Below are 57,671 nucleotides of genomic sequence, written 5' to 3' on the forward strand. Positions count from 1 at the left end.
CTAAAGGAGGTCAACAAGCCCAACCAAAACATTCATCATTCTTAGCATTACAACACCTAGTTAAAGTAGATCTTGCAGTACCTGGATGTCCACCATCCCCTGAACTTATTAAAAGAGTCTTACTTGCAGCAGTAAACAATGATATGGATTATCTTAAACCATTCATGGATTTTGCTAGTAACCAAGAAGCATGTGGCTGTGATTTACAGAAGAAAATTATTAACCAATCAATCTGTGTAGGATGTGGAGCTTGTGCAGCGGCATGTCCTACAAGAGCTATGACCATGCAAGACGGAAGACCATTATTTAACTGTGACCGTTGTGTTAAATGCGGTTCTTGTTACTACCAATGTACACGTAGCTGGTGGCCTGTAGACGAAATTTATAAAGAATTAGGATATAATAAGGAGGAGGTCTAATATGATTTACGATTCTGTTCTTGGACCACACCAGGAGATTATAACAGCAAAAGCTTCTGATAAAAAAATAACAAGTAAAGCACAAGATGGTGGAATTGTATCTGCTATACTTATATATGCATTAGAAGAAAACATTATTGATGGTGCAATTGTAGCTGGAGAAGGTAAAGAACCATGGAAACCAGAGCCTCATGTTGCAACAACCAAGAAAGAAATATTAAAAGCTGCTGGAACAAAATACACAATGTGTCCAAACCTTGCTTTAATAAAAGAAGCAACACGTGCTTATGGTCTTGAAAAAATAGGTACTGTAGGAACTCCTTGCCAGGTTATGGGACTACGTAAAATGCAAGCTTACCCTATAGGTCTTAGAAATGCATCAGATAAGATAGCATTAAGTATAGGTATTTATTGTATGGAAAACTTCCCATATGAATCATTGAAAACATTTATTGAAGATGATATTGGTGTTAAACCATCCCAAGTTACAAAGATGGATATTTCAAAAGGTAAATTATTCATAACACACACTGAAGGTGAGGGTAAAATACCTATAAAGAAAACTCATGGTTTTGAACAATCAGGATGTAATTATTGTTTAGATTATGTTTCTGAATTAGCTGATATATCCTGTGGATCTGTAGCTGCTAAACCAGGATGGTCTACTATTATAAAACGTACTGATAAAGGATCATCCATTATTGATAAAGCAGTAGAGGAAGGCATTCTTGAAACTATGGAAACAAATGAAGGTAAATATGGTATAGAGTTACTTAGAAAATTAGCAACTAATAAGAAAAAGAAAAATCAGAAAAATATTGATAAAAAATTAGATTTAGGTTTAAAAGTACCATTTACCCATTCTAAAAATAAAAATGATCCTCTTGAAAACAGGTAGTTATACAACTATACTGTTTTTCAACTTTTACTTTTTTTAATAAATTTAAACAATTAAACATTTATTAGGAGACTATTTTATATGCAACTAGATGAAGTTCTTGGAATACTTGAAAAAGAGGGAAATCCTGATGATGTGAAAGGAATGGCTCGTTTTGGAATTAATCCAGATAAAGCATATGGTATACGAGTCCCGGTTCTAAGAAAAATAGCAAAAACTATTGGTAAAGACCATGAACTTGCCATCGAATTATGGAATTATGGTTATCATGATACTAAACTTCTTGCAACTATGATTGATGATCCGACTAAAGTAACATCCGAGCAAATTAATAAATGGGCATACTCCTTTGAAACATGGGACCAATGTGACCAAGCTTGCAGTAATTTATTTCGTAAAACAAGGTATGCTTATCCCAAGATACATGAATTTTATGATAAAGAGGAAGAATTTGTTAAAAGAACTGCATACTCATTAATAGCTACTCTAGCCGTACATGATAAGAAAGCCTGTGATGATGTGTTTATTAACCTATTTCCCATAATAATTAGTGGTTCATCTGATGAAAGAAATTTTGTTAAAAAAGCAGTTAACTGGTCTTTACGACAAATTGGAAAAAGAAATAAGATTCTTAATCAGAAAAGTATCCTGTTAGCAGAAGAAATATTAAAATTAGATACTATAAGTGGAAATTGGATTGCACATGATGCTTTACGTGAATTGAAAAGTGAAAAAGTTCAGAAGAAATTTAAAGATAAATAACTCATCCTTCCTTTTTTATTAAATACCAGTATTCATTTAAACGTGAATCATAGCTTTTATAATCAGGAAATTCTTTTTTAATTATGTTAAAGAATTTATCACTATGGTCCAATATTATAAGATGAGCTAATTCATGATATATTATGTATGCTATTAGATCTTCTGGTAGATATATTAAATCCTTAGATAGTGTTACATTTCCTAGACTGCTACAGCTACCCCATTTTGTGGTCATGTGTCTGTATTGTATTCGTTTAACATTGACATTTAATTGATTTTGGTATTTTTCAAAAAATCTGTTTGTTATGTTTTTAAATTCTTTTTCGGTTCTTTGAATTAAATATATATTTCTCGTTTGTTCTTCTAGTTTTACATTGACTTCGTCATATTCCACTAGTTTATCATAAATCCATTTTTCTTTTTTATGAATACATTCTTCAATATTTCCATCGTATCTTTTTGGCAGGATTAGTCTTAATTTACCGCCTCTTAATTCATATCTTATGTATTTGACTTTACGATAGTCTACAGTGTATTCTATTTCTCGATCTTTTATTTTTGTTTTAAGCATTTTATTTCTCATATATATTTATTAATTAATTATTATTTCATGTATTATCTAATATATTCTTGTTGTTTTCCATCATATGTGTAAAATAATTAATTCAAGAAGATTCATATATAATAATTAAACAAAAATACCTCTTATTAAACAGATGGATGGAAGATAAAATGAACAAAGTAAAGGAAGTTGATGTTTTAATTATTGGGGCAGGTCCTGCAGGATCTATTGCAGCAAGAGAAGCCAGTGCAAATGGTGCTAAAACATTAATTATTGACAAGAAATCAGAAATTGGCAATCCTAAAAGATGTGCTGAAGGTATAATTGACGGCGTTCTTGAAAAAATGAATATTGAATTAGACGAAAGATGGATTGCTCGACGAATTGATGGAGCACGTATTGTATCACCAAATAATACTAGTGCATGGTTTACCTCTGAAAATTTAGATACACCTGCTACAGGTATTGTATTAGAACGTAAAGTATTTGATAAACATGTTACAATGGACGCCATTCGTAGTGGTGCTGAGGTAATGATTAAAACAGAAGCATTATCAATGAAGAAAGTTGACGACTATTTCCTTGTTGATATCAATGGATTTAACACAGATATTACACAAATTAAGGCACATATTGTTATTGGTGCAGATGGTCCTGAGGGTCATGTAGGTGCCTGGGCTGGTCTTAACACAAAAGTTCCTCTGGAAGAAATGGATTCAGGTATCCAATATGAAATGACTAATCTTAAAATGGACAAAAATAATACGCTCGAATTCTATTTTGGTAGCGTAGCACCTGGTGGCTATGTCTGGTTTTTCCCTAAAGGTTATGATACTGCTAATGTGGGTATCGATGTAACCGGAGCTAGGGCTACTAAGAGTGCTAAGGAATATTTAGATGATTTTATTGCCAATAATTATGCTACTAAAGATGCTCAAATCGTGGAAGTTAATGTTGGTGGAAACCCATTATGTGGAGTATTTGATAAAATTATAACAGACAATCTTATGCTAGTAGGTGATGCTGCTGGCTGTATTAATCCTATTACTGGTGGAGGTATTGACACCGCACTTGAAAGTGGTATGATTGCAGGTCAAGTTGCTGCTAGAGCTATTAAAGAGGAAGACTATTCTGAGGATAATTTAAAGGAATATTCAGATTATGTTGAAGAACATATAGCTAAGAAGTTTAGAAAGTACATTCACATTAGAGATTTCCTTTATGGCTTAGATGATGATGATTTAAATGAGTATATCAGTGCTGTAGCTAATGCTGGACTTAGTACTCTTTCAACTAAATCTTTACTTAAAGCAGTAGTTAAAATGTCTCCAAAAAAATTATTTAAATTACGTAAGTTATTATAATTATTAGTTATTCTAACTTATTAATCCCTTTTTATGATATTGCTATTATTTCATCTATGTCTTTATCTGTTATATGGTCTCTGTTTTCTGATTCTATTTTTTGTCCAAGTATGTTTAGTATTGCTAATCCTCTTCTTAAATCCGTGTATTTTGTTGCATAATTACTTATTCTTCTTATTTGATTTTCAGTTATTACTCCATTCTTGAATCCTAAATCGCATCTATATTTAAGGATGGAATACATTTCTTCACTTGTATAATCCTCAAATTCTATTTCATGACCTTGTAGTATGCTTTGAGCGTTGCGTTCAAGTTCATATTTGAAGAAAATATTATTTATTGTTATTATTAAAGCTATATTAGAATGATAGAACTCATTTGCCCTGAATAATTCATTGATTAACTTATTTGACTCATTATTACTTAGATAGTTTATATCATCAATTGCTATTATAAATGATTCCTCTTCTAATTTCTTCATTACTTCTTCCTGTATTATTTCAGTGCTTACACTTTTTCTTGCTTCATATCCAAATAAGACCCTGTATATTTGAAAGTAACACTTACGTGACGTGTCTTGTATGTTACAATTTATGTAGCATGTTGATAGGTTAGTGTATTCCTCTATTTCTTTTAATGCATGTTTAAGAACTGTTGTTTTCCCTGTGCTTGTATTTCCCATTATTATTGTATTTATTGCCTTGTTATTTTTTAGTAATGGTTTTATATTTATTAGTATGCTCTTTAGTTGTTTATCTCTACATTGTATTACTTCTGGCAGATAGTCTATACTGAATATATCCTGATTTTTAAATACAGAATTATCTGAATTTAGGATTTCTTCAAAAATACTCATGTCTATTCACTCTCTTATTTATTGTAATTAATTAAAGGTCCATCTCACTATTATTTGATTATTATGGGATAGTATATAAAAGAAACCGGGTCTTGAAAAGTAATAACTTTGAATTAATTTTAGTTAACTGCTATTAATTAGTATTTTATTTCGTTATATTCTTTTTAGAGGGGTGTGTGTCTCCGTCTATGAGTATGAGAATAGGACAGTCTTAGAGGCTCTAATTACTTTATAAAGTATTAATATTATAGTAATAATCATAAACAAAATTAAATAAGATTTAATTAAAGTATCCATGAAAAATAGTAGATTAAAAATAATAAGGAGGGATTAAAATAAATAAAAAAAATAAAAGACATAAACATAAAAGTATTCTGAAAGTTAACTCCGAAAACAACATAGACTCAATAATAGAAATATTCCAATACTTCAGCAACAAATACAATGTAATAGCAACACCTCTAGAAAAAGGAATACAATACCAAATTAAAGACCATAAAATCACCCAGACATATAAGACAACATTACTAGATAAAAACATGAATGAAATAACTAGAAAACTAAAAAACAATGGTAAAATAACAATAATAATTATAGACAACTTAAAAAAGAAAAATAAAAGAGAAAATAAGGAGATTAACAATAAAATAAGGGAAATAAATAAGATAAACAATATTAATACCAAAATAACCACACAAGAAGACACATTTAAAACCCTCTCATCTATATTAAGTGGTGAAAAACCATGAAATACAATAACATATACAAAAAAAGAAACAGGTACTATATTCAAAAAACAATTTATAATCAAAAAATAGAATATGGTTCTTTCTCAAGATTAGATGATGCAATAAAACAAAGGGACAAACTAATAAAATACGATTGGATTAAATGTAAAACAACAGGCTACCCTAAAAGAGAACATTTCCCCAAATATCATATTAGGAAGGATGAAGAGGAAAAATATATTATAATAAACAAGAAAAGAGGTGGTATGATTTATGGCTCATATAAAAGTTACAAATATGCTAAACTAGTAAAGAAGATATTACCCTACTATACTACAAAAGTAGATATAAAACTCATAGAAAAACAAGCGGTAAAAGAGTTTTACAAGTATATCTCATATAATAAGATTAACAATCGCTACTATATATACTATAAAGGATATGTACTCGGAACATATGCTAATCTTGTAACAGCACTACAGGAACGAGATCTTATAGTAAAATATGATGGAAACGAGGAATTAATGTGTGAGGATCCTACATCAATATATACCTACGATAAATCAAAACTACCACCCTTTCCTAAAAAAATAGAAAATATTGTTTATGAAAACACGTATAAAAACAAGTATCGTGTACGTAAACAAATAAGAAATAACACAATCACAATAGGACGCTATCCTACATACAATTTAGCAGTACTGATAAGAGATTATTTAGCAAAAAATGGGTGGAATGAAAAAACCATCAAACACGTAACAAAGGTTACAGAAACAATTCAAAAAAGAAATAAAAATATTCACAAACGCAATGGTAAATACTATGTAGAAACAATGAAAAATGGAAAAATAAGAATATACGCCTGTTATGATAATCTAGAACTTGCAAGATATGTAAAACAAAATTTAAAAGAGGACAATTGGAAAAAGAAGAACATAACAAAATATGAAGAAAACTATTATCATCTTGGTTATAAACCCCTATACTATTACGATGATACTGATTTCCTAAAAGAAGAATCATAATAACAAAAAAAATACCCTTTTAAATTTACTTTTTAAAATAAAAATAACATAAAACTTCGATTAATAAAATAAAAAAGAAAACAAGCTCATAGATTTTAGTAATAAACCTGTTTCATGGAAATTATCCTTTTATATAATTAAAATACATTAGTATTACTTTTTTATTTTTCAATATTCTTTATTTTTTAATGTTAGATGTATTTCTAGTGTAATTCATTTTTTTATCATTTATTATTAGTATTATTTAATTTTAAAAGTTTAAATTAACTTTTAAGAAGGCTCTTGTTCAAAATCAATCTGTTTTTTATAGAGCCCAAATCCTAATATTAATACATCTTTTTATAATAGCAATAAACATATATTTTATTATAGTATTTAAAAATTAACACTTTAATTTAATAAAAATTAAATTAAAAAATAATGGATTTCTTAAATTATCACTTTTTTAAATGACTAGAACTGTTAAACTCTTAAATATGGGGAAAAATGTATCTTAACAATGGGAATATAGACTATTTATTTTTAAATTAAGTCAAACAAGATACATTACAAAAAAGATAAACGAAATTTAAGAGTATAACTATGTTTTTATAATATTAGGGGAGTATTAATAAAATGATTATAAAAGGAAATATTTTAAACGTATTTACCGACGAGATATATCCAGGAGAAATCGAAATTGAACATGGAATCATCCAGTCAATAAAAGAAGTAAACAAAGATTTTAATGACATAATTGTTCCTGGATTCATAGATGCACATATACACATTGAAAGTTCAATGGTAACACCATCACGATTTGCTGAAATAGCATTGAAGCATGGAACTACATCAGTAGTAGCAGATCCACATGAAATAGCAAATGTCATGGGAGTTGAAGGAATAGATTATATGGTAAATGATGCAAAACACACACCACTAAAATTTTACTTTTCAGCACCATCCTGTGTACCAACAACAAAATATGAGACATCAGGCGCTGAAATTGATAGTGAAATAATCGATAATCTACTTTCAAGACCTGAATTTGTATCATTAGGAGAAGTTATGGATTATTATGGAGTAATTAATGAAAATAAAAACATAATCTCCAAAATTGAAGTAGCAAAAAAACATGGGAAACCTATTGATGGACATGCACCCCTGCTTAGCGGAAAAAATCTTCAAAAATACGTAAAACATGGTATAAGCACAGACCATGAAAGTACCACTAAAAGAGAAGCAGAAGAAAAAAGAAGAATGGGTATGAAAATAATGATTCGAGAGGGCTCAGAATCACATACCCTCGAAGAACTTATTCACAGCAACGGAGAATTCATAGTATCAGATGATCTTAGAGCAGATGACCTTATCCAGGGACATTTAGATAAATGTCTTCGTAAAGCAATAGACTTTGGTATGGATCCATTTGAAGCAATAAGATTAGTAACATTAAATCCTGCTGAACATTATAACCTAAATGCTGGAAGTATTAGTCCAGGTAAATGTGCAGATTTAGTATTCATTAATAATCTAGAAGACTTCAAAGTAAAAAGAGTAATAATAAATGGTAATACTATATTCAAAAAACAAAAATTATTATATCGTGCAAAACCAAAACCACTAGCCACCACTCTGCATATTACTCCTAAAAAACCAGAAGACTTTGACTTGAAAGCAAAAAATCCATCATGCAAGAGTGCAACAGTAAACGTGATTACTGTTCAGGATAACACTATTATAACTGGAAGAAGTAGTGCTAAATTAAATATTGATAAAGGTATTATTAAACCATCAGTATTTGAAGATGTTCTCAAAATAAGCGTAGTTGAGCGTTATGGTGGAAATACTATTGCTAATGGATTTGTAAAAGGTTATGGAATAAAAAACGGTGCTATAGCATCTAGTGTAAGTCATGATTCACATAACATAATTACTGTTGGAACTAATAGTAAATACATGGCTAGAGCTACAAATAAAATTATAGAAAACAAGGGTGGAATAGCAGCAATATCCAATAATGACAAATTAGATCTACCATTACCTATTGCTGGATTAATGAGTGATAAACCAGTTGCTGATGTTGCAAAGAATTCTACAGAATTAAATGAACTAGTTCATAAAATGGGCTGTGATTTAAGAAGTCCATTTACAACATTATCATTCATGGCATTATCTGTAGTTCCTTCACTTAAAATAACTAATAAGGGATTATTTGATGTTGATGCAAATAAATTTATTAATGTAGTACAGCATGAAGATTAATATTACTAATCTTCTATGTTTAATTCTTTTTTTATGAGATTTAATGATTTATTATGATTTTTATTTCCTGTTTTTCTTATGATATTCTCTGATTCTATGATTTTATTAATATAACTTGTTTTTTGATTAGAGTTCATATAGTTATAACGTGTGTAATCTACCAGTAACTCAATTATTTTAGTAGTAGCCCTATTTATTGCGGGAACTTGAATATTTTCTTGTTTTATATCAGTTACTGTGGAGAATATTGTTGTTATAATATTTTCTCCGTATTTATCGTTATTTTTTTGTTCTATTATCTTATTTACTTTTAATCTGAGTATAACTGTTGCTTCTTTTAATATATTGTTATTTTGATAGTCTTTACTTGTTAATTTGTTAAGTGATGCTTTTGTATATATTAAAGGATTTAATGTGAATTGTATTAGAAATTCTTTATTATTTTTTATATTGTTTAGTGTTTTATTTGGAAATAAAGTTAATACTACTTGTTTATCTTGAATTTTCATTCCAAATGGCTTAGTATGTGGTTTCTGATTGTTTGTTGTTGTTACTAATACTTCAAAGATAGTATTTTCGGGTAAGTTTATTGTTGATTTATTCATTTTTCTATTATCCTATTATTAGTAATTCTACTATTATTAAGTTAAATTTATGTTCTTTTTTATTATTATCCTATTAAACGTATAGTTTTATAATAGGGATTAGATTCTATGCTAATTATTATACAATCTATAATATAAGAATAATTATTATAATATCTATTATCATAATATAATATATAAAAAGTAAAAAGTTAGATTATAACAACTATTTTTATTTCATTAAGAAAAATAATTGTATAGTTGTTTTAACTTATTTTAATGAAATATGGGATTTATCATGAGCATTGTTATTATTAATAATTTTGGACAGTATAATCATAGAATATCTAGAACATTAACATACCTAGATATAGAAAATAAACTTATGCCTAACACCACTCCTCTTGAAGAGATAGAGAATTTAAGTCCTGATGGTGTAATTTTAGGTGGCGGTCCTTCAATAGAGAATATAGGTAATTGTAAAGAGTTTATTCGTAATCTAGATGTTCCTATATTAGGTATTTGTCTAGGACATCAAATTATAGCTGAAACATTTGGTGGCGAAACTAAATCTGCAGAAGTTGAAAGTTATGCTCAGATTGAACTTAATATCCTAAAAGAAGATGGATTGTTTAAAGATATTGGTGATACTCTTAAAGTATGGGCTTCACACAAAGATGAAGTTGTTAAATTACCTGAAGAATTTGAAATACTTGCAAACTCTGAGGAATGTGATGTTGAATCTATGAAACATAAAGAAAAACCAATTTATGGTATTCAGTTTCATCCAGAAGTACAGCATACCCCACGTGGTGGCGAGATATTTGAAAACTTTAATGCTATATGTGAGAGTTGGAAATAAATATATGTAAAAGGTTGTTTGGATTACTATGATGATGGATACGGAAAAATTTATAAATGAAGCAGTAAAAAGTATAAAAGAAGAAGTTAAAGATGAAAAGGTTATAATAGCATTATCTGGTGGAGTAGATAGTTCTGTTGCATCAGTACTTGCATCTAAAGCTATTGGAAATCAATTAGAAGCTATTTTTGTAGACCATGGATTACTTAGAAAAGATGAGACAAAAGAAGTTGAAGAAACTTTTAAAGATAGGTTAAACTTCAAATTAATAGATGCATCTGATGAATTTATAGAGGCTTTGAAAGGAGTTAGAGATCCTGAGAAAAAACGTGAAATTATAGGTCATAAATTCATAGAAGTTTTTGAAAGAGAAGCTAAAAAAACAGGAGCAACATACTTATTACAAGGTACCATAGCACCAGATTGGATTGAAAGTAAAGGTAACATAAAATCACACCATAATTTAACACTACCTGAAGGATTAGTCCTCAAAATAATTGAACCTCTAAGAGAATTATACAAAGATGAAGTAAGAGAAGTAGGAACAACACTTGGATTACCTGACAAAATTGTACACAGACAACCATTCCCAGGACCTGGACTTGCAGTAAGAGTACTTGGAAATGTAACAGAAGAAAAACTTGAAATATGCCGAGAAGCTAATGCAATACTAACCAAGAATGTAGAAGCAGAAGGACTTGACAAAGATCTTTGGCAATACTTTGTAGTACTAACAGACAGTAAGGTAACAGGAGTAAAAGGAGACCAGAGAGACTTCGGATACCTAGTAGTTATAAGAATGGTACAATCATTTGATGCTATGACAGCAAACGTACCCGATATACCATGGCCATTTTTACATAAAGTAGCACAGGAAATAACAGCAAATGTACCAGAAATAACACATGTATCTTTATCATTAAGTAATAAACCACCAAGTACAATAGAATTCGAATAAAAAAAAATAAAGGATTCCAATACCAAATACTCATAATTAACCCCCTTAAAACTTTTTTTTTAGAAATTATTACTTAAAAATTACAATTAAAAAAGATATAATCGAGATGAATATTACATGTACCATCTAACATCAAAATTATTAGTATATAGAAATATTGACGATGACAGTATATTATTCCAATTAGCAGACATATTCAAAGAATATGAACTAGGAAACTATGATAAAGAAGAAATAATAGAAAAAATCTACATACAAATGAATAGATTACTCTCTCTTGCAACAAGTTATGGTTTCAACACGAATCTATGGCATAACTATCTAACATACCTACTAGCAACAACAGAAAACCCATTCACACTAGTATCAGAAAAAAACGGGGCACAATCAGGAACAGTGAATGAATTTGCAAAAAACGATTTTAAAATATTCAAACAATTATTTGACTATGATTTCACAAAAATAGAAGATGATTTAAATATCAACTGCTTCACCACTATACAGAACTATAATTCCATAATTAAAAAAGAACAACTATACAATAAGGATGTAAGCATCAAAGTACAGGAACTAAGTAACAACATAGAAAAAGCAAACAATGAAAATGAAATATATGAAATAATAACAACATTCTACAAGAAGTATGGTGTAGGAAAATTCGGATTAAACAGAGCATTTCGTATATCACATGATTCCTCATCAGAATTTCTTATTCCAATCACATCCCTTGATGATGTTGTTCTTGATGATCTTGTAGGCTATGAATCACAAAAAGAAAGATTAGTACAAAATACAAAAGCATTTGTTGAAGGTAAAAAAGCAAATAATGTATTATTATATGGAGATGCAGGTACTGGTAAATCAACAAGTATCAAGGCAATTCTTAACCAATTCTACAGTCAAGGTCTTCGAATGATAGAAATGTACAAACACGAAGCAAAATATCTCTCTAAAGTAATAAGTACGATTAAGAACAGAAATTATCATTTCATAATATACATGGATGATTTATCATTTGAGGAATCAGAAAGCTCCTATAAATATTTAAAAGCACTGATAGAGGGTGGATTAGAAACTAATCCTGACAATGTGTTAATATATGCAACATCCAATAGACGTCATTTAATAAAAGAAACTTGGAATGAACGAACCAATGTAGCATCTGATGATGAAATGTATAGATCAGACACTATTAGAGAAAAATTATCTCTTGTAGATAGATTTGGAATATCCATAGGTTACTATAAGCCAACAGTTAAAGAATACTTTGATATTGTAACAACGATAGCTAAAAGATATCCTGAAATCAAAATGTCGGATGAGGAATTAAAACAAAAAGCAAATATCTGGCTAAGAACACATGGAGGACCATCTGGCCGTACAGCACAGCAATTTATATACTACTTATTAGGCAATATCCAATAATTCTCTAATAAAATCTAATATGGGTAAATGAACCCCCTTTTCTTTACTTTTTTTACAAATATAATCCTTATTTTAATCAAATAGAGTATTACTTAATTTATTAAAAAACATACTTATCAAATCAAGAACAAATCTAAGAATAATATAAACCAAGTTAGGTTTTACTATATAGAAAATAAATTTACTTAACTTATAGATTAATACCAGTTATAATTTATAGATAAAATTATAAATCAATGAGGGAATATTAAATGAATTTTAAAAAAGGAATAATCTTATTAATATTCATTACATTACTAACTGTTGGTTCATGTTATGCTAGTGATAATTCAACGGATACTTCCGAGACACTAGAAAATAATATAATTTCATCGGAATCCACAGCTAACACGTTTGAAACCAATGATTATAATGAATATTCAGATTCAGACAATCCTGATGATACTATAAAATATTATAAAACAGCAAGTGGTCATAATAAGGAAAAAGTATCAGAAATCTACGTTAATAAGGATAAAGGTAATGATAAAAGTAGTGGTAACAATACAAATCCATATAAAACTATTGATAAAGCACTTGACAAAGTATCTACATCAAATGACTCCATTATTCACATTAGCCATGGAACATACAGCCTCAGTAAAACAAGAAAAATAGCTAATTGTACTACTCTTACAATAGTTGGTGAAGATAAGGATAATACTATTATTAACTTAAACCATCATAAGGGTTTCATATTAAATAATGTTACAATAAATATTCAGAAGTTAACATTAACTAATGCAAGTCATTCTGGTCAAGGTGGAGTATTCACAATCGAATCTAATGTATCATTTAATGCAGATGATTGTATATTTACAAATAATGATGCTGTTGTTGGAGGAGTACTATTCACATCCCTAGATTATAATAATATTACTATAACTAATAGTTTATTTAGAAATAACAGTGCAGATAACCAGGGAGGAGCATTACAAGTGGGTGGCGAACATACTACAACTTTAATACATAATTGTTCTTTTATTAATAATTCATGTGATCCAAATGTTGATAATGTTACATTTAGACGTGTTGGTGGAGCTATATACTCTGGAACTTATGGAGTAACATATGTTGATTTATGTAATTTCATAAATAACACTGCAGTTAATGGAACATGTATTTTTAGTGGTTCACATGCACAATTATATCTAACTAACAGTAATTTCACATACAACAATGCAAGTAATAATCAACATATAAACACTCGTGGTACCGTAACTATTGCCAGTGGTATTGGAAACATTACTAATTGTTACTTTGCATATAATAATGCAAGTTATGGTGCTGCTATTAGTATAAATAGTGGTGAAGAAGCAAATATCACATCATGCGTATTCTATTCTAATAAAGCACGTACCCTTGGAGGAGCCATTTATAATTATGGTGACTTAAATGTTGTTAATTGTAAATTTATTAAAAACTGGGGATCAAATAGAGGTGGTGCTATTTTAGATAAAGGTAATAAAAATGTGAATATCATAAACAGTACTTTCACAGACAACAGTATTAGAATAACCGCTGATACCTCCACAGATAATCCTCAGGGAGGAGCAATTAGTATTTCCGGACCTGCCATAACATTCAATATCGATAATTGTACATTTAACAATAACAGTGCATATTATGGTGGAGCCATATATTCAAAGGATGATGCTAAAAACATTAACATAAATAACACAGTATTTAAAAATAATGATGCACAATATGGTGGAGCAATATACAGTGATGGTGTTGGTCTTAATATCAGAATAGCTAACTCTGCATTTAATAATAATAATGCAAATAATAATGGAGGATCAATAGTATATAATGGATTATTTATTACTTCACTTATAACTGACACTGAATTTACTAACAATAAAGCTATTAACTCTCCAAGAGGTGAAGGGGGAGCAATATACATAGGAAAATATGCAACAATAACTATGTCTAATACAACATTTGTTAATAATACTGCAAATACTTATGGTGGAGCTATATCTGTTCAGTCTTCCCTGTACCTTAGTATTATTAAATCATTAATTAAAAATAACACAGCTGTCACTGGTGGAGCAATATATCAGAATAATAGTGTAAATTATGGAGTTTTTCCTTCAACAATCCAATTAAAAACAAGTATATTGGTAGATAACGGAGGAATTTATCAAGTATATTCAGAAAAACCATATGATTCTCAATACAATGATAACTGGATAAATTGGACATGGTTCGGACAAAACAATGTTCCTCTAACAGCCGCACATAATTTCAACATAACAAAAAATTATCTATTACAAATATCTGAGGATAATATCCTACCTCGGGACTGGTTAAATAAAACAATTACCATAAAGTCAGGAGGTATCTCTGAAATAACAGTATTCATATATTCTGTGGTTACAAAACAAGATAAACTAACACTTGATTATGGTTATACGGATGATTTCCTAAAAACTGTGAATATTGAAATAACAAAGAATGATAATGTTACATATACATTACCATTATATATATCAGAAAATATTGACATAACTGGTGTTAAAAAATTAGATATACTCTTAGATCATCAGAAAATTATTTTAACTTTAAATAATGATAATATTACTACGATAAAGACAAATATAATAGGTTCCGATATAACTAGGACTATTGGTGAAAAAGTAATAATAAATGGAAGTGTAAAAACAAGTAATGGAACATTAGTTAATAATGGAACTGTAATAATAAGAATCGATGATAATACTGTTGCTCAGACAAGTGTAATTAATGGAAGATACGCTTATGAGTATACCATTCCATCATATGATGCTGATAAATATAAACTAACTTACAATTATATCGGTGAATACCCTTATGATAATTCAATTATAACAAAAACATTAACCATACTAAAACAAGACACTAAGATAACAACAAACAATGTAAAAACATATGTTAAAAACACGACAATACTTAATGGAACAGTGACAACAATCAATGGAACACCAGTTGCTAATGGAACAATAACCATAAAACTTAATGAAAAAACAATAGGACAAACAAAAGTAATCAACGGAAAGTACACATACAAATATACAATTCCAATAACAACCACAACCAATAACATCATAACATATACCTATGATGGAAATTCCCAGTGCAATTCATCAACAGTATCCAAAAACTTCACAATATTAAAATACAAGACTAAAATAACAGCAACCGATGTTGTAGGAGTTATAGGAACTATTATAAACTTTAATGGAACAGTAACAACAAATAATGGCACATTAGTTAATGATGGAATAATAAACATAAAACTTAATGGAAAAACCATGGGAAAAACCAATGTAACAAAGGGAAAATTCACATACACATATACAGTTCCAGTATTCAGTGCAAAAAATTATATATTAACATACACCTATGGAGGAAATTCCATATACGATGGAAGTACCTTGAATAAGACCTTTAGAATAAAAAAAATAACTACTAAAATAACAACAAACAACGTTCTAGGAGTTATAGGAACTACTGTAAAACTCAATGGAACAATAACAACAACTAATGGAACCAAAATAAACAATGGAACAATAAACATAAAAATCAATGGAACAACAATAGGACAAACAAAGATAATTAATGGAAAGTACACGTATAATTATACAATTCCAATAATAACTGCAAAAAGTTATACATTAACTTACACATATGGAGGAAATTCCATATACGATAGATGTACTACAAGTAAAACAATTAAGATAAATAAGCAAACTACAAGGATAACAACAAATAATGTAAAAGGATATGTTGGAGAACCCGTTATTCTTAAAGGTACATTAACAACAACTAATGGAACTAAAATAAATGGATCTGTAACTATAAAACTTAATGGAAAAACTGTGAGAAAAGTAACAGTGACTAATGGTTCATTTAGTTATAATTATGTTATACCCGCATATCATGCGAATAATTATACATTAAATTATATCTATGATGGTACGTCCCAGTATAATACTTCATCTGCAAATAAGATTTTCACAATATTAAAACATGATATTGTAATAAATGCAAGTGATGTTAGTATATACGCTGGTGAAACTGTTAATCTTAAAGGAACTGTTAAAGCTAGTAACGGAACAAATATAATGCAAGGTACTGTAATAATAAAGTTCAATGGAAGAGTAATAGGACAAGCAAATATCACAAACAGTACATTCCTATATAAATATAAAATACCTGATTGTACTGCTAAAAACTATACATTAACTTATACGTACAATGAAAGTACTAATTATAACAGTTATCAATTCAACAGTACCTTGAATGTGAAAAACCAGACATCTATTATAAAAATAAGCAGTGTAACAAAAAAAAGTGATAAATTAAAATTCACTGTGCAGATTAAAGGATCAAAAACAGCAATCCCTGCTACTGCTGGAAGTGTAGTATATAAAATTGATGGTAAACTAGTTAAGGATTCAAATGGAACTATTATAAAAACTACTATTAGAAATGGTACTGTTGTTATAACATATACTATTCCTAAAAGTATTCGTAAGGGAACACATACATTAACAGTAGTTTATTATGGAGGAAAAAGTCTTCGTGGAGGTTATACTTCAACAAAAGTTACAATCTGAAAATTTCATTAACTGAAAATATTCTTCTCCATAAATTTCTTTTTTTTATAAAAATATTATAGTAAACATGATATTTATCTTTGATTAAAATCGGATAAATAAATTATTTCAAACTGATTATTCCTTATTAAATTAAAAAAAAAATTATAAAAAGTTTCTTAGTATTTTAATAGTATTTTTATTATTTATTTAGAAAAATACTTGTTTTAATTATTTATTTAAAAATTTTTAGGTAAGCCAAAACCTTTATATAGTATCGAGTACAACATTTAATTGACTAAGAATTTAGGTATTCCTAAACTTAAAAATTGTTAGTCAACAAAAAATGTTAAAAGATTAATACAAAAAAGCCTATAGAGAATTAAGACTAAAAAGACTAAAACTATTATAATATCCTACACAATAGTCTAAAAAAAAATTAAATCACCTATTATAAAAAAATAATTCGATATAGGAACTGATCTTTGTATTACTCACCACTCCTTATTAAAAACATAAAAACTTAAAAAAAGAAAAAAATGAAAACAAACTAAAAAACACTCAAAACATCCTAATGAGTAAGGAAAACAAATTTTTTTCTTTCTTTTCAAACCATACTTTTTTTTATAAATAATTACTAAGATAATTCATTATTACGTTTAATACCGGCCAGTAATGAATCATACAAAGAATTACCCTGGTCAAGACTACTAATAATAGCCTCAGTAACACCACCAGGCGTTGAAACTTGTTTTACAAATTCATCAATATTATCAGTTGGAACTAACTTTTCAGCCTTTTTTGAAATCTCAATAAATTCATCGAAATCACCTGCAAATCTCTGTATATCCCTAACACTCTCATTACTATGTGGATCAACACGACAATAAACAGCTGGAAGACAGCCAGCAATAACCATATAATCCATTTTATCCTCACTATCAACAACATAATAATCAAAATCAAGTAAATCAAACAAGAAATCAGCTGCAGCATTACCAGGATATGTACCTGCAATAGCACAAGAATTCTTAATGGTATCAGGACCAGTTGGAATAACCCTCACTACATTTTCAGATTTTGTTTGTTTTTTAATTTTATCAATAGATATACCAGCCATAAATGAAATTACAAGAGTATCTTTATCCAATCCAAAATCACCAATTTTTTCAAAAGATTGTGGAGGAACAGACAGTAAAATAATAGAAGAATCATTTACTAATCTAGAATTATCACTTATCATATCCACAAGATTATCATCAAATAATGCACTGAATGTAAATATAGACCCATTATATGATAACTGAATATTATCATATGGATAACCCTTTTCTAATAATTTTAAAATAACAGATCTGCCTATATTTCCAGCACCAATTACACCTATTTTATTCTTAAAAAAATCCTCTTTAATCATGATATAACAATATGTTACTAACAATTAATAAAAAATTAGGAAATGACTAGAAAAATAATCCAATCTTACTTTATATTAAATATTACAAAAAACATATACTAATAAATAGTCAGAATAAAAAGGAATCAGGAACTAGAGGAGGTGTAACTAAATGTTAGATAGTAAATATAGATATCTTAAAACAATAACTAAACAATTATACAATATGAAATCAGCTAAAGTAGATAAAGAACTTGAAGGTACTACACCACCCTCAGTCTTCATAGGAAGTTATAATTATCCTAAAGTATATGCAGGACCGTTATTATCACCTAGCTACGAAGATTCATCAATTATGGACCAGCCAGAACAATGGATATCCACACATACTTCACAAAAAGATATTATTAACTACCGATTAAATCTTGTTAGAGGAAAACAAACCATAGGAATAACTGATTTAGATAATAACTACATAGAAAAATTACAAGAAATATCTATGGCATCAAAATCCATCATGAGTGAAGCAGAATTTAACAAAAAACCACAGGGAATGACATTTAGTGCAGAAAACGCTCCTCATGGACCTAGTGCTATTATAAAAAAATTTGATATTGACAACGTTAAATGGGACCATCAACTAGAAAAAGCATATTATGATACAGATCTTAAAGCAGCAGATGCAGTTGAAATATTACATGAAAAAAACGTTCCATTTACACAAATACAGAAAGCATTCTCAGTAGGAACAATGGGTGAAGGAAAAAACAGGAAACTAGTTCCTACACGATGGTCAATAACCGCGGTAGACACAACAATTGCAGACAGACTCCTGGAAAATGTGAGATATTACTCTCAAATAGACACATACAAAGTTTATGAATTTGAAAGTCTAAATAATTACTATGCAATACTTGAAATGCCAACACCATGGCAATATGAATGGATGGAAGCATTTTTAAAAGTAAATGGAAGAAAAAGCATGATATTCACTGATTGTGAACATAATAAGGGTAAAAAAGAGTACTCACGTGTAGGTGGATGTTATTATACTGCTAAAATGGCCGTATTAGAACAATTAGATAGAGATAAAGAACAGGCCGGATGTATAATATTCAGAGAAGCAAATGAGGATTATATTCCGTTAGGTGTATTTAATGTTAGAGAAAATATAAGACATGCAATGAATAGTAAACCACTTGAATTTGAAAGTCTAAGACAATCATTAGACTATATAGAAACTAAATTAAAATTAAGTGTGGATGATTTCAGAGCCGCAAGCCAATTACTTGATGAAGTACTAAAAGAAAGACAGACAACACTTGATCAGTTCTTCTGAGGATAAGATATAATGTTACAATTAAAATATAAAGAAATACCTGAGCATACTAGAAAGTTTATGAAGAAAGCAATTGACTCAGATTATGACTACTATGATTATGCTGTCAACAAGATAAAAGAATTATTTCCATCACAGAAAGTTCATATCCTTAACAGTGCTAATAGTTGCATATTTACAATTACTGAAGCCTTACCCGAACCGATACTTGTACCAGATGAAGGAGGATGGAATGGATTACAACGTTCTGCCAAGATACTGAATAAACAAGTTCAAGAAATAAGTACTTCTAATGGTATAATAAATACTGAAAATCTTTCCAAGTATTTTGAAAATAATGATGTAGGTTCCTTATATATTACAAGCTTATCTGCTTATACAGCAGAACAACCAGTGAAAGAAATATATGAACTATGTAATCTATATGATGTGATATTTATTTTAGATATTTCTGGATCCATGGGTGACGAAAAACTATCAAATACAGAATATGCAGACATACAAGTATCATCAACAGGTTCACCAAAAATAGTAAACATAGAAAATGGTGGATTCATTAACAATATAACTCAGAAAATAAAACTAAATAACCATCTTTTAAAAACATTCAAGGCAGATAATATAACATGTGCTGGAATCTACGAGAATATAGACTATGCAGAACAAACATACAATAAAACACTGAAGGCTAACACATATCTTAAAAAACAATTAATTAACAAACTAAAAGATGATAAAATACACAATATAATCCATGAAAACGAGTATGGATTAAACGTAATAATCACAGCAGAAAGTAAAAGTAAAGCAAAAAAATTATCCTATAATATAAGAACACAATTATCAATAACCAAAAATAAGAGTATTATAACAACAGGACCTAATTATAATAGACTTAAACAGCCATGCATATGTATTGAAACAAAAAACCTAGATTCAAGTAGTTTGACAATAGATAACATGGATAAACTAGTAGAGATAATTATCAATGCAACAAAAGAATAAAAAAAAGGAGAAAAGTATTTAGTTAATTTTTGATTGCTAATAAAGCAATCTTCTCATTAATTCTATCCACCATATTTTTATCACTAGATAAATTATAAGACTTCATAATCTTATCTGAATCAATAGTATTAATTAAATCATCATTTCTATTAGATAATAATTCTTCCATTTTAACTATCTGTTCGTCAAGTACATTAATGTAAACCACAGTAATATTACACTGATTTTTAATACCAAGAAGTTTTAATGCTTCACTAATCTGTTTTTGAGCAGATAATCTTACACAAATTTCTAATCCTTTATCATTAGCAAAGTTCTGATTCTCCTCAAAAGCTTTTATTGCCTGGGATATTGCCTGATTAATATGCTTCTCGCCACAAATATAATCAGTATCCAATAATTGAATTATTGAATCCTCCTTTAAGGAAGTGATTTCATCAACCTTCCTTAAAAAATCAGGAACATTTTCTATAAGATTATCTTCATAGGAATGAATGGTTATATCATAATTTTCAAGTAATTCCGCCTGTAAATCATTCATTTTCTCATCTTCTTATCATCCGTAAGAATCTTATTTACTCCTTTCAAGTATGCTTCCACACTTGCTAGTATTACATCCGGCTCAGTACTTCTTGCAGTTATAACTTTATCTTCATGTTTAAGTTTTACAAGTACATCAATTAATGCATCAGTACCACCAGTTACTGCATCTACATGATACTCTTCTAATGTAATATCTGCAGTATCTTTAATACTCTTCTGTATTGCTTCTATTGCAGCATCTACTGGTCCGACACCTACCCCTGCTTCTATTTTTTCCTTATTATTTATGTTTACTTTTACAGATGCTGTTGGGGTTACTTTATTTCCTGATACTGTTGTATATTCCTCTAGTATTAATGAATCCTCTGGATTAATATGTAATATATCATCAGTAATAGTTTGTAAGTCCACATCTGTTACTGTTTTTCCCATGTCAGATAATGATTTTACTCGTTTAAATATTCTGTCTAATTCATCCTCTGTTACCTGGGTATTTGTTTCTTTTATTTTTTCATTTATAACGTGTTTTCCTACATGTTTTCCTAATACAAATCTGCGACGATGTCCTACTGTTTCTGGCTTTATTGGTTCATAAGTTTCAGATTTCTTAAGTACTCCATCTGCATGTATACCTGATTCATGTGCAAAAGCGTTTTCTCCTACTATCGCCTTGTTGGATTGTAATGTTACACCAGAGATTGTTTCAACTAAGTGTGATATTTCATAGAATAATTTCGTGTTTATTCCTGTGTCTATATGATATAATGTTTCTAATGCCATTACTACTTCTTCACATGATGCATTACCTGCTCGTTCACCTAAACCATTTATGGTAACATGTGCTTGTTGTGCACCTGCATTTAATGCCATTAATGTATTAGCTACTGCTAATCCAAAATCATCATGACAATGTACACTTACAGGTCTGGATAATGTTGCTAATTCCTTATAGAAATCATATGATTTTTCAGGAGTTAATAAACCTACCGTATCACATGCACATAAACGATCCGCTCCTGCTTCTATACCTAAATTATATAATCTTTTAAGGTCATCCATACTTGTTCTTGTTGCATCCTCAGTTGATAATTCTACAATTAAACCATGACTTTTAGCATATTCTGTAGCATTTACTGTCATCTGTTCTACTTGTTCTCTTGTCTTTCTTAATTTGTATTGTATATGTAAATCAGATGATGGAATTACTAAATGAATACTATCCACGTCACAGTTTAGTGCTGTGTCAATATCTACTTTAACAGGCCTAGCAAAACTACATATTTCAGCGTCTAAATTGTTTTCAGTTATTGTTTTAATACTTTTTTGTTCACCCTTTGAAGTTATTGCAGAACCTGCTTCTATAACATCTACTCCTAATTCATCCAGTTTTAGAGCTATTTTAAGCTTTTCATTAGATGTTATTAATACGCCGGGTGTTTGTTCTCCGTCACGTAATGTTGTATCAAATATTTTTATATTATCTAACATGAATATCACCTATTTTTTTGTTAAAACAGTAATTATACGTGTTAAGCTTTTATGCATTCTTATTGAATGTTGTTCTTTTATTTTTAGAGGTGTTCCTTCTATTACCTCATTTAAATCTATGTAATGAGGACTTGCCATACATATATATCCATCATCTTTAAGATATGATGAAATAGCATTCAATGCTTCATGATACAATTGTTTAGTATCATCACCACCTAGTGTTGTTGATATACCATAAGGTGGATCCATTGCTACTGCATCTACTTTTTTATCTAATTTTAAATCGCGTACATCTTCCCACATTATCTTAAAATCAGAAAATCCCTCTGCAGCTAGGTTTAATTTTGTTCCTTCATACATTTGTTTTTCAATATCAGAGCCGATTAATTTTGTATTTAGTTCACCAGCTTCTATTAGTATTCCTCCTGTTCCACAGAAAGGATCAAGTAATGTGTCATTTTCATGAACTCTTGCTAAGTTAACCATACATAAAGCTAATTTTGGACTCATTGATCCAGGATGGAAATATGGACGTTTATGTGGCTTGTTATCAAAGAAATGTCTCTTGTTCTGTTCTATTATTAATTCAGTTATTATTACTTTATTATAACTTGTTATGGATGTTTCTTTATATTCATTTGTAACTACTTCTGGATCTGTGTATACTAATTTTATTGTATGAACAGCGTTATCTAAAGATACAGGCATTTGTGATTCTTTCTTAATATATCCTCCAATATTTCTTTCAATACCATCTTTATCTACATCACCATTACCCATTCTTTTTACACGTACTTTGAATGAATCTTTAACATATTTTGTCCAGTCTATTGATTCTATTGCTGTTTGAAGGTTTTCTGGTGTTGTTTTTTTTATAGTATATAAAATTTCATGTGTATATGCTAGATGTGCACCTAATTCACTAACTTCATCTTTTGTAGCATCCACCTCTAATTCTACTATTCCTGGATATTCATTTAATATTTCATATTTAATATTAAGTGTACCTAGTCTAGCTAAAAGTTCAGCTCGGGGTAATGTCTCATTTTCTTGTGATAATATTACAGTGATTTCCATATATTTTTCAGTCTCCTTACACCTATTTTTGGTAATAGTTTAAATATTACTCCTGTTTTCACTAATTGTTTTAGTAATGGAACTTGGTTATCCATATCTCCATATTCTGATATTATTTTATCAACGTTGTTATCCTTTAATTCCTTGAACATGTAATTGAAGTCATCTTCATCCATACTTTTGATTATTTTCTGTACATTTTGTTGTGCTTTGAATTCACTATCATATTTTTTATGATATTCTGTTTCGTATTGTTTTAGATAGTTATTATTGTCTTCTTCCAGCATTTTATTTGAATTTTTTGCTGCTATAGTTGTACAGTTAAATCCTGTCACTAATCCTCCACCAGTCGTTGGTTTTATTTGATTTGCTGAATCACCTAGGAGGATTGTGTTGTTTTCAACTATTTTCTTATTAACGTTAAATCTTGGGATTAACCCATAGTGTTTTTGAATGATAGTACTACCTGAATCCATCATGTTTGTTAGTATTTGATTTGCCTGTTTATGTGATCCATTGGTAAATAATCCTAACCTTTGTTCTGTTGGAGATACTGGTATTTTCCATATAAATCCGGGCAATATACTTGTATTTACTCTTACATCAACGTATTCTGTGTCTGATGGTTCTGTTTTTAATGTATATTGAATACCCGTGTAGGATTCTTCTTTAAAATTAGGATTCATTTTCTTTGATGTCGCTGAATTTGGACCACATGCTACTGCTATTATGTTAGATGAATATTTTCCATTAGTTGTTGTTATTCTTGTGTTATCCATATCGACATCAAGAACACGTTCTCCATAAAAAGCAGTTGCTCCAGCATCTACTGCTCTGTTAAATAGATATTTATCATATAACACTCTATCTAACACATATGCTGAATTATCATCTTTCTCTACTGTGATACTTGTTCCATTAGGTGATAACAAGTTAGCTCCTTTAACTTTATTTGATATGAATTCTTCAGGTAAATTCTTAGTATCCTTTATGTTTGTTGACACTATTCCCGCACATTGTAATGGTTGACCTATCCTGTTTTTCATATCAAAAAGAGCTACATCATATCCTAATTTAGCCATCTTATATGCATATGTAGATCCTATTGGTCCACCACCAACTACAATTATATCATAATTCGTCATGCTTTCATCCAGTTAAAAAAATTTTTAAAAATAAATAGAAAAAGAAGGATAAAAAGGATTAAGTTTATTCATTATATTTTTTGAACATTCTTTGATGTCTTTCCATAATTTCATCCTTATTCATTTTAGATTTTTTATATTTTTGTTTATTTTTATTCCATTTATTAATAAAGGAATTATTCTGTGAGTTATTTTCTTGTTCATGAGAATAATCATTATCATCCCTATAATAATTCCTATTTTCTATTGGGGGAGCTTGATTATTCTCCTCATACCGATTATATTCATGATAATCATATCTATCATCATATTCTCTATTATCATATCTATCATCATATCCATAATTCCTGTTATATCCGTTATTATAATAGTTAGGATTATAATTAGGTGGATAATTAGGAGGATATTCATTATAATCACTTATATGGCTAAGAATTATCTCTTCTGCACTTTTAGGGTCTGGTATATCATCAAGAATTGTATCAGAATTATCATGACCACCATAAATAAGAATATCCCCTACATTAATAATTCTCTCTAACATGTTCTGAGAAATTTCGATATCCTGTACTTTTCTGTAAGGCATCATGATTTTTTCTTTACGGAAAAAACCTCTTTGAATAATGATTCTCTGATTTGTTAAGACATATTTAGTATAATTCCAGTCAAGAATATCTAATAATATCTTTACAAGTACAATTAATATACAGAAGATTAATAGTAATTCCATTATTGATGTTAAATTTGTGAAATTCATTTGAAATGATGTTAATAGTGTATCTTGAATATTATAGAATATCGTGACTATTGGAGCAAATAAGAATACTAATATAAATAGTAATATTATTTTAAATATAAAATTCTCACAATAGCAGAAAATATTTGGTTTTGTTTCTAGTAATATTTTCTCTGAACCTGCTCTCTGGAAATCATTGTTATTTTTATTATTAGTTCTAGAGTTATTTGGCTTTGGCATCATGAAAATTATGCCCCCTTTTTATTTTAAATATGTTAAATATATTTGTTAATAACTAATATTATAATTTTATATATAATATACTGATTATTTTCATTGTTAATAAGTAACAACAATATTAATTAATTGAGAAAAGAAGAATGATTACTATGGAAAATAGAATTTATTCTAAGAATATAAATATAGAATCAACCCATATTTCATTAAAAAGTGATATTAATATAGATTTAACACAACTAATTAAGAAAGAAAGAAGAATCATACAGAATACCATAAATAGTAATCCACTATTTGCCGGTTATAAACCAGTTCCTATAATTTCTGATGAAACAATACTTAAATTAATGACTGTTGCCGGTGAAATCTCTGATACTGGTCCTATGTCTTCTGTTGCAGGAAGTATTAGTGAAGTTTGTTTAAATTATCTTATTAGTAAAGGCAGTCGTTTTTCAATTGTTGAAAATGGCGGAGATATTGCTCTTAAAACTAATAGGAAAGTAGTTATCGGAGTTTATGCTGGTGATAGTAGTTTTTCATATAATATCGGATTTAAGATAAAGCCAAGACCACATGGTTATGGTATTTGTACGTCATCATCTGCTGGTCCATCCAAGAGTTTTGGTAAAACTGATGCTACAATTGTTTTTAGTAGACAAAGCAGTATTTCTGATAGTCTTGCTACATGTATTGGTAATTATGGTGTAGGTGATTGTGATGATGACATTGTTCATAATGCTTTAACTCATGCAGAGGATTATCATGATTACTATGATGGAGTAATGGTTATTAAAGGTGAAATTCTTGGCAAAACAGGCCATATTCCTTCATTAGTTAAAACTAGTAGTAAAAGTTATCTTGGTGAATTATTTGAAATTGAATAAAAAAAAGTGAGAATTGTTTTTTATAGATTTTCTAGACATACTTCTTGTAGTACCTGAGCATCAGGATTATCTGGATACATTACTAATACTTTAGTAAAACATTCAATTGCATCCCTGAAATCTCCTAGTTCCATGTATGCTACTCCTTTATTATTTAATATTATTGCATTGTTTGTATCTACTTTTAATGCATGATTATAGCATTCTATTGCTTCATCATATCTTTGTAATCCTAGCAATGTGTTTCCTTTACTTGCCCATGTATTTGAATCATCTGTATCATCTAAACATAATTCTATTGACTTATCATATGCAGCTAGTGCTTCCTCACTTTTCCCTAACATGTTAAGAACTGTTCCTTGTTCATTCCATACATCAGGGTCAGTATCATCTATTTCTAAGACCTTGTTAAAGCAAATTAATGCTTTTTCAAAATCATTTAACATTTCATAAATTAATCCTCTCCAGTAAAGTACTGTTGTATTTTCTGGATTAACATGTAATGCTTTGTTGTTTGCTTTCAGAGCTTTATCTGGTTCACGTTTGTTTAGATATGCTATTGCTATGTTATTGTATAAGTATTCATTGTTTGGTTCTATTTTTATTGCTTTTTTATAGTGTTTTATTGCATCACCAAATTGTCCCAGACGTGATAGGTTATCTCCTATTCTATTTAATAACTGAACATCATCATGGTCATATTCTAATGCTACTTTATAGCATATTGATGATTGTTTGTATTTTCCCATTTCAAAGAGTACGTCTGCTTTTTTTATGATTATATTCTTTTGATTTATTGCTGAGCCTTCCCATTGGCTTACATGTAATTTTTTGAATTGAAATACTTGGAATTCATCCTTGTTTTTTGTGTTGTTGGGATATGTTTTTCTAAGGTCTTTTTCTAGTTCTTTTGTGCTTTTGTATCCTAGTTTTGCCACCAATTCATGATCTTGAATAACGTCTTCAAAGGTTAATATATCTACGTGAGTTACTTCTGCTTCGAATAGTTTTTCTCGTTCTTTCGACAGAATATTCCAATAGCAGTAGAGGTGATCTCCTGGGTATAGTGGTTGTTTCCATCTTCTTCTTATGGTAATATTTCTTTTACCACTAATTAAATCAATATCTTTGTTTCCTAGTAATAATATTGGCATTTTTCTCTACTCTTTCTTTATGATTTGGTTTCCAAATTGGTTGGATTTTATATGTATTTCTGGTATTGTTGTATCTAGACTTTTTATTATTTTTAATAATTCTTCAGGATTTGGTTCTTCATAATCTGCTAATCTTGAATCATATGTTACCCTATTTCTAAATTGCTGTATTGTATACATGTCACATTTAAGATCTTTTGTTAAATCGTATATGTCTTGTGGTGTTAGTAGTTGTGGAACGTATGTTGTTCGACATTCAAGAAATACATTATGTTCTAATATAATTTCTATTGTTCTATTAATAGTTTCTTTAGTATTACTTGGATATATATCACTTATTTTATAATATTTATCTAATGGTGCTTTGATATCCATTGCCACATAATCTAAATCATCTATTATTTCCGAAATTTCATCCGGATGTAATCCGTTAGTATCTAACTTAACTAACAAATTAGAATCTTTAGCTTGTTTAATAAAATTTTCAATAACATCAAGATGTAATAATGGTTCACCACCACTAAGAACTATACCATCAATAAAATCCAGATTCTTTTCAACTTCTTCTTCTATTTCTTCTATATCCCATTTTGTAAGACGTTCATTTTTTAATAACTGAGGATTATGACAATATTTACATCTAAGGTCACATCCTGGCGTAAATAAAACTAAGGACATTTTTCCAGGATAATCTAATGAGGAGTAAGTTGGTTGTATATTCACAGTAATCACGAATTTTTTAGTTAAATATGTTATTTATAATTCCAAATATTAATAAATTAGTAATTTATCGTTCGTATAAAATAGAATTATATTATAATAAAAAACATAAAACAATTACCACATCTAAAAAAGATATCAGAAAACAATAAGAAACAAACATCCAAAAAAAGTCCTACAAACTAAAAAAAAACAAAATAAAATAACATCCTAAAAAATATAATAAAAAGAATAATAAAATTCAATACTAGATAAAAAGAAAAAATAATACATAGAACACAAATGAAATAAAAAAAAGTGATAACATGTCTGATAAAAATAAAATTTATGAAGGAGCCAAAGTAATTGGAGACGTAGACCTAAAAGATAACGTATCCATATGGTATAATGCAGTAGTAAGAGGAGATATTGAACCAATCTCTATCGATGAAAATTCAAATGTACAAGATAACTGTGTTATACATGTAAGTAAAGATTATCCTGTAAAAATAGGTAAACATGTATCCATTGGACATAACGCCACAGTACACGGCTGTACAATAGATGATAACGTGCTAATCGGTATGGGATCTGTAATATTAAATGGCGCACATATTACAAAAAATTGTTTAGTAGGAGCAGGAGCACTAGTGACAGAACATAAAACATTCCCTGAAGGATCATTAATAATAGGTTCACCTGCTAAAGCAGTCAGACAATTAACAAAAGAAGAAATAGAAGGTATTACAAATAATGCTGATGAATATGTAAAATTAGCATTCAAAGAATAAAACGTGATTATATGGTAAAAACAAGAGCAATAATTGATGAATTTGACACCTATGTTCCAGGTAAATCTAAAAAAGAAATCTCTGAAAAATATGGTGTCCCAGAAAATGAAATTTTAAAACTCGGATCAAATGAAAACCCATGGGGTCCCGCACCAGGAGTAAAAGAAGCAATACTAAATGCAATTCCAGAAATGAACAGATATCCTGAATCAAACCATGAATACTTAAAAGAAAAAATAGCTGAGTATGCAGGAGTAAATAAAAACCAGGTAATAGTAACAGGTGACGGAGCTGATGAATTATTAGACATATTAGCAAAAACACTCATAGACCCTGGGGATGAATTCATTGTACATCCACCAACATACATGTACTACTCATTCACATTTAAACAATACAATGCTAAAGCAGTGTATGCAAAATGGAATGTTAAAGAAAACAAATTAGATGTACAATCAGTGTTAGATAATATTACTGATAAAACAAAGGTAATTTTCCTCTGTACACCAAATAACCCAACAGGTGGACTAATTCCACAAGAAGATATCATAAAAATTATTGAATCAACAGATGCTCTTGTAGTTATTGATGAAGCATACTGGGAATTTTCAGAAGTAAACAATGTAAATCTACTCGATAAATATGATAATGTATTCATAATAAGAACATTTTCAAAAGTAATGGGATTAGCAGGATTAAGAATAGGATATGGACTATCTAATCCAGAATTACTTGAAAAAATATCAAGAATAAAACCAGTATTCAGCTTAACAGTACCTTCACAAAAAGCAGTACTTGCAACATTAGCTGACAAGGAATTCATTAAAGAATCTACCAAAAAAAGTATTGCTGAACGAGAATATCTCTATGAAAGTGTTAATGCAATAGATAATCTACACATATATAAATCAAAATCAAATTACTTGTTAATAGACGTAAGAAATAGTGGATTCACAGCAAAAGAATTAACATCAAAACTCATGGAAAAAGGAATTATTGTAAGAGATTGTACTAGTTTTTATGGTCTTGATGAATATTATATACGTATTAGTGTTGAAACACACCCTAAAAATGAGAAATTTATTAAAATATTAAAAGAAATAGTAGGTAATTAGTAATATTACCTCTTTTTACCATCTACTTTTTATAAAAATAGCTTACATACAATTAATGTCTTTTAGGATTATGATAAACTAATGCTGCTACAACACTAGCTTTATCTATAACAGTATGTGATTGTATTACGGATTTATAATCTATTATTTCAAGTTCTCTTTTTTCTATCATGTATTCAGCCATGAATTTTGCTTCATCTTCTAATTCTTTAATAGATTTATTAATTCCTGTTGTTTCTATAACACACCCCATCTCTTCTGCCTGTGCAAATGCTATAACTGCACTTATTTCATCCCCTGGATTATCAGAGTATTGATGTGCCAGTACACAGTTAGTCATTTCCCCTGGCTGTAATTTAGGCATTGGTATTACTTCAGTATCTGGTGGTAACATGCTTGAAACAGGAATTAAATTTACATTACCTATTTCTGCTTCAAGTAAAGCATTGTCAAATGCGTTTAGTTTTGTTGGTCCTTCTGATGCACCTTTTGTTAATGATACTTTCATTATATATACTTCTCCCATAATCTCTTGTTGATTATTTAATACTTTTAAATTAAATTCTAATTATATCTATCTTATAATATAAGATATTATTTTAATAACAATAAGTTATAAAAATAAGAAAATGTATATATATTATAAGCATAAACTAAAAACATGAACTAAAAAAAGTAAATAAAAACTATAATCCCCTAATTATAATCATAATAAAAATAATCAATTAATAATTAAATAAAAAAAAAGGAGTGAAAAAATGACCTCTGAAAGTAGCGATAACTTATCATTTACTCAACAATTAAGAGAAGATGGTTTAATAATAACAGATATAACTACTAAAATAGAAAATAAAGATGAAAATACTAAAGAGTTACCAATATTATTAATACCAAATACAATCCTACTTCCACACACAGACATAAAAATACCTCTAGACAAAGTACACACAGAAAACATACTAAATACGATAAATGATGATCACCAAGGAATAATATTAACACCGAAAAAGTTACCAAGAGATAACAACGGTGGAGTTGAATTCTATGATGTAGGAGTAATACTCGAAATTAAAAACATAGAAGAAGAAGCAAAACAATACCGTATAGAATTAAAAGTAAAAGATAAAGTAGAAATAAAAGGTATTAAAGAAAAAAACAGTTATTTCTATGCAAAATATGAAACCATCCAAGAAGACAACACAATAACACCAGAAGAATCAAAAACAATAAACAAAGACATCAACGATGCAATACTCAGCATATCAAAATTAATACCAAATTCCGAACCATATGCTAGAAGAATCATAGACAAAATAGATACAGAAGAAAAAATAGCAGAAGTATTCCCATACCTACGTGTAACAATAAATAAAAAACAAGAACTACTAGAACTTAACTCAGTGAAAATAAGAGCACTACGCGTAATACAATTACTATTAGAACAAAGAGATGCTATGAGCATACAAATGGAAATAACAAATAAACTCAACAAAAACATGAGCGAAATACATAAACAAACTCTTCTTCGAGAACAAATGAAAATGATTCAAGAAGAACTCAACATGACCGATGATACAGAAGACAGAAAAACATACAGAGAACGAATAAAAGAAGCAGAACTACCTGAAGAAGTTGAAAAAGCAGCACTGGAAGAAGTAGATAAACTAGAAAGACAAGGCCAAAACAACTCAGAAGAAAACATAATAAGAAACTATCTTGATACAATACTTCAACTACCATGGCATAAAGAAGAGAAAAAAGACATTGACATAACTAAAGCCAGAGAACAACTTGATAAAGACCACTATGGACTAGAAAAAGTAAAAGATAGAATAATACAACATCTAACTGTACTTAAGATGAAAAATGAAAAACAAGGTTCAATAATACTATTTGTAGGACCACCCGGAACAGGAAAAACCAGTCTTGGAAAAAGTATTGCAAAAGCATTAGACAGACCATATGTAAGAGTAAGTCTAGGTGGAATAAAAGATGAATCTGAAATAAGAGGCCATAGAAGAACATATCTTGGTGCACTACCAGGAAGAATCATTAATGGAATGAAAAAAGCAGGAAAAACAAACCCTGTATTTGTATTAGATGAAATTGATAAAACAACAGCATCAATAAATGGAAATCCAACAAGTGCATTACTCGAAGTATTAGACCCAGAACAGAATAATACATTCTCAGACCATTACTTAGAAGTACCATATGACTTATCAGATGTTTTCTTCATAGGAACTGCAAACTCATTACAAGATATACCAGGACCTTTAAGAGATAGACTAGAGATAATTGAATTAGACAGCTACACTAACACAGAAAAACATCATATAGCAGAAGAGCATCTTATAGATGAAGTACTAGAAGAACATGGATTAACAAGAAATGACCTTGTAATAACACCAGAAGCAATAAACACGATAATTGAAAAATATACTAGAGAAGCTGGAGTAAGGGAGCTTAAAAGACAAATAGCTGCTATAGCACGAAAAACAACAGAAAAAATAGTGGTTGATGACATAGAAAGGCCATATGTTGTAACTGAGGACATGCTTTATGATATATTAGGACATGAAAAAGCACACTATGATATGGTACCAGCACAGAACCCACCAGGTGTAGTAACAGGACTTGCATGGACACCTGTTGGTGGTGACATCCTATTCATAGAAGCTGTACTGTTGCCTGGAGAGGGTAAATTGGAACTTACTGGACAATTAGGTGATGTGATGAAAGAATCTGCACAAATAGCTCAAAGTCTTATAAAATCAAGATTACAACCAATACTCAAAGACACAGAATTTGATAAGAGAAATATACACATCCACGTACCAGAAGGAGCTATACCAAAAGATGGGCCTTCAGCAGGGGTAACTCTTCTTACAACAATAGCCTCCCTAATAACAAGCACACCTGTTGATTCAACAATAGCTATGACTGGTGAAATATCATTACAGGGAAAAGTATTACCTGTTGGCGGTATAAAAGAAAAAGTGATTGCAGCTCATAGATCTGGAATAAAAACCGTATTATTACCTGAAAAGAATATGGAAGACCTCGACGATGTACCTGATGAAGTTAAAGAGGAAGTAACATTTAAACCAATGAAAACTGTTGATGATGTATTAAATGAATCTTTAAACATTAAATTACCAAAGCCGGAACATTTAGATATTAATGTAGAACAGATAAATAGGTTAAGCCTATAATACAAGTATTTATTACTACAGCATGATCCCCTTCATCTTACCCTTTTTTATATACAAATTACTTTCAAGTATTTCCATTAAAAGAAAGAATAACTCATAACTATTAATCCTATTTTTTATTAATTATAAATTCCTAAATAATATTAAGAACATAAAGTAGAATAGTAATCAATAGAAGTGGAAATATGAATGATAAGGAGATAAACTTTTGGTTAAATTTATCACAGGAAATCTCTGAAAAAGTAGAAGAAGCAATAACAAATGCTAGAGATGATCCTAAGTTAACAACAATCACAAAAATAGGTGCAGATGGAACGCCTACACACAAGATAGACGAATACGCAGAAAATGCAGCAATTGAAGTTATAAAAAATAGTGGTAAATCATTGATTCTTATTAGTGAAGAAATTGGAAAAATAAAAATTGGCAAAGAGGATGCTAAAAATCTTGTAATCATGGATCCTCTTGATGGTACCAGTAATGCTATGAAAAACATTCCTTGTTATGGTATTTCTATAGCTGTGGCAAGCATCCCTAATGATGAAGGAGTATCTGATGTAACACTTGGGGATATAGAGTTTGGTTATATAAAAAACTTCCCTACTGGTGATATATATACTGCTATCAAAGGAAAAGGTTCTGCTAAAAATGGTAAGCCTATGACGTTATCAAATATTAAAAAAGCATCTGAATCAACTATTAGTACATATATCTACAGAGCTAAAGAAGGAATGCTTGATAAACTATGCACATCTGTTAGACGTATGCGGTTAATGGGTGCTATTGCTGTAGAATTATGTTATGTTGCTGATGGAACATATGATACTTTTTTAGATGTTGGTGCTGTTCGTGTTTTAGATATTGCAGCTGCTCAACTGGTAATTAAAGAAACAGGTGGTGTTGTTACTGATATTGAATCTAATCCTTTAGCAAGTCAATTAGATTTACTTGAAAAAACATCCATTGTAGCATCAGCTAATAAAGAAGTACATGATGATATTATAAAATTATTATAGTAAATTTGTGATAATATGAAAATTGGAATTGTCTCACGGACAGATAAAGAGGAAGCCATAGAACTTGATAGAAATATTGTTAAATATTTACTAGCTAACCATGTTGAAATAGAATTAGACACTAGTTTAGCTAAGGAACTGGAAGAATACTCTGATCTAGAAACTCCTATAGAAGATATGACATCAGATATTGTTTTATGTGTAGGTGGAGATGGTACTGTTCTTAATGCTCAGCATGTATTATCTCCTAAAAAGATACCAATACTCAGTATCAATATGGGTACTGTTGGATTCTTAACTGAAGTGGATCCAGAGGATATCTTTGAATGCCTTGATAAATTGCTAAGTTATGATTTCTTCATTGAAGAAAGATTACAGTTAGATGTTTTATGTGATGATAAATGGATAACCGTACTAAATGAATTAGTTCTCATGACAAGTCAGCCAGCAAAGATGCTAAATTTAAGAGTTTCTGTTGATGAAGAAGTTGTAGATGAAGTTCGCGCTGATGGATTAATTGTTTCAACACCAAGTGGATCTACAGCTTATTCTATGTCAGCTGGTGGACCTATTGTTGATCCACGTGTTGATGCAGCAATCATTATCCCTATATGTCCATTTAAATTAAATACTAGGCCAAAAATCGTTCCAGCAGAAAGTACAATAACTGTTAAATTTCTAAAAGAGGGTAAACAAGCTATTGGTGTACTTGATGGTGTTTCACGTGAGAACTTTAATTATATGGATGAAGTTAAAATCAGAAAATCTGATAATGCAGCATATTTTGTTAGATTTAAAAAGAACTTCTATAATAGTGTAAATAACAAATTAATTGTAGGATAAGTTCATTAAATTCTTTTTTTAACTTCTTCTTTTTTTATAGGGTTGATTGATAAATTATGACTAAGAATATTTTAATTAGTGATGCTAATCACGGTGGTATTACTCTTCTTAAAGAATATTACAAGTATACAGATAATAACCTATTTTTCTATGATGTTTATAACAAGTTAACACATGATGAAAAACTAGAATTAAGTAATAATTATAATGTTAAATTTCTATCTCTTGATTATATTATTAAACATAGAACTGATTTTATAACAATAAATCCTATTCATATGAATCCTGTTTTTAGTAGTGATTATACTCATCATGAATTCACTGGATATTTAATTAATAAACATAGACTTAGATATGGATGGAATTTTAAGATTATAGAAGTTACTGGCGTTAAAGGTAAAACTAGTACAGCTACATTGATAAGTTCTGTACTGAAAAATAACAGTGTTCTCACACTTACTAGTCATGACTTATCATATCACAGCCCGTCAGAAGATATTGTATTATCAACATCCCTTAGTATTACTCCTGCTAGTATTATCACAGCTCTTAACATTGCATGTGAAAATGATTTACTGGATAAAATTGATTATTGTGTTTTTGAGGTTTCACTTGGTATTACTAGTTACTGTGATATTGGAATATTAACTAATATATTAGAGGATTATCCTATAGCTCAGGGCAATCAAACAGCAAGTAGTGCTAAGAAATCAATATTTAATTCAAAACAAGTATTATGTGATATGAGTGCTTATAATACATATTATTCTAATGTGAATAAAGATGTGATAACTGTTAGTACTAGTGATTCTAGGGCAGATATACATACAAGCAAGATTAATTATGATATTAAAAATACCCACTTTAAAGTTCAGTATAATAAAGAGGAACTATCCCTATCAATGTTTGCAGTGAGTGACTTCTATATTACTAATATTCTTTTTGCTATGGGAGTAGGACTAATACTTGGCTTAGATAATAATGAAATTATTTCAAATATAGAAAACATGAATATAATACCAGGTAGAGGATCATATAAAATTGTTAATAATAAGATGGTATTAGAAGATATAAATTCTGGTCTTAATACTACTTCCATAAAAAAATGTGTGGACAATACCACAAGATACACATCCAATTATATAATAATATTAGGTGGTGATTACGGTATAACCTGTGAAGAGATAGATGAGAATAAACTATTAAAATACTTAAAAACAGTACCATCCAATAAAGTGATACTTACTGGTGAATTAGGAAATAGTCTAAAAAAACAAGGTTTGCCAATAATTTACATTGATAATCTCCAGGATGCATACCATGAAGCATTAAATAGAAATTATGAAATAATACATGTAATATACAGAAGTGAATACAATACTAGAAAGTTAGTATGTAACTAATTACAAAAAATACATAGTATTTCATTTATTTATATTTTTATAAACTAATAATTTCAAACTTTTTTTCTATGAATTTTTTTAATATTCTAACAGAGCGAAAATATTCATGAAACTGATAGTTAATGAAAATAAGTAAACATGACTAGAGTGAAACCTGTTTTATAATTCTATTTTATTCTAACAAGTCTTTTATTTTTAATTAATCTATACTTTTTTAATAATTAATACTATCAACAGTAGCTCTTTCATAGATATCTATAAGAAGTCTTTATTTTATTTAAAATGTATTCTTATTAGTTAAATAAGACATAATTGAGTAAATATTCTATTAAATACTATTTAAAATAATTAAAAATAATAAAAGAAGTATAAATAAAGAAGAGTTATACAAAAATATATTAAATATATTAAATATATAATTATAAAGAGTTAAAAAATAAGTTACTGAGATTATTATAATTGATAATAGCTTAATATTAGTTATTTTAAGAAAAAAATACTCATGATCATAGTTATTTAGAATAATGGAGGCGTAATTAGTGATAGTTGGTACACGAGGTAGTAAGCTTGCTACAACTCAGACTCAAACTGTTGTAAAATCACTTGAAGAAATTACTGGTGAAAAAATAGAAACAAAAATAATTAAAACAACAGGAGACAAAATTAAAGATTCACAATTATATAATATTGATGCTAAAGGTATTTTTACAAAAGAATTAGATACTGCACTAATAGATGGAGACATCGATTTTGCAGTACATAGTTTTAAAGATTTACCTAGTGAATTAAATGACCAACTTACAATAACAGCCATTCCTAAAAGAGAAGCTATCAATGAAGTATTAATTTCTAATTATACCTGGGATGAACTACCTGAAAATGCTACATTAGGTACTAGTAGTGTTAGAAGAGAAGCTTTCTGTAAATTCCATGGAAAGAAAGTTCAAACAAAACCTATACGTGGAAATATTGATACACGTATCCGTAAAGTTGAAGAAGGACAATATGATGCTACTATAATGGCTTTAGCAGGTATTAATCGATTAGGCTTACAAGATCATGTTAAAGAAATTTTTGATGAAACATACATCGTACCTCCAGCAGGACAAGGAGCTTTAGCAGTGATGACTAATAAAGATTCTGAATACAATGATATTATTTCAAAACTTAATGATGAAGATTCAAGAATAGAAGCTTTAACCGAGAAAGCAATTCTTGAGACCATTGGTGTAGGATGTCAATGGCCTATTGGTATAATTTCAAAAGTTGATGGAAACAATATTAATATACACTGTAAGTTATTAAGTCCAGAAGGTAAACTTTTAGCAGATGTTAATGAGACAACTGAAAAGAATGAAGCAATAGACACTGCAAAAGCTATTGGAATAAAATTAAGAGAGGATACTTTATGAAACAGACAAACGTGGGTGTTATAGGAGTAGGATCTATGGGTTACAACCATGTTCGTATATACTCCGAATTGGAAAATGCAAATTTAGTAGCAATATCTGATATGGTAAGAGGTACACTTGATAAGGTATCAAAAGAATTCAATACTGTAGGATATGTTGATTATGATAATATTCTTCAGATTGATGATATTGAAGCAGTAAACATATGTGTACCTACAGTATTTCACCATGATGTTGCTATGCGTGCAATAGAAGCAGGCAAAAATGTGTTAGTAGAAAAACCAATCGCTTCAAAATTACCAGAAGCAAAAGAAATGATTAATGCAGCAAAAGATGCTGGAGTAATTTTAGCAACAGGACACGTAGAAAGATTTAATCCAGCAGTAAGAGTTGCAAAAGAATTACTTGATGCCGGAGAAATTGGTGAAGTAGTTACAGCTAACGCAAAAAGATTAGGTCCATACCCACCAAGAATAAGAGACGTGGGAGTAGCAATAGACTTAGCTATTCACGACATAGATATATTTAACTATTTATTTGAAAGTAAAGCAAACACAGTATATGCAAACATGAGCAGTAAACTAAAAAACTGTGAATTTGAAGACCATGCAGAAATAATGACCAAATATGATAGCGGAGTGTTAACCATACTTGAAACAAACTGGCTAACACCATACAAAAAACGACAATTAAACATCACAGGAGTAGATGGTATAATAAGCGTTGACTATGGTGATCAAACAGTTACACTATACAAGGAAAATAATCAAGTTGAAAACGTGAAAGTTGAAAATAAAGAACCTCTCAAAGAAGAATTAAGATCATTTGTGAATGCAGTACAGCAGGATACAGAACCTGAAGTAACAGGTCAGGATGGATATGAAGCATTAAGAATAGTTGATGCTGCTATGAAATCATCAAAAGATAAAAGATTAGTATATTTATAAAAATAAGTGATTAAAATGAATAGCAAACTAATTGAGAAAGCTAGTGAACTTAGAAATAAAGGATTAACCACAGGTGAAATAGCAGATGAATTAAACATTTCAAAAGATACTACACAATGGTTAATAATGCAAAAAACACCTGTAAACAAAAATAAACAAAAACAAAAACCCGACGATTTTGCTATTAACTGGAAAACAATAGGAACTAGTTCATCACGTATGCAATACATTTCATCAGCACTAGCTGATTTAACACTAGAGGAAGGTGTTGTTGACGCGGTTGTAGGTATATCAGTAAGCGGAGTTCCATTTGCAACAATAATGTCCGATTTATTAGATGCGGATTTAGCTGTATTCCACCCAGTAAAACATATGAAAAATGAATCAGCACAGGGAGCAATAAGTAACAACTTTGCTAACATAAAAAACAAAAATGTTGTTATAGTTGATGATGTTATAACTAGTGGAGCTACAGTAACTGATGCAATAAGGGTATGTGAAACACATGGAGCAAAACCAATAGCTGTAACAGTTCTTGTAGACAAAAAAGGTATTAATGATTTAGAGGATGTACCAGTAAAATCTTTAATCAAAATAAATAAAGTAGGATAAATATAACCACCCTTCTTATTTTTTTCTTAATTTTTTTAGGCTTTAAATCATGAAAATCTAACAAATTCTATAAATTAGTTTAATTTAAAAAAAATTATATAGTTAAAAACGATATATAATATATAACATAGAATTATGATTTTATATACTTAGAAATTTAATATACATTTTAATCAATGAAATTTAATTTAACAATTACTCATTAGGAAAGAATGGAGGATATATAATTTGAAAAAATCTAACAATAAGAAAAACCATAACCATAATAACAACCAAAATAACGGAGAGAACATCCGTGTAAGATCACCAAGAAAAGGTGAAATTCCTGGAGTTGTTGAGGAAATTCTAGGACATGGAAAACTCAAAGTAAGATGTAACGATAAAAAGATCAGATTATGTCGTATTCCTGGAAAAATGAAAAAAAGAATTTGGATTCGTCAAGGTGATGTTGTACTTGTAAAACCATGGGACTTCCAAAGTGATGAAAAAGCAGATGTTATTTGGAGATACACACGTACAGAAGCTAATTACCTTGAAAGAAGAGGATTCTTAAAAATATAATGTTGATATCAAAATAAATAATAAACATAATAGTTCGAAGAGGAATTTAAATGGATTTAGTAGAAAAATTAGAGCCTGTTCTCATCTTTGGAGCTATTATATTAGGTTTATTATTTAAAGATGTGACAATATTAAATCAAATCAGCCCCTATTTAATAAATATTTTTTTAGCATTAATGTTATTTGCAGTATTTCTGGATGTTCCTCTGGAAGATATTAAAAACAGTTTTTATAACAGACGATTTACTGTAACAAGCCTCCTGATTAACTTCTTATGGACACCATTATTCGGCTATTTTTTAGGTGATTTATTCCTACATGGAAATATTAATCTACTTCTTGGCTTTTTCATGTTAATTTTAACACCATGTACTGACTGGTATCTATTATTTACTAAAATGGCAAAGGGTGATGTTCCTCTGAGCTTATCTATTCTACCAATAAACTTAGTACTACAATTAGTATTACTTCCAGTGTATTTATTATTGTTTTTCTCAAATAGCAATACACTAAATATATTAAGTCTAGCAAATAGTCTTTTAACGTTTATTGTGATTCCTTTTATCACTGCACAAATTGTTAAATATGTCTTACAGGGAAGGTCCATTAAAAGTGAGATTATATCATTTTTCAGCAGTTACCAGACAATCTTTCTATGTATTGCAATATTCGGGTTATTTAATACAGAGGCAAGTAATCTTTTTGATAACATTAATATTATAGGAATTGTATTTATTCCATTGATATTATTCTTTATCATGAACTTTATCTTAGATTATATTGTAGCAAGAAGAAGTGGTTTTAATTATGAGGATTATGCTAGTTTAACTTTAACTACCTTAGCACGTAATTCACCACTTGCACTTGCTATAGCTATCAGTTCATTTCCAGATAATCAATTAGTTGCTATTGCACTAGTAATTGGGCCATTAATAGAGTTACCAGTATTGTATATTGTATCAAAAATACTATTACAAATACGTAAAAATTATTAGAGAATAAATAAAGAGATAATAGCATTAGAAAGGAGTTTTTTAATTGAATAAACATTACCGTGATGCAGATAATCAGATGCGTAAATTAGAAGAGACTAAGAGAATTAAAAGTTCCGAAGATAAACAAGTTTCTAGTGAAGTTTTTGATGATAAAACACTGAAAGTATTGTATAAATTAGCAAAACAGGGATATATTAATACTTTAAATGGTGTTATCAGTACTGGTAAAGAAGCTAATGTTTTTCTAGGTATTGATGATGATGGTAATAATGTTGCTGTTAAGATTTATAGGGTTATGACTCTTGATTTTAAGAAGATTAAAGAATATATTGCCGGAGATCCTAGATTCAAGACTCATGGAAATAACACTAGACAAATAGTTACAACATGGACAAGAAAGGAGTTTAAAAATCTTAGCAGATTATATAATTTAGGATTAAATGTTCCTGAACCTTACACTGCTATGGAAAATGTTCTTGTAATGGAATATTTAGATTATTCAGATAATGATGCTACAGCTGCACCACCACTTAGTAAAATTAAGTTAGATAATGCTGAGGAAGTTTTCGAGGAAATTCTTAATTTTATGGATATTGCATATAATGAGGCTGACCTTGTACATGGTGATCTTTCACAGTATAATATTTTATTATCTCATGGTCATCCATATATTATAGATTTATCACAGGCTACACTACGTAGTCATCCTTCCAGTAGAGAATTACTTGAAAGAGATATAAAGAATATTGTATATGATAGTAAAAAATTTAAAGTTAATTTAGATTATGATTATGTTAAACATAGAATAATTAAAGAAGAATAACTATTTACTTTAAACAACATACCTATCATATCTTTTTTATACCAAGTTTTTTATATTAGTGTTAATATAGATAAATAATAGAATTAATATTAATATTGATGTAAAGAATGTTATTAAAATATTTGATTTTAAAAATAATAAAAAATAATAAATATTAATTAAATTATATAACAATAATAACAAGACAATACTTCAATAGTATTACTATCCCCAATCAGATAAAAAGAATAATAAATTTTTTTTCTATTTAATGAAGATTAGTTAAATAATATCAGTATACCTTTTTATCATTTATTAAATAGATAATGATTAGTATTGTAATCATATTAAATTACTTAAATTATACGACTTATGAGAAAAAATATTACACGAAAAGGAGCTTTTTTATAATGGTTAATACAGAGTACCTTAAAATACCAAAAGACAGAGTTGGCGTAGCAATCGGGAAAAATGGTAAAATTAAACACCAATTAGAAATTATTACTAAAACAGAATTGAAAATTGACAGTGATACAGGAGATATTGCTATAAGTTCAACTGATGAGACTGATGATCCATTAGCAACATGGAAAGCTAGATATATGATTAAAGCTATAGGTAGAGGATTTAATCCAGATATCGCATTAACTCTTGAAGATGATGAAATGATTTTAGAAATCATCAACTTACAAGATTATGTTGGAAAATCAAAGAAAGCATTAGTAAGACAAAAAGGTAGAATTATAGGTAAAAATGGTAGAACCAGACAGATTATGCATGATATGCTTGATGTTGAAATCAGTATTTATGGTAAAACTGTTTCCTTAATTGGTAAAATTGAAAATATTCAAATGGCTAGAGAAGCTATTGAAATGATTCTTGATGGTTCCAGACAGAAAACTGTTTATGCTTATCTTGAGAAGATGCATGATAAACTTAAAAGACAAGAATTTGATGAACTTGTTAATGGTAAACCGGACAGAAAGGATATTTTAAGAGAAGATTTAGATACTGATGAAAACTTTACTGATGCAGAAAAGGATTATAATAAAGATGCTATTAGTGAAGAAGATGAGGATGAAGATGAATTTGAAGAAGTTCCTGAAACTTTATGATTGATTTTTTTCTCTTTAATTTTTTTAGTAAAATATTCACCACCAACTAACTTAATTTTTTTTTATTTAAATTATTCATATTTTTTAATTGTGAACTTTTATTTAGAATAATATTTATGTTATATATCAATTACTTATCAAGACCCCCCAAAACTAACATATTTTTATCAAGTAGGGTATATACAATGGTTTTATATTGTATGTTTTACATATATAATTAATAGAAAAAATAATCGTTTTTAAATGATACATATGTATAAACTATTGAAATTACAACAAGTTTTAACATATTATCTAAAAAGAGAAGAACAATTATTATTAAATTAAAAGTAGAAAAAATAAAAAATAATACTTATAATTAAATAAGTAATATTAATATAAACGGAGGAATGAAATCCTTGGAACGTGATACATCCGATTTATTTAAAGAATTTAAAGAATTAACCGCGTCAGAATTCTTCAGACGTAACAAACAAATGTTAGGATTCTCAGGAAAAATTAGATCACTAACAATAGTATTCCACGAACTAATAACAAACAGTCTCGATGCATGTGAAGAAGCAGGAATTCTACCCGACATAACAATAGAATTAAAAAGATTAGGAAAAGACCACTACCTACTTAAACATGCAGATAACGGACCAGGTATACCAGAAGAATTCATAACCAAAGTATACTGTCAAATGTTCGCAGGAAGTAAATTCAGAAATATACAATCACGAGGACAACAAGGTCTCGGATGTAGTGGATGTGTATTACTATCACAAATGACAACAGGACAACCTGTAAAAATAAGATCAAGATACAAAGATGGTGATGAACTTAAAGGAGTAGAAATGACCGTAAAACTTGATGTTAAAAAGAATACAGGTATCATCTTAGACAGAAAAGAATTTGAAACTGATCGTACAGGCTCAGGAATAGAAATAGAATTTAAAGATGTATCATATTCCATGAGTGAACAAGGAGCATACGAATACATAAGACGTACAGTAATAGGAAATCCACACGCAAGAATAGTATTCAAAGACCCATCCGGAAGAAAATATACCTTTGAAAGAGCAACAAATGAAATACCTCCACTACCAAAAGAAGTACTACCACACCCAAAAGGAGTAACAGCAGACGATATAATATACCTCTGTAAAAGTACAAACAAAAAACGATTCAAAAACCTATTAATGGACTCATTATCACGTGTATCAGCAGCTAAAATCAAAGAAATCGAAGAAGCTACTGGAATCGACATGAATAAAAGACCAAAAAGTATAACATGGAAAGAAGCAGAAGCAGTAGTTAATCAATTCGATAAAATGAAATTTATGGCTCCACCAACAAGTGGTCTTAAACCAATAGGAAACGAACAAATAGAAAAAGGTATTAACGAAATACTATTACCAGAATTTTCAACAGCAATAACAAGAAAACCACAAGCATACCGTGGAGGAGTATCATTCATCATAGAAGCAGGTATTGCTTATGGTGGAAAAGCAGGAAGACTCATAGGAAATCAGAGAAAAGCAGAAATAATGAGATTTGCAAACAGAGTTCCACTAACCTTTGACCAAGGAAGCTGTGCAATAACAGAAGCTCTAAAAAGTATAGATTGGAGAAGATATGGTATAAGAGACCTTGACAATGCACCAATAACAGTATTTGTAAACATCATATCAACAAACGTACCATACTTATCCACTGGAAAACAAAGTGTTGCACCAGAACCAGAAATAGTAAGAGAAATCAGACAAGCAACAATGAAAATAGCACGTAAACTAGAAAAATACATAAGAACCAAAAAAGCAGCTAAAAACGAGGAAATGAGAGCAAAAATATTCGAAGACCTTGTACCAGTAGTAATCAAACAATCAGCACTATTAGCAGAAAAAGATGTTCCAGAGTATGACCATGTAATGGATGAAGTAACACACAAAGCAAAAATCATGGACATGAAAAACCGTCTTAAACAACCAGAAATTGAACCAATGAAAATCAAAACAGAAGAACCTAAAATGCGTCTAAAAACCGAAGTTGACGAAGATTTTGATGAAGAATAAACTCTTTTAAGAATAAATAATATGAAATAATGAGGGAAGAATTCATATGATGAAACATAAAGAAATTGCATTAAACAAGCTAAGAGGAATGGGAGATGAAGTACTAGAAGAAATACTTCAGGAAAGAGTACCTAGCTTACAAATACCATCAAGAGGAACTGGAAATATTATATATAATGAAGATAAACGATACTTTGAATTAGGTGACCGTACAGGAACTAGATCCCTAGGTAATGTTAAACAAATTAAAAAATTAGCACAAATGATGTGTGTCGGAAACTTCTGTAAAGAACTAGTAAACATACAAAAAACAGCTACCATGAGGGAAATGTACTATGTATCAGAAGGATGGGATGTTGGATTTGATAACCAGCAGGAATCAAACAACATTACTGAAGATATAGAAGTAACATTAGGAGTATCACGTGAAAACCTAGGATTACTCCCTGAAGAAGATGGAGCATCTGTATATGGTGATATCACACTACGTGATGATGACGTAGAATTCAATGCATTAAGACTAGGAAAAGCAGGATATACTATTCCACCAACAATAGATGATGTAGAATTTGTAGATTCTAATGTTGAAAGAATTATTGCAGTGGAAACTATGGGAATGTATCACCGTATGGTTCAAGAAAAAGCATATGACCGTTTTAATACATTAATTGTAGGATTAAAAGGACAAGCTGCACGTGCAACACGTAGATTTATCAGAAGAGCTAGTGATGAGCTACAAGTCCCAGTATATATTTGTAACGACGGAGACCCATGGGGTTTCCACATTGCTATGGTAATTATATCAGGTAGTGCAAAATTAGCACACGTAAACCATGACCTTGCTACACCAGATGCAAAATTTTTAGGTGTAACAGCATCAGACATTATTAATTACGATTTACCAACTGACAAACTAAAAGATATAGATGTAACACGTCTAAAAGAATTAGCAGCAGACCCTAGATATAAAGGAGAATTCTGGCAGACGGAAATCAAAAAAATGATTAAACTAGGACGAAAAGCAGAGCAACAGTCATTCTCCAAATATGGTTTAGAATATATTGTAGATACATACTTCCCTAACAAAATAAGTGCTATTGAAGGAAAACCTCTGGAATAGGCTTAAAACTAGGTATATGATTAGTTATATTATCTAATCATATCATTTTTAGGAGAGGATAGTATGAGTTTTAAAAACATGCTAAAAGGAAAAAGTATTGCTTTAACTATCTTAATGATTATAGCTTGTTCATTATTAACTAATGATAATAGTTTTATAATACCCACAATACTTTTCATAGGAATAATCTCTGGTATAATGCTTCATGTTAACATAAAGGAAACATTACTTAATTCTTTTATCGCTTTTATTATCGGATCAATAATTGCATTTATTGTATCCCTAATAACCGTATATTATACGTATGGTGGTTTATATGCTATAGCAGTTGTACAGTACTCTCTTATTAGTATAATAACATATATTATTATTGGATGTATTGGTAGCTACATAGGATATTATGTATCAGAAGAATTAGGATTATTAAATCAAAAATAAATAAAAAAACACTCTTTTATCAATGAAAAAACTTATGAATCTATATATAAAATAAGATAAAAAGTATTAGAAAGGAGTTAGTAAATATGGATTTTAACAAAGTAACCCAAGGAAAAGCTGTACCTTTAGGAATAATAATTATCATAATCACTTACTTAATAAGTGGTTCAAGTTCAAGTATATTACCATTTATATTTATTACAGGAATACTTGTTGGAATTATGAAAAATGAAGAAGTAGCCGAATCAACAGTAGCAGCATTTCTCAGTACACTTATTGGTGCAGTAGTAGCTACCGTAATTTCATTAATAATGATGTACATGTCATACGGACCAATATACTTCACATACATGTTATACTCATCATTATACTCATTAGTATTTTACATCATAGCAGGTACCATTGGTGGTGTAATAGGCTACTATGTATATCAGGAATTAGATATTAAAAAATAAAGAATATTATTATAATTCCACACACTTTTTTTCTCTTTTTTAAATTCAATGAATTCTATTATAAAAAAATTATATTCAACTATTTTATAGAGGTATTCACTAAAAAACAGTAAAATTTTAAAATAAATTTATAAACATCATAATTCTTATATAGTAATATAACTGAAAAAAATTTTTAGAAACGATAATCTTTCTAATATAAACTCTTAAAATATCAAGGGATTATAATATTTTTTTACAGGGATGTTACATTATGAAAAATATTGGAATAAATGGATATGGAACCATAGGTAAAAGAGTTGCAGATGCTGTATCTGCTCAAGATGACATGAAAATTGTTGGAGTAACAAAAAGATCTCCTGATTTCGAGGCACAGATGGCTGTTAAAAAAGGATATGATTTATACCTCAGTGCTCCTGAAAAAGAAAGTCAATTTGAAGAAGCAGGTATTGAAGTATCAGGTACTGCAGATGAATTATTTGAAAAATTAGACCTAGTTGTGGATTGTACACCAGGAGGTATTGGTTCACAGAACAAAACAGATATCTATGAAAAAATAGGATTAAAAGCCATATTTGAGGGTGGCGAAGATCATGATGCAATAGGTTCATCTTTCAATGCTGAGGCAAACTATGAAAGTAACATAGGCAAAGATTACGTACGTGTAGTTTCCTGTAACACCACAGGATTATGTCGTACACTTAAACCAGTATATGATTTAGCAGGTATTAAAAAAGTTAGAGCTGTAATGGTAAGAAGAGCAGCAGACCCTAATGATGCTAAAAAAGGACCTATAAATGCTATTGTTCCGACAACTGAAGTTCCATCACATCACGGACCCGATGTACAAACAATCATACCTGATGTTACTGTAATAACCATGGCTTTAATGGTTCCGACCACACTTATGCACACACATAATATAATGGTTGAATTAGAGAACAATGTAACAACAGATGATGTGCTTGATGCTTTCAAGGAAGCTTACCGTGTACTACCTATTCAGAAAAGCCTTAAATTAGGATCTACTGCTGAAATAATGGAGTATGCTAAAGACCTTGGACGTTCAAGAGGAAATATGTACGAAATACCTGTATGGGAAGAATCAGTAAATGTTGAAGATGGAGAATTATTCTATATGCAAGCTGTTCACCAAGAATCTGATGTTGTACCAGAAAATGTTGATGCAATCAGAGCAATGCTTGAATTAGAAGATGATGGAGAAAAATCTATAATAAAAACCAATAAAGCTATGGGTATACTATAGAGTATAATTTTAATTCTTCTCCCTCTCTATTTTTAACTTATTTTTATCACTATATTTCCAGAACATTTAACAAATATCGAACAAAACTATGATAAAATAGTTTATACTATAATCAAGAAAAATATATAACATTCAATTAATACCTAAATCATTGAATAGTATATGTTAATATTAAAATTTTTAAAGGACTGTAGAAATAATGTATTCAGAACAAATATTATTACGTGGACATATTATAGACTCATTAATATTGCCTAAAGCAATGGACACTATCCTAGAACAGGGTGGTGACTACGAAATTGAAGATTTAGAAGTAGGAAAACTAAAAACTGATAAAAGTACTGCAAAACTTCTAGTAAAATCCGAGGATTATGAAACATTCAACAGAATACTAGACATGTTAACTGATTACGGAGCAGAAGTTATTAAAGATGTAGAAGAAGTTGAATTAATAGAATCAGAAAAAGATAAAACAGTACCAAGCAATTTTTATTCCACTAGTAACTATAATACTAAAATAAGATACAACAATCAATGGATTAATATTGATAATATAGAAATGGACTGTGTTATCACAGTAGATACTGAAAATGAAACAGCTACTTGTAAACCATTAAATTCAATAAAAAAAGGAGAAAAAATAGTAGTTGGTAGAAGAGGAGTTAAAGTAACTCCACCTGAAAAGGCTAGAGGTAAAAACCAGTTTGAATTCATGAACAGTGATGCATCTGCTGAAAAACCTACCCGAAGTATTATTCACAAAGTAGCAGTTGAAATGAAAGAAATCAAGGATAATGGTGGAAAAATACTTGTTGTAGGTGGACCTGCAATTATACACACAGGATGTGCACCTATACTAGCTGATTTAATACGTGAAGGATATGTAGATAAAATATTTGCAGGTAATGCTCTTGCTACACACGATATTGAAAATGCATTATATGGAACATCACTTGGTGTAAAGATGGAGACCGGAGAACTAGTTGAACATGGACATAAACATCACTTATCTGCTATTAACACTATTAACAAAGCAGGTAGTATTCGTGATGCTGTAGAACAAGGTGTTTTAACTAGTGGTATTATGTATGAATGTGTAAAAAAGAATGCACCATACGTTCTTGCTGGTAGTATTCGTGATGATGGACCACTTCCAGATGTTATAACAGATTCACAGGAAGCACAGCAGAGAATGCGTGAAGAAGTACAGGATGTTGACATGGTTATTATGATTGCAACATTACTTCACAGTGTTGCTACTGGTAACCTTATTCCAGCTAGAATAAAAAGTGTTTGTGTAGATATTAGTAATGCTTCTGTAACTAAGCTTGCTGACAGAGGTAGTGCACAGGTTATAAGTATTGTTACTGATATTGGTTCATTCCTACCTATGTTAGAGGATGAATTACACAGACTAGAATAAGTTATTAAATACTTATTCTTTTATTTTTAATATTTTGAGGATAATTTTATGGATATCTTAACAATTATATTGCTTATTATAGGTTTTGTACTTCTTATTAAGGGTGCTGATATGTTTGTTGATGGTGCCAGTGATCTTGCTACTAAACTTAAAATCCCTGCTATGATTATTGGTTTAACTATTGTAGCCTTTGGTACTAGTGCACCGGAAGCTGCTGTTTCTGTAACTTCAGCCCTTAATCATAGTAATGCTATAGCAATAAGTAACATTGTAGGTAGTAACATTTTTAATTTACTTGTAGTTGTAGGTATTACTGCTATTATTTATAAGATTGATATAGATGACGTATCACTAAAACAGGATTTTCCTGTTCTTTTAATAAGTAGCATACTATTACTCTTATTTATTGTAACTAGTAGTCAGATTAGTAGGATTGAAGGTATAATCTTCCTAATAGGTATAATAGCATACGTTGCACTTCTTATTGTTAAATCTAAAAAAGAAAGTAAGAACATGCCTGTAGGAACTACACACTTATCCAACATAATGATTGTGTTATTTATAATAGTTGGTTTAGCTTTCATACTAATTGGTAGTGATTTAGTAGTAGATGCTTCAAAAGATATTGCTTTAAGCCTAGGAATGTCTGAAACATTAGTAGGATTAACAATAGTATCAATAGGTACATCTCTACCAGAGCTTATGACTAGTGTAACAGCAGCATACAATAAGAATACCGGAATTGCAATAGGTAATGCTGTTGGAAGTTGTATATTTAACATACTATTCATTGTTGGTTTAACAACAACAATAACTCCTATTGCAACAACAAATGTTATGGTAATTGATACTATTATAATGATTTTAGCATTAATTATCACATACATATTAGCATATGATAAAAAGGATTTCAACAGGAAAGATGGAATCATCCTAGTATCCTTATTTATTGTATATATGATCTATATCATCATAAGAAACTAGAAATAACCTCCATTCTTACTTATTTTTTTATAAAAATAACTTTAAACAGTTTAAAATACAGATTAAGACATTGGCCCTTCTTTTTAAAGACTAATTTATTTAAATAACAAAATATAAAATAAATATCAGAGGTGATTATTTATTAAACGAAATAATTTAACATTTAAAAAATTATTTCCAGTATTAGTAATAATAGCATTACTAGTATGTATAAGTGCAGTCTCAGCTGCTGACACAAATCAAACAGGTCATAGCACTGTTACAGCAGGTATAGGAGTTGGGGCAGATAATATACAAGTAACAGATTCTAGTAATCAAAATGTGAAAGATGATAACTCACAATACACGAACACACAAAATACAAATACACAGACCACAGTAGAACAAAACACAACACAAAAAGATAGTGATAATACAACAAGTACTACTACAAAAGATTCTAAAACAGTGAATAATACAACAGGATACAGTAAAATCTATGTGAGTACATCTGGAAATGATAATAATTCCGGTGCAAGTAGTACTACTGCAAAGGCAACAATAAAAAGTGCTCTTACTGCAGTGAATGATAAAGGAACCATTTATCTTGCAGAGGGTAATTATAATCAACATAAAATACTTATTAACAAGAATGTAACTATAATAGGTAATAATACTAAAAAAACAATAATCAACGGTAGAGGAAGCCATGTATTTACCATAGCTTCTGGAACAACTGTTACTTTCAAAGCATTTACAATTACAAGTGCTAAAGATGAAAATGGTGGAGCAATATACAACAAAGGAACATTGAACTTAGAGTCAATGAAAATAACAATGTCAACTGCCACAGCAAATGGTGGTGGAGTATATAACAAGGGTAGATTAACTGCTGTTAAAACATCATTCTCAAATAACAATGCAGATTATGGAGGAGCAATATATAATCTTGGTTCATTAAGCTTTTCAAGATGCTCTTTTGATAAAAATAATGCAAGTAAACTTGGTAGTGTAATAACATCATCTAATGGTGTAACATTATACAATACAAATGTAACATACAATGGTAACACAGCAATTTATCTAAGTTCAGAAAATAAAACATCCACTATTAAAACAGGAATATTCCTAAAAAACACTGGTATAAATGGTGGAGCAATATATAACGTTGGAAAATTGAATTTAAATAAAACCTACTTTAACAGTAATAGTGTAACCAAAGATGGAGGCGCTATATACAATACTGGAACAATAGCAGGGTATAATAATACATTTGTAAGTAATAATGCTGATAGCAAAGGTGGAGCAATATATAACAAAGGAACACTGTATTTAAGTCAGAACAGCTTCAAAACAAACAAAGCAAATATTACTGGTGGAGCAATAAACAATAATGGAACATTAACAGTCAAATACTCACAATTTACTAACAATAACGTTAACACATATGGTGGAGCAATATTTACCACAGCATTATCTCCTATGAATATTACAATAAGCCACTCTACCTTCACAAATAACACTGCAAAACTAGGTGGAGCAGTATATGCGGATGAAGATAATAAAGTACTCATAAACTATTCAATATTTACTTTAAACAATAATAATGCAGTATACCTTAAAACCACAAGGACTAACTATGTATACAATTCAACATTTAACAAAAACTATGCATCAACTGGTGGAGCTATCTATGTTAATGGAGCAGGTGCAGTAATCAACAAAGTATTCTTTAAAGCAAACAATGCTACAATTAATGGTGGAGCATTATATAACTATAAAGGAAAAACAACTATTCAAAATTCAGTATTATTCGATAACAATAAAATAGATGTATACAATAACAAAGGAAAACTAACTGCAAACTATAACTGGTGGGGTAATAACTCAAAACCATCAAGTAGCAGACAGTATTCAACAACAATAAACAATTGGATCTACTTAAAAGTGACCACGTCCGGATCAAATTACGTAAATTCAACACTAAAAATCATGACAACATTAAATTACATATATAATGGAAATAAAACAAGCGCATATAATACTAGCAGTAAATTACCACGCTTAACCATAAATGAAGCTATTGTTGGTGGAGGAATACGTAATACATATACAACAACCACTGGAACAATAACAATATCCAAGAAAATAACTAGCACAGGAAATATAACAATAACAACATACTCATATAACCAGAAACTTAAAAAAACCATAAACGTTTTAACAAACACAAAAATCATAACGAACAAGAAAATGACTGCATTATATGTGAAATTAGACAGTAGTGTAACTAAAGCTAATGTAACACAATGGGTAAACGCTAAAATTACAGATGTATATGTTCAATCAAGAGCTTCAACAAATAACACAGCTTTACTAAAAAAAGTAATATCATTATGTAAGAACACCAATATTAATGTACATACATACATGGTATGTTTCAGTACAAGCAATGGATTTAATGTAAGTACAGCACAGCAAAATATGATAAAAAACTTTGTTAAAAAAGTTATCAGGATTAATGGATTATCAGGAGTATGTCTTGATTATGCCAGATACTCTGGATCAAATCCTAGTATAGTACAACCATCAGTGATAACAAACTTCGTTAAATCTGTTAACAGTATTGTAAAAGGTTATAATAAAAACTTAGTTGTATCAATGACAGTTTATGCTGAAAAAAGTGACACTAAAAAATATTACGGACAAGATTATGCTAATTTAAGTAAATATGTTGATGTAATGATGCCTATGGCATACAAATACTCATACCATGCTGGTACTAACTGGCTAAAAGACTCAACAGCATATGTTGTTAAGTATGCTACACATTCTAAAGTAGTAACCATACTTCAAACATACGATAATTCATACAACAAATTATCTGCATCCGAGCTGAACTCTGATGCAAAAGCAGTGATGAGTGGCGGATCACAAGGTTATGCACTATTCAGATATGGATACATAACTAAATATCCTACAGCAGCAGCAAATTTATCATAAAATAACATAACAAGTAATATGTTAATTAACCTTCCTTTTTTTATCTTTTTTGGAAGTTTAGAATAAATATTATCCTTTTTTAAATAAATAATTGAGCTTTATAAAAAATTATAATTTTATATAACGCATATTATTAGTTAATTTCATCTCTTTTTCTAGAAATAGTTATTAAAATAAAAAAAATGAAGGAGAATAATATTATGTACTTTCCTATTCTCCCAGATTATTCCACCCTAAGTACTGAGTGTGTAGTAGCATGTCTATATTTAGATGTTTCACCAGCCTGTACAAGTAAATCATACTTTCCTTTCTTTAAATTACCAATATTATAGTCATATTCTATGATTCCATTAGTAACATTTAAATTACATATAGATTTACCTGCAACTTTAATATTAACCTTTGTTTTTGAGGTTACAATATTGCCTTTTGAATCTTTTATTACTGCTTTAATATGGATTGTACCATTTTTCTTTACACTGATATTAGGTGAATCCATTACTTTATACTTCTTAGAGACTATTAACTTGGTAGTAGTATTTGTATGATAATACGAACCAGTATCTCCAGTGACTATTGTTAAATTATAGATTCCTGAGCCCATGTTATCAGGTAACTTGTACGGTAATATTATTTGACCATTTACTACATTTACTGTTCCAATTGTCACATTGTTTATCTTTATTGATGCTTTTATTGTCTTGTTAATCAGTTTTTCATTTGAGAATATTTTTGCTTTGATTGTTATATTACTGTCCACTATTGTGTTTATGTTTTGTGATGTGATTTTGATTGGTTGTCTTTTATTTATTAGATATCCTGTCCATTGTGAGGCGTCATATATGTTATTTTCTCCACTGATAATTGTGATGTTATATGTTTTAGCATTGTTATTGTTACTGTAAGGGTATGCTATATGACCATTTTTTATTTGTATTGTGTTTACAGTTACATTGTTTAGTTTTATACATGCTTTTGATGTTCCTTGTATTGGTTTTCTTGTTAGTGCGTCCATTACTGTTGCATTGAATATTATCTTGTTTCCTTTTGATGAGTATATGTTTTTAGATATAATGTATGTTTTCCTGTTGTTTAGGGTTAAGTTTATTGTTTTTGTTGTTTGTCTGTATTTTGATGTTTCCTGTGTCATTATTGTTAGAGTATATGTGTTATTTGTGTATTTATTGTCTAGATTTAGTTTATATTTTAGTGATCCATTCATATAATATGTGTTTGCTAGTGTTTTGTTATTTATTTTTATTATTGTTGGTATTTTTGTATTTACTTGGTGTTTATTTGAGTTTATTGTCGTGTTTATCTGTATTTGTTCTAATTTTGTTAGTTTTATGTTGTTTGGTCCTGTTATGTATGTGTTATATTTTGTTATTTTTAATGTAGCATTTCTTGTTGTTGGTTTTGTGTTTGTTGTGTTTTTTGTCGTTATTGTTATGGTTATTGTTGATTCTGTTGTGTTTTCAGGTATTTTATATGTTTGATTTAGTGTTCCATTAGTAAATTGTGTGTTTATTGTCTTGTTATTTATTATTATTGTTGTTGGTATTGTTTCGGTTATTGGATTTCCTTCATAGTCGTTTATTGTTGCATTTATTTTTATTGTATCTCCAGGTGTTGCTCTTATTGTGTTGTTTGTTGTTATATATGCTGTTGTTTGGTGGATTGTTTTTGTTATTGTTGTTGTGTTTGTGGATGGTTTGTATATTTTTGTTCCCAGATATTTTGCTGTTATTGTGTAGTTTCCTATTGGCTGGCCTGTCATGTTATATATTAAGTTTCCTGTGTTATTTTTGATATTTGATGTGCCTATTAAGTTATTATTTAGGTAATATTCCATGGTTCCATTGTTTATTTCATCATAACTTGTTGTGTAAACATAGGTTGTTATGTTAAGTATATTTTTATTTGATAAGTATTTTGATATATGTGTTGTTGTGTTTGTTCTTTCAATGTCTATTATTTGATTTGTATTAGCATCATTGTACCATGAGGAGTTTTCATATGTGAATGATGCAGTATAAACATTATCTGCTTGATATTCATTAGGTAATATAATTATAGTATCATTAGTTGTGACAGGAACTGTGTCAACAAGTGTGCCATTAATTATTATGTTTATAACCCCATCATCTACTGTTCTATCATAGGAGTAACATCTAAGATCTATATTAATACGTCCATTCTCATCTAGTGTAACATCTTTCACATATAACTTGTTGGTATATTTAGTAATATTCATTAATGATTCTGCACGTGACTCGTTATATCTTTGAGTACCATAGTAAACAACTGTTAAGTTATGCATGCCGTAATCTAAGTTATCTGGTATTAGATAGGTAATATTAATATGACTATTATTAGCTATACTTGTAGCAATACTCTCGTTATCTATAAAGAATTCCACTAATCCATTTGTTTTATCATCAACATAGTTGTATATTGTTGCTGTTAGATTAACAATATTATTTCTATGTGCTGTAACATTACTTGTGTATACATTTGTTCTTATTTTTCTTACTGTTAATGTAGTATTATATGATTGTTCATTGTAAACATTGCTATCCCCGTAAACTATTGTTACATTATATTTACCTTCAAGATAATTTTCCAAGTTTATATTTATAGGTATGCTGCTGGTTACATCATATTCATCTATGAGTATATCATCAACATATACATCGAGTTTTCCATCATTCACTGTCTTATTTGAATAGATGGTTACTGTTGTTGTTACATTTGATCCATGATATCCTGTAATATAAGGTATGTATATATCACAATCAAGGGGATCCACATTTATTAATTCAGAGGTATTGAATGATTCATAGTAATTGTTACCTGTGTATACAAAGTCTATTAGTTCAGAGTTATATTTATTAGGTATTATTATTGATGAATCCTCTTCTGTTATATTCATGCTTTTTATCATTGTATCATTATAATACAGTGTCAATGTTCCAGTGTTAACCTTTTTTTGACCTGATATTAGGTTATAGGATATATTTAAGTTGTTATCTTCATCAAATATTGTATCAGTGATTGTTATATCTGTATCATGTTTATTTATTGTTATTGTTGCATTTGTTCCTGT

47 protein-coding genes and 1 pseudogene (2 of these 48 running past the window's edge) are annotated in these 57,671 nt (G+C 29.3%); 35 read left to right on the forward strand and 13 right to left on the reverse strand.

What is annotated here, in order from left to right:
• From frhG to OTK55_RS01470, 3 genes are all read left to right on the forward strand, one after another.
• Positions 1 to 419: the 3' portion of a coenzyme F420 hydrogenase subunit gamma gene (gene frhG / locus OTK55_RS01460; protein WP_274871730.1), read on the forward strand. 337 nt of this gene lie to the left of the window's left edge; only the last 419 of its 756 coding nucleotides appear in the window; the start codon falls outside the window, past its left edge; the stop codon is at positions 417 to 419.
• A gap of 1 nt (position 420) precedes the next feature.
• Positions 421 to 1,317, forward strand: a complete 897-nt coding sequence (gene frhB, locus OTK55_RS01465) for a coenzyme F420 hydrogenase subunit beta (RefSeq protein WP_274870161.1) — start codon at positions 421 to 423, stop codon at positions 1,315 to 1,317.
• A gap of 81 nt (positions 1,318 to 1,398) precedes the next feature.
• Positions 1,399 to 2,079, forward strand: a complete 681-nt coding sequence (locus tag OTK55_RS01470; RefSeq protein ID WP_274870162.1) for a DNA alkylation repair protein — start codon at positions 1,399 to 1,401, stop codon at positions 2,077 to 2,079.
• Position 2,080: 1 nt separating this feature from the next.
• On the opposite strand, the gene OTK55_RS01475 is transcribed toward OTK55_RS01470, so the two are convergent.
• Positions 2,081 to 2,650 carry a M48 family metallopeptidase gene (locus tag OTK55_RS01475; protein WP_274870164.1) on the reverse strand — a complete coding sequence of 190 codons (570 nt, stop codon included), beginning with the start codon at positions 2,648 to 2,650 and terminating at the stop codon, positions 2,081 to 2,083.
• Positions 2,651 to 2,811: 161 nt separating this feature from the next.
• Between OTK55_RS01475 and OTK55_RS01480 the strand changes: the two genes are divergently transcribed.
• Positions 2,812 to 4,005, forward strand: a complete 1,194-nt coding sequence (locus OTK55_RS01480; RefSeq protein WP_274870166.1) for an NAD(P)/FAD-dependent oxidoreductase — start codon at positions 2,812 to 2,814, stop codon at positions 4,003 to 4,005.
• A 31-nt stretch (positions 4,006 to 4,036) separates the two neighbouring features.
• Here OTK55_RS01480 and OTK55_RS01485 read toward each other — a convergent pair whose 3' ends face one another.
• Positions 4,037 to 4,861: a Cdc6/Cdc18 family protein gene (locus OTK55_RS01485; RefSeq protein WP_274870167.1), complete on the reverse strand. Its 825-nt coding sequence runs from the start codon at positions 4,859 to 4,861 to the stop codon at positions 4,037 to 4,039.
• A gap of 539 nt (positions 4,862 to 5,400) precedes the next feature.
• Between OTK55_RS01485 and OTK55_RS01490 the strand changes: the two genes are divergently transcribed.
• The 3 genes from OTK55_RS01490 to ade all read left to right on the forward strand — a co-directional run bounded on the left by OTK55_RS01490 (position 5,401) and on the right by ade (position 8,858).
• Complete coding sequence (locus OTK55_RS01490) at positions 5,401 to 5,610, forward strand: hypothetical protein (protein WP_274870169.1); 210 nt, start codon at positions 5,401 to 5,403, stop codon at positions 5,608 to 5,610.
• A complete protein-coding gene (locus OTK55_RS01495; RefSeq protein WP_274870170.1) occupies positions 5,607 to 6,614 on the forward strand; it encodes a hypothetical protein in 1,008 nt (335 codons plus the stop codon). Before OTK55_RS01490 ends, OTK55_RS01495 begins: the two co-directional genes overlap by 4 nt.
• A gap of 615 nt (positions 6,615 to 7,229) precedes the next feature.
• Positions 7,230 to 8,858, forward strand: a complete 1,629-nt coding sequence (gene ade, locus OTK55_RS01500; protein WP_274870171.1) for an adenine deaminase — start codon at positions 7,230 to 7,232, stop codon at positions 8,856 to 8,858.
• 5 nt (positions 8,859 to 8,863) lie between these two features.
• Here ade and OTK55_RS01505 read toward each other — a convergent pair whose 3' ends face one another.
• A complete protein-coding gene (locus tag OTK55_RS01505; protein WP_274870172.1) occupies positions 8,864 to 9,463 on the reverse strand; it encodes a DUF447 domain-containing protein in 600 nt (199 codons plus the stop codon).
• A gap of 277 nt (positions 9,464 to 9,740) precedes the next feature.
• On the opposite strand from OTK55_RS01505, the gene OTK55_RS01510 reads away from it, so the two are divergent.
• The 4 genes from OTK55_RS01510 (at position 9,741) to OTK55_RS01525 (ending at position 17,330) form a co-directional block, all read left to right on the forward strand.
• The gene (locus OTK55_RS01510; protein WP_274870173.1) at positions 9,741 to 10,304 is read left to right on the forward strand and encodes a GMP synthase subunit A; all 564 of its coding nucleotides are present in this window, start codon (positions 9,741 to 9,743) and stop codon (positions 10,302 to 10,304) included.
• Between the two features lie 31 nt (positions 10,305 to 10,335).
• Positions 10,336 to 11,262, forward strand: coding sequence for a glutamine-hydrolyzing GMP synthase (guaA, locus tag OTK55_RS01515; RefSeq protein ID WP_274871732.1), 927 nt, complete (start codon positions 10,336 to 10,338; stop codon positions 11,260 to 11,262).
• 117 nt (positions 11,263 to 11,379) lie between these two features.
• Positions 11,380 to 12,687 (forward strand): ATP-binding protein, encoded by a 1,308-nt coding sequence (locus OTK55_RS01520; protein ID WP_274870174.1) that lies wholly within the window; start codon positions 11,380 to 11,382, stop codon positions 12,685 to 12,687.
• Positions 12,688 to 12,938: 251 nt separating this feature from the next.
• Positions 12,939 to 17,330 carry an Ig-like domain repeat protein gene (locus OTK55_RS01525; protein ID WP_274870176.1) on the forward strand — a complete coding sequence of 1,464 codons (4,392 nt, stop codon included), beginning with the start codon at positions 12,939 to 12,941 and terminating at the stop codon, positions 17,328 to 17,330.
• Between the two features lie 616 nt (positions 17,331 to 17,946).
• Here OTK55_RS01525 and OTK55_RS01530 read toward each other — a convergent pair.
• Entirely contained in the window at positions 17,947 to 18,726 is a 780-nt protein-coding gene (locus tag OTK55_RS01530; RefSeq protein ID WP_274870177.1) for a pyrroline-5-carboxylate reductase family protein, read from the reverse strand.
• A gap of 151 nt (positions 18,727 to 18,877) precedes the next feature.
• Here OTK55_RS01530 and OTK55_RS01535 point away from each other — a divergent pair, with 151 nt between their 5' ends.
• Positions 18,878 to 20,044 (forward strand): Nre family DNA repair protein, encoded by a 1,167-nt coding sequence (locus OTK55_RS01535; protein ID WP_274870180.1) that lies wholly within the window; start codon positions 18,878 to 18,880, stop codon positions 20,042 to 20,044.
• A gap of 12 nt (positions 20,045 to 20,056) precedes the next feature.
• Complete coding sequence (locus OTK55_RS01540) at positions 20,057 to 21,049, forward strand: hypothetical protein (RefSeq protein WP_274870182.1); 993 nt, start codon at positions 20,057 to 20,059, stop codon at positions 21,047 to 21,049.
• A 22-nt stretch (positions 21,050 to 21,071) separates the two neighbouring features.
• On the opposite strand, the gene cgi121 is transcribed toward OTK55_RS01540, so the two are convergent.
• The 5 genes from cgi121 to OTK55_RS01565 all read right to left on the reverse strand — a co-directional run bounded on the left by cgi121 (position 21,072) and on the right by OTK55_RS01565 (position 26,284).
• Complete coding sequence (gene cgi121 / locus OTK55_RS01545) at positions 21,072 to 21,590, reverse strand: KEOPS complex subunit Cgi121 (protein ID WP_274870184.1); 519 nt, start codon at positions 21,588 to 21,590, stop codon at positions 21,072 to 21,074.
• Complete coding sequence (locus tag OTK55_RS01550) at positions 21,587 to 23,080, reverse strand: (R)-citramalate synthase (RefSeq protein WP_274870186.1); 1,494 nt, start codon at positions 23,078 to 23,080, stop codon at positions 21,587 to 21,589. Before OTK55_RS01550 ends, cgi121 begins: the two co-directional genes overlap by 4 nt.
• A 9-nt stretch (positions 23,081 to 23,089) precedes the next feature.
• A complete protein-coding gene (locus OTK55_RS01555; RefSeq protein ID WP_274870188.1) occupies positions 23,090 to 24,160 on the reverse strand; it encodes a DNA methyltransferase in 1,071 nt (356 codons plus the stop codon).
• Positions 24,145 to 25,305 (reverse strand): geranylgeranyl reductase family protein, encoded by a 1,161-nt coding sequence (locus tag OTK55_RS01560; protein ID WP_274870190.1) that lies wholly within the window; start codon positions 25,303 to 25,305, stop codon positions 24,145 to 24,147. Before OTK55_RS01560 ends, OTK55_RS01555 begins: the two co-directional genes overlap by 16 nt.
• A gap of 64 nt (positions 25,306 to 25,369) precedes the next feature.
• Complete coding sequence (locus OTK55_RS01565; RefSeq protein WP_274870192.1) at positions 25,370 to 26,284, reverse strand: PH domain-containing protein; 915 nt, start codon at positions 26,282 to 26,284, stop codon at positions 25,370 to 25,372.
• A gap of 146 nt (positions 26,285 to 26,430) precedes the next feature.
• Between OTK55_RS01565 and OTK55_RS01570 the strand changes: the two genes are divergently transcribed.
• Positions 26,431 to 27,162: a UPF0280 family protein gene (locus tag OTK55_RS01570; protein ID WP_274870194.1), complete on the forward strand. Its 732-nt coding sequence runs from the start codon at positions 26,431 to 26,433 to the stop codon at positions 27,160 to 27,162.
• A 20-nt stretch (positions 27,163 to 27,182) separates the two neighbouring features.
• On the opposite strand, the gene OTK55_RS01575 is transcribed toward OTK55_RS01570, so the two are convergent.
• A complete protein-coding gene (locus OTK55_RS01575; protein WP_274870195.1) occupies positions 27,183 to 28,316 on the reverse strand; it encodes a tetratricopeptide repeat protein in 1,134 nt (377 codons plus the stop codon).
• Between the two features lie 6 nt (positions 28,317 to 28,322).
• Positions 28,323 to 29,039, reverse strand: coding sequence for an anaerobic ribonucleoside-triphosphate reductase activating protein (locus OTK55_RS01580; RefSeq protein WP_274870197.1), 717 nt, complete (start codon positions 29,037 to 29,039; stop codon positions 28,323 to 28,325).
• 302 nt (positions 29,040 to 29,341) lie between these two features.
• Between OTK55_RS01580 and OTK55_RS01585 the strand changes: the two genes are divergently transcribed.
• A complete protein-coding gene (locus OTK55_RS01585) occupies positions 29,342 to 29,806 on the forward strand; it encodes a gamma carbonic anhydrase family protein (RefSeq protein ID WP_274870199.1) in 465 nt (154 codons plus the stop codon).
• An 11-nt stretch (positions 29,807 to 29,817) separates the two neighbouring features.
• The gene (hisC, locus tag OTK55_RS01590; protein WP_274870201.1) at positions 29,818 to 30,921 is read left to right on the forward strand and encodes a histidinol-phosphate transaminase; all 1,104 of its coding nucleotides are present in this window, start codon (positions 29,818 to 29,820) and stop codon (positions 30,919 to 30,921) included.
• 52 nt (positions 30,922 to 30,973) lie between these two features.
• Here hisC and OTK55_RS01595 read toward each other — a convergent pair whose 3' ends face one another.
• Entirely contained in the window at positions 30,974 to 31,429 is a 456-nt protein-coding gene (locus tag OTK55_RS01595) for a pyruvoyl-dependent arginine decarboxylase (RefSeq protein WP_274870202.1), read from the reverse strand.
• A 250-nt stretch (positions 31,430 to 31,679) separates the two neighbouring features.
• Here OTK55_RS01595 and lon point away from each other — a divergent pair, with 250 nt between their 5' ends.
• The 19 genes and pseudogenes from lon to OTK55_RS01690 all read left to right on the forward strand — a co-directional run bounded on the left by lon (position 31,680) and on the right by OTK55_RS01690 (position 54,565).
• Positions 31,680 to 34,136, forward strand: coding sequence for an endopeptidase La (gene lon, locus OTK55_RS01600; protein ID WP_274870203.1), 2,457 nt, complete (start codon positions 31,680 to 31,682; stop codon positions 34,134 to 34,136).
• Positions 34,137 to 34,321: 185 nt separating this feature from the next.
• A complete protein-coding gene (locus OTK55_RS01605) occupies positions 34,322 to 35,152 on the forward strand; it encodes a bifunctional fructose-bisphosphatase/inositol-phosphate phosphatase (protein WP_274870205.1) in 831 nt (276 codons plus the stop codon).
• A gap of 15 nt (positions 35,153 to 35,167) precedes the next feature.
• Positions 35,168 to 35,995: an NAD(+) kinase gene (locus OTK55_RS01610; RefSeq protein ID WP_274870208.1), complete on the forward strand. Its 828-nt coding sequence runs from the start codon at positions 35,168 to 35,170 to the stop codon at positions 35,993 to 35,995.
• A 56-nt stretch (positions 35,996 to 36,051) separates the two neighbouring features.
• Positions 36,052 to 37,398: a coenzyme F430 synthase gene (gene cfbE / locus OTK55_RS01615; RefSeq protein WP_274870209.1), complete on the forward strand. Its 1,347-nt coding sequence runs from the start codon at positions 36,052 to 36,054 to the stop codon at positions 37,396 to 37,398.
• 539 nt (positions 37,399 to 37,937) lie between these two features.
• The gene (hemC, locus tag OTK55_RS01620; RefSeq protein ID WP_274870210.1) at positions 37,938 to 38,810 is read left to right on the forward strand and encodes a hydroxymethylbilane synthase; all 873 of its coding nucleotides are present in this window, start codon (positions 37,938 to 37,940) and stop codon (positions 38,808 to 38,810) included.
• Positions 38,807 to 39,757 carry a Gfo/Idh/MocA family protein gene (locus tag OTK55_RS01625; RefSeq protein WP_274870212.1) on the forward strand — a complete coding sequence of 317 codons (951 nt, stop codon included), beginning with the start codon at positions 38,807 to 38,809 and terminating at the stop codon, positions 39,755 to 39,757. The genes hemC and OTK55_RS01625 overlap by 4 nt, the downstream gene beginning before the upstream one ends.
• Positions 39,758 to 39,772: 15 nt before the next feature.
• Positions 39,773 to 40,369, forward strand: coding sequence for an orotate phosphoribosyltransferase-like protein (locus OTK55_RS01630; RefSeq protein ID WP_274870213.1), 597 nt, complete (start codon positions 39,773 to 39,775; stop codon positions 40,367 to 40,369).
• 228 nt (positions 40,370 to 40,597) lie between these two features.
• The gene (gene eif1A / locus OTK55_RS01635; RefSeq protein WP_274870214.1) at positions 40,598 to 40,930 is read left to right on the forward strand and encodes a translation initiation factor eIF-1A; all 333 of its coding nucleotides are present in this window, start codon (positions 40,598 to 40,600) and stop codon (positions 40,928 to 40,930) included.
• A gap of 50 nt (positions 40,931 to 40,980) precedes the next feature.
• Positions 40,981 to 41,925 carry an arsenic resistance protein gene (locus OTK55_RS01640; RefSeq protein ID WP_274870215.1) on the forward strand — a complete coding sequence of 315 codons (945 nt, stop codon included), beginning with the start codon at positions 40,981 to 40,983 and terminating at the stop codon, positions 41,923 to 41,925.
• Between the two features lie 76 nt (positions 41,926 to 42,001).
• Complete coding sequence (locus OTK55_RS01645; protein WP_274871734.1) at positions 42,002 to 42,748, forward strand: serine protein kinase RIO; 747 nt, start codon at positions 42,002 to 42,004, stop codon at positions 42,746 to 42,748.
• A 389-nt stretch (positions 42,749 to 43,137) separates the two neighbouring features.
• Positions 43,138 to 43,746, forward strand: a pseudogene (locus tag OTK55_RS01650) (KH domain-containing protein); the annotation flags it as partial.
• Positions 43,747 to 44,240: 494 nt separating this feature from the next.
• On the forward strand, positions 44,241 to 45,896 hold the full coding sequence (gene top6B / locus OTK55_RS01655) for a DNA topoisomerase VI subunit B (protein ID WP_274871735.1): 1,656 nt from the start codon (positions 44,241 to 44,243) through the stop codon (positions 45,894 to 45,896).
• Between the two features lie 49 nt (positions 45,897 to 45,945).
• The gene (locus OTK55_RS01660) at positions 45,946 to 47,016 is read left to right on the forward strand and encodes a DNA topoisomerase IV subunit A (protein WP_274871737.1); all 1,071 of its coding nucleotides are present in this window, start codon (positions 45,946 to 45,948) and stop codon (positions 47,014 to 47,016) included.
• A 63-nt stretch (positions 47,017 to 47,079) separates the two neighbouring features.
• Positions 47,080 to 47,454: a DUF5518 domain-containing protein gene (locus OTK55_RS01665; protein ID WP_274870216.1), complete on the forward strand. Its 375-nt coding sequence runs from the start codon at positions 47,080 to 47,082 to the stop codon at positions 47,452 to 47,454.
• An 86-nt stretch (positions 47,455 to 47,540) separates the two neighbouring features.
• On the forward strand, positions 47,541 to 47,909 hold the full coding sequence (locus tag OTK55_RS01670; protein WP_274870217.1) for a DUF5518 domain-containing protein: 369 nt from the start codon (positions 47,541 to 47,543) through the stop codon (positions 47,907 to 47,909).
• Between the two features lie 253 nt (positions 47,910 to 48,162).
• Positions 48,163 to 49,176, forward strand: a complete 1,014-nt coding sequence (locus OTK55_RS01675) for a phosphorylating glyceraldehyde-3-phosphate dehydrogenase (RefSeq protein WP_274870218.1) — start codon at positions 48,163 to 48,165, stop codon at positions 49,174 to 49,176.
• A gap of 199 nt (positions 49,177 to 49,375) precedes the next feature.
• The gene (locus tag OTK55_RS01680) at positions 49,376 to 50,599 is read left to right on the forward strand and encodes an ornithine cyclodeaminase, nickel-pincer nucleotide-dependent (protein ID WP_274870220.1); all 1,224 of its coding nucleotides are present in this window, start codon (positions 49,376 to 49,378) and stop codon (positions 50,597 to 50,599) included.
• Positions 50,600 to 50,647: 48 nt separating this feature from the next.
• Complete coding sequence (locus OTK55_RS01685) at positions 50,648 to 51,583, forward strand: calcium/sodium antiporter (RefSeq protein WP_274870221.1); 936 nt, start codon at positions 50,648 to 50,650, stop codon at positions 51,581 to 51,583.
• A 321-nt stretch (positions 51,584 to 51,904) separates the two neighbouring features.
• Positions 51,905 to 54,565 (forward strand): hypothetical protein, encoded by a 2,661-nt coding sequence (locus OTK55_RS01690; RefSeq protein ID WP_274870222.1) that lies wholly within the window; start codon positions 51,905 to 51,907, stop codon positions 54,563 to 54,565.
• 223 nt (positions 54,566 to 54,788) lie between these two features.
• Here OTK55_RS01690 and OTK55_RS01695 read toward each other — a convergent pair whose 3' ends face one another.
• Positions 54,789 to 57,671, reverse strand: partial view of an Ig-like domain-containing protein gene (locus OTK55_RS01695; RefSeq protein WP_274870223.1) — the 3' portion only. 465 nt of this gene lie beyond the right edge of the window; 2,883 of the gene's 3,348 nt are visible here — the last part of the coding sequence; its start codon lies off the right edge, out of view; it ends in the stop codon at positions 54,789 to 54,791.

It is taken from the genome of Candidatus Methanosphaera massiliense (assembly GCF_028890305.1).
Taxonomy (GTDB): Archaea; Methanobacteriota; Methanobacteria; order Methanobacteriales; family Methanobacteriaceae; genus Methanosphaera; species Methanosphaera massiliense.

Excerpts from the sequence above, each read along its gene's own strand:
- OTK55_RS01680 (WP_274870220.1), top strand. The coding sequence starts at position 49,376 with ATGTATTCAGAACAAATATTATTACGTGGACATATTATAGACTCATTA.
- OTK55_RS01625 (WP_274870212.1), top strand. The coding sequence starts at position 38,807 with ATGAAACAGACAAACGTGGGTGTTATAGGAGTAGGATCTATGGGTTAC.
- OTK55_RS01595 (WP_274870202.1), bottom strand. The coding sequence starts at position 31,429 with ATGAAAGTATCATTAACAAAAGGTGCATCAGAAGGACCAACAAAACTA.
- OTK55_RS01535 (WP_274870180.1), top strand. The coding sequence starts at position 18,878 with ATGTTAGATAGTAAATATAGATATCTTAAAACAATAACTAAACAATTA.
- OTK55_RS01510 (WP_274870173.1), top strand. The coding sequence starts at position 9,741 with ATGAGCATTGTTATTATTAATAATTTTGGACAGTATAATCATAGAATA.
- OTK55_RS01575 (WP_274870195.1), bottom strand. The coding sequence starts at position 28,316 with ATGCCAATATTATTACTAGGAAACAAAGATATTGATTTAATTAGTGGT.
- OTK55_RS01645 (WP_274871734.1), top strand. The coding sequence starts at position 42,002 with ATGCGTAAATTAGAAGAGACTAAGAGAATTAAAAGTTCCGAAGATAAA.
- OTK55_RS01610 (WP_274870208.1), top strand. The coding sequence starts at position 35,168 with ATGAAAATTGGAATTGTCTCACGGACAGATAAAGAGGAAGCCATAGAA.
- OTK55_RS01490 (WP_274870169.1), top strand. The coding sequence starts at position 5,401 with ATGAATGAAATAACTAGAAAACTAAAAAACAATGGTAAAATAACAATA.
- OTK55_RS01555 (WP_274870188.1), bottom strand. The coding sequence starts at position 24,160 with ATGGAAATCACTGTAATATTATCACAAGAAAATGAGACATTACCCCGA.
- OTK55_RS01630 (WP_274870213.1), top strand. The coding sequence starts at position 39,773 with ATGAATAGCAAACTAATTGAGAAAGCTAGTGAACTTAGAAATAAAGGA.
- OTK55_RS01525 (WP_274870176.1), top strand. The coding sequence starts at position 12,939 with ATGAATTTTAAAAAAGGAATAATCTTATTAATATTCATTACATTACTA.
- OTK55_RS01530 (WP_274870177.1), bottom strand. The coding sequence starts at position 18,726 with ATGATTAAAGAGGATTTTTTTAAGAATAAAATAGGTGTAATTGGTGCT.
- OTK55_RS01605 (WP_274870205.1), top strand. The coding sequence starts at position 34,322 with ATGAATGATAAGGAGATAAACTTTTGGTTAAATTTATCACAGGAAATC.
- OTK55_RS01475 (WP_274870164.1), bottom strand. The coding sequence starts at position 2,650 with ATGCTTAAAACAAAAATAAAAGATCGAGAAATAGAATACACTGTAGAC.
- OTK55_RS01495 (WP_274870170.1), top strand. The coding sequence starts at position 5,607 with ATGAAATACAATAACATATACAAAAAAAGAAACAGGTACTATATTCAA.
- OTK55_RS01675 (WP_274870218.1), top strand. The coding sequence starts at position 48,163 with ATGAAAAATATTGGAATAAATGGATATGGAACCATAGGTAAAAGAGTT.
- frhB (WP_274870161.1), top strand. The coding sequence starts at position 421 with ATGATTTACGATTCTGTTCTTGGACCACACCAGGAGATTATAACAGCA.
- OTK55_RS01670 (WP_274870217.1), top strand. The coding sequence starts at position 47,541 with ATGGATTTTAACAAAGTAACCCAAGGAAAAGCTGTACCTTTAGGAATA.
- OTK55_RS01660 (WP_274871737.1), top strand. The coding sequence starts at position 45,946 with ATGAAACATAAAGAAATTGCATTAAACAAGCTAAGAGGAATGGGAGAT.
- cfbE (WP_274870209.1), top strand. The coding sequence starts at position 36,052 with ATGACTAAGAATATTTTAATTAGTGATGCTAATCACGGTGGTATTACT.
- OTK55_RS01470 (WP_274870162.1), top strand. The coding sequence starts at position 1,399 with ATGCAACTAGATGAAGTTCTTGGAATACTTGAAAAAGAGGGAAATCCT.
- OTK55_RS01640 (WP_274870215.1), top strand. The coding sequence starts at position 40,981 with ATGGATTTAGTAGAAAAATTAGAGCCTGTTCTCATCTTTGGAGCTATT.
- ade (WP_274870171.1), top strand. The coding sequence starts at position 7,230 with ATGATTATAAAAGGAAATATTTTAAACGTATTTACCGACGAGATATAT.
- OTK55_RS01520 (WP_274870174.1), top strand. The coding sequence starts at position 11,380 with ATGTACCATCTAACATCAAAATTATTAGTATATAGAAATATTGACGAT.
- OTK55_RS01585 (WP_274870199.1), top strand. The coding sequence starts at position 29,342 with ATGTCTGATAAAAATAAAATTTATGAAGGAGCCAAAGTAATTGGAGAC.
- OTK55_RS01685 (WP_274870221.1), top strand. The coding sequence starts at position 50,648 with ATGGATATCTTAACAATTATATTGCTTATTATAGGTTTTGTACTTCTT.
- OTK55_RS01540 (WP_274870182.1), top strand. The coding sequence starts at position 20,057 with ATGTTACAATTAAAATATAAAGAAATACCTGAGCATACTAGAAAGTTT.
- hisC (WP_274870201.1), top strand. The coding sequence starts at position 29,818 with ATGGTAAAAACAAGAGCAATAATTGATGAATTTGACACCTATGTTCCA.
- OTK55_RS01485 (WP_274870167.1), bottom strand. The coding sequence starts at position 4,861 with ATGAGTATTTTTGAAGAAATCCTAAATTCAGATAATTCTGTATTTAAA.
- OTK55_RS01480 (WP_274870166.1), top strand. The coding sequence starts at position 2,812 with ATGAACAAAGTAAAGGAAGTTGATGTTTTAATTATTGGGGCAGGTCCT.
- OTK55_RS01665 (WP_274870216.1), top strand. The coding sequence starts at position 47,080 with ATGAGTTTTAAAAACATGCTAAAAGGAAAAAGTATTGCTTTAACTATC.
- guaA (WP_274871732.1), top strand. The coding sequence starts at position 10,336 with ATGATGGATACGGAAAAATTTATAAATGAAGCAGTAAAAAGTATAAAA.
- OTK55_RS01505 (WP_274870172.1), bottom strand. The coding sequence starts at position 9,463 with ATGAATAAATCAACAATAAACTTACCCGAAAATACTATCTTTGAAGTA.
- OTK55_RS01565 (WP_274870192.1), bottom strand. The coding sequence starts at position 26,284 with ATGATGCCAAAGCCAAATAACTCTAGAACTAATAATAAAAATAACAAT.
- lon (WP_274870203.1), top strand. The coding sequence starts at position 31,680 with ATGACCTCTGAAAGTAGCGATAACTTATCATTTACTCAACAATTAAGA.
- OTK55_RS01570 (WP_274870194.1), top strand. The coding sequence starts at position 26,431 with ATGGAAAATAGAATTTATTCTAAGAATATAAATATAGAATCAACCCAT.
- OTK55_RS01550 (WP_274870186.1), bottom strand. The coding sequence starts at position 23,080 with ATGTTAGATAATATAAAAATATTTGATACAACATTACGTGACGGAGAA.
- OTK55_RS01560 (WP_274870190.1), bottom strand. The coding sequence starts at position 25,305 with ATGACGAATTATGATATAATTGTAGTTGGTGGTGGACCAATAGGATCT.
- cgi121 (WP_274870184.1), bottom strand. The coding sequence starts at position 21,590 with ATGAATGATTTACAGGCGGAATTACTTGAAAATTATGATATAACCATT.